Origin of the sequence: Celeribacter ethanolicus, assembly GCF_002407265.1 — a bacterium.
GTDB classification, from domain to species: domain Bacteria; phylum Pseudomonadota; class Alphaproteobacteria; order Rhodobacterales; family Rhodobacteraceae; genus Celeribacter; species Celeribacter ethanolicus.
On sequence record NZ_CP022196.1, the window covers coordinates 2,703,873 to 2,761,543 of the forward strand.

General features: G+C 60.4%; 52 protein-coding genes (2 of these 52 cut by a window edge). 25 read left to right on the top strand and 27 right to left on the bottom strand.

What is annotated here, in order from left to right:
- The 5 genes from dnaN to gyrB all read left to right on the top strand — a co-directional run.
- Positions 1-781: the 3' portion of a DNA polymerase III subunit beta gene (gene dnaN / locus CEW89_RS13325; protein ID WP_066703074.1), read on the top strand. It extends 338 nt beyond the left edge of the window; 781 of the gene's 1,119 nt are visible here — the last part of the coding sequence; its start codon lies beyond the left edge, outside the window; it ends in the stop codon at positions 779-781.
- 34 nt (positions 782-815) lie between these two features.
- A complete protein-coding gene (gene recF / locus CEW89_RS13330; protein WP_096806215.1) occupies positions 816-1,931 on the top strand; it encodes a DNA replication/repair protein RecF in 1,116 nt (371 codons plus the stop codon).
- Entirely contained in the window at positions 1,928-2,374 is a 447-nt protein-coding gene (locus tag CEW89_RS13335; protein ID WP_066703078.1) for a VOC family protein, read from the top strand. Before recF ends, CEW89_RS13335 begins: the two co-directional genes overlap by 4 nt.
- The gene (locus CEW89_RS13340) at positions 2,371-2,991 is read left to right on the top strand and encodes a LysE family translocator (protein ID WP_066703081.1); all 621 of its coding nucleotides are present in this window, start codon (positions 2,371-2,373) and stop codon (positions 2,989-2,991) included. Before CEW89_RS13335 ends, CEW89_RS13340 begins: the two co-directional genes overlap by 4 nt.
- 101 nt (positions 2,992-3,092) lie before the next feature.
- On the top strand, positions 3,093-5,528 hold the full coding sequence (gyrB, locus tag CEW89_RS13345; RefSeq protein ID WP_096806216.1) for a DNA topoisomerase (ATP-hydrolyzing) subunit B: 2,436 nt from the start codon (positions 3,093-3,095) through the stop codon (positions 5,526-5,528).
- Positions 5,529-5,564: 36 nt separating this feature from the next.
- On the opposite strand, the gene CEW89_RS13350 is transcribed toward gyrB, so the two are convergent.
- From CEW89_RS13350 to CEW89_RS13375, 6 genes are all read right to left on the bottom strand, one after another.
- On the bottom strand, positions 5,565-6,440 hold the full coding sequence (locus tag CEW89_RS13350) for a class I SAM-dependent methyltransferase (RefSeq protein WP_157779848.1): 876 nt from the start codon (positions 6,438-6,440) through the stop codon (positions 5,565-5,567).
- Positions 6,441-6,470: 30 nt separating this feature from the next.
- A complete protein-coding gene (locus CEW89_RS13355; protein ID WP_096806218.1) occupies positions 6,471-7,139 on the bottom strand; it encodes an ABC transporter ATP-binding protein in 669 nt (222 codons plus the stop codon).
- A gap of 3 nt (positions 7,140-7,142) precedes the next feature.
- A complete protein-coding gene (locus tag CEW89_RS13360; RefSeq protein ID WP_244906060.1) occupies positions 7,143-8,339 on the bottom strand; it encodes a KpsE/RkpR family capsule polysaccharide export protein in 1,197 nt (398 codons plus the stop codon).
- An 84-nt stretch (positions 8,340-8,423) separates the two neighbouring features.
- Positions 8,424-9,377, bottom strand: coding sequence for a glycosyltransferase (locus CEW89_RS13365; protein ID WP_096806219.1), 954 nt, complete (start codon positions 9,375-9,377; stop codon positions 8,424-8,426).
- A complete protein-coding gene (locus CEW89_RS13370) occupies positions 9,377-10,537 on the bottom strand; it encodes a UDP-galactopyranose/dTDP-fucopyranose mutase family protein (protein WP_096806220.1) in 1,161 nt (386 codons plus the stop codon). The genes CEW89_RS13365 and CEW89_RS13370 overlap by 1 nt, the downstream gene beginning before the upstream one ends.
- 74 nt (positions 10,538-10,611) lie before the next feature.
- Positions 10,612-11,745: a hypothetical protein gene (locus tag CEW89_RS13375; protein ID WP_096806221.1), complete on the bottom strand. Its 1,134-nt coding sequence runs from the start codon at positions 11,743-11,745 to the stop codon at positions 10,612-10,614.
- 196 nt (positions 11,746-11,941) lie between these two features.
- Here CEW89_RS13375 and CEW89_RS13380 point away from each other — a divergent pair, with 196 nt between their 5' ends.
- The 7 genes from CEW89_RS13380 (at position 11,942) to CEW89_RS13405 (ending at position 20,450) form a co-directional block, all read left to right on the top strand.
- Positions 11,942-12,727: an ABC transporter permease gene (locus CEW89_RS13380; RefSeq protein ID WP_280522619.1), complete on the top strand. Its 786-nt coding sequence runs from the start codon at positions 11,942-11,944 to the stop codon at positions 12,725-12,727.
- 50 nt (positions 12,728-12,777) lie between these two features.
- Positions 12,778-14,409 (top strand): glycosyltransferase family 2 protein, encoded by a 1,632-nt coding sequence (locus CEW89_RS13385; protein WP_198403422.1) that lies wholly within the window; start codon positions 12,778-12,780, stop codon positions 14,407-14,409.
- The gene (locus CEW89_RS20840; protein WP_157779849.1) at positions 14,406-14,981 is read left to right on the top strand and encodes a hypothetical protein; all 576 of its coding nucleotides are present in this window, start codon (positions 14,406-14,408) and stop codon (positions 14,979-14,981) included. The genes CEW89_RS13385 and CEW89_RS20840 overlap by 4 nt, the downstream gene beginning before the upstream one ends.
- Positions 14,978-15,874: a glycosyltransferase family 2 protein gene (locus CEW89_RS13390; protein WP_157779850.1), complete on the top strand. Its 897-nt coding sequence runs from the start codon at positions 14,978-14,980 to the stop codon at positions 15,872-15,874. The genes CEW89_RS20840 and CEW89_RS13390 overlap by 4 nt, the downstream gene beginning before the upstream one ends.
- A gap of 111 nt (positions 15,875-15,985) precedes the next feature.
- Entirely contained in the window at positions 15,986-18,253 is a 2,268-nt protein-coding gene (locus CEW89_RS13395; RefSeq protein WP_096806224.1) for a M10 family metallopeptidase C-terminal domain-containing protein, read from the top strand.
- 99 nt (positions 18,254-18,352) lie between these two features.
- Positions 18,353-18,790 (top strand): hypothetical protein, encoded by a 438-nt coding sequence (locus tag CEW89_RS13400; protein ID WP_096806225.1) that lies wholly within the window; start codon positions 18,353-18,355, stop codon positions 18,788-18,790.
- 34 nt (positions 18,791-18,824) lie between these two features.
- Positions 18,825-20,450 (top strand): M10 family metallopeptidase, encoded by a 1,626-nt coding sequence (locus CEW89_RS13405; RefSeq protein ID WP_096806226.1) that lies wholly within the window; start codon positions 18,825-18,827, stop codon positions 20,448-20,450.
- Positions 20,451-20,476: 26 nt separating this feature from the next.
- Here the strand turns inward: CEW89_RS13405 and CEW89_RS13410 are convergent, their stop codons facing one another.
- From CEW89_RS13410 to trhO, 7 genes are all read right to left on the bottom strand, one after another.
- Complete coding sequence (locus tag CEW89_RS13410) at positions 20,477-22,906, bottom strand: glycosyltransferase family protein (RefSeq protein ID WP_096806227.1); 2,430 nt, start codon at positions 22,904-22,906, stop codon at positions 20,477-20,479.
- Between the two features lie 24 nt (positions 22,907-22,930).
- A complete protein-coding gene (locus CEW89_RS13415) occupies positions 22,931-23,551 on the bottom strand; it encodes a class I SAM-dependent methyltransferase (RefSeq protein ID WP_081423768.1) in 621 nt (206 codons plus the stop codon).
- Complete coding sequence (locus tag CEW89_RS13420) at positions 23,548-23,784, bottom strand: hypothetical protein (protein ID WP_066703128.1); 237 nt, start codon at positions 23,782-23,784, stop codon at positions 23,548-23,550. The genes CEW89_RS13415 and CEW89_RS13420 overlap by 4 nt, the downstream gene beginning before the upstream one ends.
- Positions 23,771-25,375: a glycosyltransferase family 4 protein gene (locus CEW89_RS13425; protein WP_096806228.1), complete on the bottom strand. Its 1,605-nt coding sequence runs from the start codon at positions 25,373-25,375 to the stop codon at positions 23,771-23,773. The genes CEW89_RS13420 and CEW89_RS13425 overlap by 14 nt, the downstream gene beginning before the upstream one ends.
- Before the next feature lie 6 nt (positions 25,376-25,381).
- Complete coding sequence (wecC, locus tag CEW89_RS13430) at positions 25,382-26,677, bottom strand: UDP-N-acetyl-D-mannosamine dehydrogenase (RefSeq protein WP_198403423.1); 1,296 nt, start codon at positions 26,675-26,677, stop codon at positions 25,382-25,384.
- Positions 26,674-27,828, bottom strand: coding sequence for a non-hydrolyzing UDP-N-acetylglucosamine 2-epimerase (gene wecB, locus CEW89_RS13435; protein ID WP_066703142.1), 1,155 nt, complete (start codon positions 27,826-27,828; stop codon positions 26,674-26,676). Before wecB ends, wecC begins: the two co-directional genes overlap by 4 nt.
- 86 nt (positions 27,829-27,914) lie before the next feature.
- A complete protein-coding gene (gene trhO, locus CEW89_RS13440; protein ID WP_096807238.1) occupies positions 27,915-28,838 on the bottom strand; it encodes an oxygen-dependent tRNA uridine(34) hydroxylase TrhO in 924 nt (307 codons plus the stop codon).
- Between the two features lie 103 nt (positions 28,839-28,941).
- On the opposite strand from trhO, the gene CEW89_RS13445 reads away from it, so the two are divergent.
- The 5 genes from CEW89_RS13445 (at position 28,942) to CEW89_RS13465 (ending at position 35,413) form a co-directional block, all read left to right on the top strand.
- Positions 28,942-30,336 (top strand): trypsin-like peptidase domain-containing protein, encoded by a 1,395-nt coding sequence (locus CEW89_RS13445; RefSeq protein WP_096806229.1) that lies wholly within the window; start codon positions 28,942-28,944, stop codon positions 30,334-30,336.
- 184 nt (positions 30,337-30,520) lie between these two features.
- On the top strand, positions 30,521-31,120 hold the full coding sequence (gene pncA, locus CEW89_RS13450; RefSeq protein WP_096806230.1) for a bifunctional nicotinamidase/pyrazinamidase: 600 nt from the start codon (positions 30,521-30,523) through the stop codon (positions 31,118-31,120).
- 4 nt (positions 31,121-31,124) lie between these two features.
- Positions 31,125-32,384 carry a SulP family inorganic anion transporter gene (locus CEW89_RS13455; protein ID WP_096806231.1) on the top strand — a complete coding sequence of 420 codons (1,260 nt, stop codon included), beginning with the start codon at positions 31,125-31,127 and terminating at the stop codon, positions 32,382-32,384.
- 87 nt (positions 32,385-32,471) lie between these two features.
- Positions 32,472-33,764 (top strand): nicotinate phosphoribosyltransferase, encoded by a 1,293-nt coding sequence (gene pncB / locus CEW89_RS13460; RefSeq protein WP_096806232.1) that lies wholly within the window; start codon positions 32,472-32,474, stop codon positions 33,762-33,764.
- 188 nt (positions 33,765-33,952) lie between these two features.
- Positions 33,953-35,413, top strand: coding sequence for a hypothetical protein (locus CEW89_RS13465; RefSeq protein WP_096806233.1), 1,461 nt, complete (start codon positions 33,953-33,955; stop codon positions 35,411-35,413).
- Here CEW89_RS13465 and arfB read toward each other — a convergent pair.
- The 6 genes from arfB to CEW89_RS13495 form a co-directional block, all read right to left on the bottom strand.
- On the bottom strand, positions 35,410-35,826 hold the full coding sequence (gene arfB / locus CEW89_RS13470) for an alternative ribosome rescue aminoacyl-tRNA hydrolase ArfB (RefSeq protein ID WP_096806234.1): 417 nt from the start codon (positions 35,824-35,826) through the stop codon (positions 35,410-35,412). The genes CEW89_RS13465 and arfB overlap by 4 nt on opposite strands.
- 360 nt (positions 35,827-36,186) lie before the next feature.
- Positions 36,187-36,828: a queuosine precursor transporter gene (locus CEW89_RS13475; protein ID WP_096806235.1), complete on the bottom strand. Its 642-nt coding sequence runs from the start codon at positions 36,826-36,828 to the stop codon at positions 36,187-36,189.
- Positions 36,829-36,921: 93 nt separating this feature from the next.
- Entirely contained in the window at positions 36,922-37,803 is an 882-nt protein-coding gene (locus CEW89_RS13480; RefSeq protein WP_096806236.1) for an esterase-like activity of phytase family protein, read from the bottom strand.
- Complete coding sequence (gene mepA / locus CEW89_RS13485; protein WP_096806237.1) at positions 37,776-38,684, bottom strand: penicillin-insensitive murein endopeptidase; 909 nt, start codon at positions 38,682-38,684, stop codon at positions 37,776-37,778. Before mepA ends, CEW89_RS13480 begins: the two co-directional genes overlap by 28 nt.
- Positions 38,674-40,056, bottom strand: coding sequence for an MFS transporter (locus CEW89_RS13490; protein ID WP_066703168.1), 1,383 nt, complete (start codon positions 40,054-40,056; stop codon positions 38,674-38,676). The genes mepA and CEW89_RS13490 overlap by 11 nt, the downstream gene beginning before the upstream one ends.
- A gap of 89 nt (positions 40,057-40,145) precedes the next feature.
- On the bottom strand, positions 40,146-40,679 hold the full coding sequence (locus CEW89_RS13495; protein ID WP_096806238.1) for an acyl-CoA thioesterase: 534 nt from the start codon (positions 40,677-40,679) through the stop codon (positions 40,146-40,148).
- 155 nt (positions 40,680-40,834) lie between these two features.
- On the opposite strand from CEW89_RS13495, the gene CEW89_RS13500 reads away from it, so the two are divergent.
- A complete protein-coding gene (locus CEW89_RS13500) occupies positions 40,835-41,122 on the top strand; it encodes a YggT family protein (RefSeq protein WP_096806239.1) in 288 nt (95 codons plus the stop codon).
- Between the two features lie 73 nt (positions 41,123-41,195).
- A complete protein-coding gene (gene recQ, locus CEW89_RS13505; RefSeq protein ID WP_096806240.1) occupies positions 41,196-43,247 on the top strand; it encodes a DNA helicase RecQ in 2,052 nt (683 codons plus the stop codon).
- Between the two features lie 10 nt (positions 43,248-43,257).
- On the opposite strand, the gene CEW89_RS13510 is transcribed toward recQ, so the two are convergent.
- The 6 genes from CEW89_RS13510 to CEW89_RS13535 all read right to left on the bottom strand — a co-directional run bounded on the left by CEW89_RS13510 (position 43,258) and on the right by CEW89_RS13535 (position 51,383).
- Positions 43,258-45,420: an ATP-binding protein gene (locus CEW89_RS13510; protein WP_096806241.1), complete on the bottom strand. Its 2,163-nt coding sequence runs from the start codon at positions 45,418-45,420 to the stop codon at positions 43,258-43,260.
- Between the two features lie 168 nt (positions 45,421-45,588).
- A complete protein-coding gene (locus CEW89_RS13515; RefSeq protein ID WP_096806242.1) occupies positions 45,589-46,332 on the bottom strand; it encodes a metallophosphoesterase family protein in 744 nt (247 codons plus the stop codon).
- 60 nt (positions 46,333-46,392) lie between these two features.
- Positions 46,393-47,232 carry an S-formylglutathione hydrolase gene (fghA, locus tag CEW89_RS13520; RefSeq protein ID WP_096806243.1) on the bottom strand — a complete coding sequence of 280 codons (840 nt, stop codon included), beginning with the start codon at positions 47,230-47,232 and terminating at the stop codon, positions 46,393-46,395.
- A 12-nt stretch (positions 47,233-47,244) separates the two neighbouring features.
- Positions 47,245-48,375 carry an S-(hydroxymethyl)glutathione dehydrogenase/class III alcohol dehydrogenase gene (locus tag CEW89_RS13525; protein WP_096806244.1) on the bottom strand — a complete coding sequence of 377 codons (1,131 nt, stop codon included), beginning with the start codon at positions 48,373-48,375 and terminating at the stop codon, positions 47,245-47,247.
- A 143-nt stretch (positions 48,376-48,518) separates the two neighbouring features.
- Positions 48,519-50,111: a phosphoglycerate dehydrogenase gene (gene serA, locus CEW89_RS13530; RefSeq protein WP_066707274.1), complete on the bottom strand. Its 1,593-nt coding sequence runs from the start codon at positions 50,109-50,111 to the stop codon at positions 48,519-48,521.
- Between the two features lie 129 nt (positions 50,112-50,240).
- Complete coding sequence (locus CEW89_RS13535) at positions 50,241-51,383, bottom strand: phosphoserine transaminase (protein WP_096806245.1); 1,143 nt, start codon at positions 51,381-51,383, stop codon at positions 50,241-50,243.
- Positions 51,384-51,639: 256 nt separating this feature from the next.
- On the opposite strand from CEW89_RS13535, the gene serB reads away from it, so the two are divergent.
- From serB to rlmN, 4 genes are all read left to right on the top strand, one after another.
- The gene (gene serB, locus CEW89_RS13540; RefSeq protein ID WP_066707279.1) at positions 51,640-52,518 is read left to right on the top strand and encodes a phosphoserine phosphatase SerB; all 879 of its coding nucleotides are present in this window, start codon (positions 51,640-51,642) and stop codon (positions 52,516-52,518) included.
- Positions 52,511-53,269 carry a TSUP family transporter gene (locus CEW89_RS13545; RefSeq protein WP_096806246.1) on the top strand — a complete coding sequence of 253 codons (759 nt, stop codon included), beginning with the start codon at positions 52,511-52,513 and terminating at the stop codon, positions 53,267-53,269. Before serB ends, CEW89_RS13545 begins: the two co-directional genes overlap by 8 nt.
- 206 nt (positions 53,270-53,475) lie before the next feature.
- Positions 53,476-54,015, top strand: coding sequence for an invasion associated locus B family protein (locus tag CEW89_RS13550; protein WP_066707285.1), 540 nt, complete (start codon positions 53,476-53,478; stop codon positions 54,013-54,015).
- 113 nt (positions 54,016-54,128) lie between these two features.
- Entirely contained in the window at positions 54,129-55,313 is a 1,185-nt protein-coding gene (gene rlmN, locus CEW89_RS13555) for a dual-specificity RNA methyltransferase RlmN (RefSeq protein WP_096806247.1), read from the top strand.
- Positions 55,314-55,346: 33 nt separating this feature from the next.
- Here the strand turns inward: rlmN and CEW89_RS13560 are convergent, their stop codons facing one another.
- The gene (locus CEW89_RS13560) at positions 55,347-56,138 is read right to left on the bottom strand and encodes a substrate-binding domain-containing protein (RefSeq protein ID WP_066707290.1); all 792 of its coding nucleotides are present in this window, start codon (positions 56,136-56,138) and stop codon (positions 55,347-55,349) included.
- 127 nt (positions 56,139-56,265) lie between these two features.
- Here CEW89_RS13560 and CEW89_RS13565 point away from each other — a divergent pair, with 127 nt between their 5' ends.
- Together CEW89_RS13565 and CEW89_RS13570 are read left to right on the top strand one after the other, a co-directional pair.
- Positions 56,266-56,670: a hypothetical protein gene (locus CEW89_RS13565; RefSeq protein ID WP_198403424.1), complete on the top strand. Its 405-nt coding sequence runs from the start codon at positions 56,266-56,268 to the stop codon at positions 56,668-56,670.
- Positions 56,658-56,849, top strand: a complete 192-nt coding sequence (locus CEW89_RS13570; RefSeq protein ID WP_096806249.1) for a hypothetical protein — start codon at positions 56,658-56,660, stop codon at positions 56,847-56,849. The genes CEW89_RS13565 and CEW89_RS13570 overlap by 13 nt, the downstream gene beginning before the upstream one ends.
- Here the strand turns inward: CEW89_RS13570 and CEW89_RS13575 are convergent, their stop codons facing one another.
- Positions 56,850-57,671 carry the 3' portion of an LOG family protein gene (locus tag CEW89_RS13575; RefSeq protein WP_066707295.1) on the bottom strand. It continues 27 nt past the right edge of the window, so the window shows 822 of its 849 coding nt (coding positions 28-849); its start codon lies beyond the right edge, outside the window — the gene reads right to left on this strand; its stop codon occupies positions 56,850-56,852. It abuts the gene before it with no gap.

Here is a 57,671-nt window from a genome sequence, read left to right on the forward strand (position 1 = left end):
GAAAGAGGACTTCCCTGTGATGGCCTCCGCTGAATACGACAGCAATTTCGCCGTCCCCGCGCCGGTGCTCCGCCGTCTCTTCGACAAGTCGAAATTCGCCATTTCGACCGAGGAAACCCGCTATTACCTGAACGGTGTCTACATGCATGTCGCCGACAGCGAGAACGGCCGTGCGCTGCGCTGTGTCGCGACCGACGGTCACCGTCTCGCCCGCATCGACGCGACCCTGCCGCCCGAGGCCGCCGATATGCCCGGCGTGATCGTGCCGCGCAAAACCGTGGGTGAGCTGCGCAAGCTTCTCGACGATGACGACATGACGATCGCTGTCTCCGTGTCCGAGGCGAAAGTGCGCTTTGCGACCCCCGAGATCACCCTCACCTCGAAAGTCATCGACGGCACTTTCCCGGACTACTCCCGCGTGATCCCGGTCGGCAACACTCGCAAGCTCGAAGTGGACGCCGCCGAATTCGCCAAGGCGGTGGACCGTGTGGCCACCGTGTCTTCCGAACGCTCGCGTGCGGTGAAGCTGACGCTGGAAGACGACAAGCTGACGCTTTCCGTCAACGCGCCGGACAGCGGTGCCGCCGAGGAAGAGCTGGCGGTTGCATACAATGACGAACGTCTGGAAATCGGGTTCAACGCCAAATACCTGTTGGAGATTGCCTCGCAGGTGGATCGCGAAAACGCCGTCTTCCTGTTCAATTCCTCGGGCGATCCGACCCTGATGCGCGAAGGCAATGACACCTCCGCCGTCTACGTCGTCATGCCGATGCGCGTGTGAGTATTTTTCCAGCAAAGGAAACGAGTGAGGCGCGATGGGCGGCCTGTTCATAGAAGAGCTGAGCCTGTCGCATTTCCGCTCCCACAAGGCCGCGCGTCTCGAACTGGACGGGCGGCCTGTCGCCATTTGGGGGCCGAATGGCGCGGGCAAGACGAATATTCTCGAAGCGGTGTCTTTGTTGTCTCCGGGGCGGGGGCTGCGGCGCGCCAGTCCCGATGAGATCGCGCGCAAACCCGAAGGTTTCGGTTGGAAGATCCGTGCCGATCTGCACTCCCTGCATCAGTTTCATGAAGTCGAAACCTGGGCCGAACCGGGCAATTCGCGCAATGTGAAGATCGACGGTAAGGCGGCGGCGCAGGTGGCGCTTGGGCGGATCGCGCGGGTCGTCTGGCTCATTCCGGCGATGGACCGGCTTTGGATCGAAGGGGCCGAAGGGCGGCGGCGGTTTCTGGATCGCATGGTGATGTCCTTTGAGCCGCGTCATGCCGAGGCGGTTTTGGCCTATGAAAAGGCGATGCGGGAGCGCAACCGCCTGCTCAAGGATATGGTGCGGGATGCCCATTGGTATGGCGCGCTCGAGGCACAGATGGCCGAACATGGTGCGGCGATCATGGCGCATCGGATTGCGACGCTGACGCGATTGGCGGAGGCACAGGAGGGTGGGGAAACCGCGTTTCCCGCCGCAGAGCTAAGCCTGAAAGCCTCCGACGATATGGACTTGCCGGCGGAACAGGAGGCGCTTCTCTCGGCATTTCGAGAGGGTCGCCCGCGCGATCTGGCAGCAGGTCGCACGTTGATCGGTCCACACCGCGCCGACTTGGGGGCGATTTACACGGCCAAAGGTGTACCAGCAGATCAGTGCTCGACCGGAGAGCAAAAGGCGCTTCTGATCTCGCTCATCCTTGCAAATGGCCGCGCATTGGCGGAAGACTTCGGAGCTGCGCCGATCTTTTTGCTGGACGAGGTCGCGGCCCATCTCGATGCCTCCCGGCGCGCGGCGCTTTATGACGAGATTTGCGCCTTGGGGGCACAGGCCTTTATGACCGGGACGGGCCCCGAATTGTTCGCCGAACTCGGCACGCGCGCGATGCAGATCGAAGTGCGGGAAGACGCGGGTCTTTCCCTGATTGACGAAAGGATACCCGGATGACGCCGCAACGTGTGACGCTGATCACTCTTGGTGTGGACGATATGGCGCGCGCCCGTGCCTTTTATGCGGCTCTGGGCTGGGAGATGCATCCGCGCTCACAAGATGAGATGACCGTCTATCAGGCGAACGGGTTTGCGCTTGGCCTTTTCGGGCGGGAAGCTCTGGCCGAGGATCAGGCCCGCCCTGGTGTGCCGCTTGGCACAGGGGCGATGACACTGGCTCAGAATTTTCCGTCGGAAGCGGAGGTTGACGACGCTTTCGCGCGGGCCGAGGCGGCGGGCGCAACCGTATTGAAACGCCCTGAAAAGGTGTTCTGGGGCGGATATTCCGGCTATTATGCCGACCCTGACGGGCATGTCTGGGAACTGGCTTACAATCCCTTTTGGCCGCTTGAGGCGAACGGGAATCTGACGCTGCCTGATCCTGAGAAAGACCCCGAATGACCATCACCCCCGGCGATCTCGGGCTTTATGCCTTTGCGCTTTTGATCCTCTTCCTGACCCCCGGTCCCGTCTGGCTCGCCATGCTCGCGCGCTCGCTTTCGGGCGGGTTCCATGCCGCTTGGCCCCTCGCACTTGGCGTGGTGATTGGCGATTTCCTCTGGTCGCTTCTGGCCATTCTGGGCGTGAGTTGGATCATCTCCGAATTCGCGAGTTTTCTCATCGTCATGCGTTGGATCGCTGTGGTGATGTTCATCGGGATGGGGGCTTTGCTGATCCGCCACGCCGACAAGCAAATCGCCGCTGACAGCCGTCTGACGCGCCCCGGCATGTGGGCCGGGTTCGTTGCGGGGCTGATCTGTATCCTCGGCAACCCGAAAGCGATCCTGTTCTACATGGGCTTTCTGCCAGGGTTCTTCGATCTCTCGGTTCTGACGGTTCCCGACATCGCCGCGATCTGTACGATTTCCGCTGTGATCCCGCTGGTCGGCAACCTGATCCTCGGCGCGTCCGTCGGTGCGGTGCGCAAGATCATGACCTCGCCCAGGGCGCTCAGACGGATGAACATTTCCGCGGGTAGTCTGCTGATTTTCGTGGGCCTGATCCTGCCCTTCGTCTGATTGCGGAAACCTGCCTTTTCCCGGTCTTTTTCCGTGTCAATTGCGTGACATCCCGGGTGTGCTCGCGTATAAAATAAGCAGGAAATAACAAGGATTTTCGAATGTCCGACGACACGCAGCAGCCTTCCGAGTACGGCGCAGATTCCATCAAGGTTCTCAAAGGCTTGGAGGCCGTCCGCAAACGTCCCGGGATGTATATCGGGGACACGGACGACGGTTCCGGCCTGCATCACATGGTCTATGAGGTCGTGGACAACGGCATCGACGAGGCGCTGGCCGGTCACGCCGACTTCGTTTCGGTGAAAATCCACAAGGACAGCTCGGTTTCCGTGCGCGACAACGGCCGGGGCATTCCGACCGATCTGCACCAGGAAGAGGGCGTCTCTGCTGCCGAGGTCATCATGACCCAGCTTCATGCGGGCGGTAAATTCGACAGCAATTCCTACAAGGTCTCCGGCGGTCTTCATGGCGTGGGCGTGTCGGTTGTGAACGCGCTGTCCGAATGGCTGGAACTCAAAATCTGGCGCAAGGGCAAGGTGCATCAGGCGCGGTTTGTCAAAGGCGAAACCTCCGAGCATCTCAAGGTGATCGGCGAGGCGGGAGACGAGACCGGCACCGAGGTGCGCTTCCTCGCCTCCGCCAAAACGAACGACCCGGAAGGCACGTTTTCCAACCTCGAATACTCGTTCGAGACGTTGGAAAAGCGTCTGCGTGAGCTGGCGTTCCTGAACTCCGGGGTGCGGATCATCCTCGAAGACGAACGTCCCGCCGAGCCGCTCAGAACCGAGCTGCATTACGACGGCGGTGTGAAGGAATTCGTCAAATATCTCGACCGGCACAAGACGGCGATGATCCCGGAGCCGATCTTTGTCACCGGCGAGCGCGACGACATCGGCGTCGAGGTCGCGATGTGGTGGAACGACAGCTACCACGAAAACGTCCTGCCCTTCACCAACAACATTCCGCAGCGCGATGGCGGCACGCACCTTGCGGGCTTTCGGGGTGCGCTGACCCGGACGCTGACGAAATACGCGCAGGAAAGCGGCATCGCGAAGAAGGAAAAGATCAACTTTACCGGCGATGACGCGCGCGAAGGTCTGACCTGTGTGCTCTCCGTGAAAGTGCCTGATCCGAAATTCTCCTCGCAAACCAAGGATAAGCTTGTGTCTTCCGAGGTGCGGCCCGCGGTCGAAAACCTTGTCGGCGAAAAGCTCACCGAATGGTTCGACGAGAACCCGGCAGAGGCCAAGATGATCGTCGGCAAGATCATCGAAGCGGCGATGGCTCGCGAGGCTGCGCGCAAGGCCCGCGAGTTGACCCGCCGCAAATCGGCGCTGGATGTGAATTTCCTCTCCGGCAAGCTCAAGGATTGTTCGGAAAAAGACCCGAGCCTGACCGAAGTTTTCCTCGTCGAGGGGGATTCCGCCGGTGGCTCTGCCCAGACGGGCCGGGATCGTCGGACGCAGGCGATCCTGCCGCTCCGGGGGAAAATCCTCAACGTCGAGCGGGCGCGGTTTGATCGGATGCTGTCGTCTCAGGAGATCGGCAACCTCGTGATGGCGCTCGGCACCGGCATCGGCCGCGATGAGTTCAATCTCGACAAGCTGCGCTACCACAAGATCGTCATCATGACCGATGCCGACGTCGACGGTGCGCACATCCGGACGCTTCTGCTCACCTTCTTCTTCCGCCAGATGCCGGAACTGATCGAGGCCGGGCACCTCTTCATCGCCCAGCCGCCGCTTTACAAAGTCTCTCGTGGCAAGTCCGAAGTGTATCTGAAAGATCAGGCGGCACTTGAGGATCACCTGATCCATCAGGGCGTTGAAGGCGCGGTTCTGCGGCTCAAAAATGGCGAAGAAATTGCCGGCACCGATCTTGAGCGGGTCGTCGAAGGGGCGCGCAGCTTCAAGCGCGTGCTGGAGATTTTCCCGACGCATTATCCGCGTCACATTCTCGAACAGGCGGCGCTGGCCGGCGCGTTCGAACCGGGGCGGGTCGATGCCGATCTGGCGGGCACGGCGGAGACGGTTGCGAAACGTCTCGACATGATTGCGCTGGAATACGAGCGTGGCTGGACCGGACGTCCGACGCAGGATGTCGGCATTCGTCTCACCCGCGTGCTGCGCGGTGTCGAGGAGGTGCGCACCCTCGATGGCGCGATCCTGCGCGGTGCCGAAGCGCGCCGCATCCATCAGGAAGTCGCCGCCACCGAAGGCCATTACAAAGACCCGTCGAAACTCGTGCGCAAGGATCGCGAAACCCTGATCCACGGGCCAATCGACCTTCTGGACGCCATTCTGGAAGAGGGTGAAAAGGGACTGTCGCTGCAACGCTACAAAGGTCTCGGCGAGATGAACCCGGATCAGCTCTGGGAAACCACGCTGGACCCGGAAGCCCGCACGCTGTTGCAGGTGAAGATCGAAGACTTCCAGGAAGCCGACGACATTTTCACCAAGCTGATGGGCGATGTCGTGGAACCGCGCCGCGAGTTCATTCAGGACAACGCGCTCAATGTCGCGAACCTCGACGCGTGATGGTTTACGGGAGAGGTTCAGGCCTCTCCCGTCATTCTATTGTGCGACGAGGACGGCGGTGATGGCGTTGACGGCCAGTTCGTCGAGATCGTGGTGCACGTTCAGTTCCGGCATGGCCTTCAAAATGCCGAATCCGACCCCGGTCAGGTGCTCCCGGTAATAGGCGAGGCGGAATCCGTTCTCGGCAAAGAAGATGTCGCGATAGAGCGACAGCGGGTGGCGGTTGACCGTGTAATAGGCGTCTTCGCGCCCGGTGAATTCCGCCACGACCTCTTCGCGGAACAGGTGGTGCATGAAGGGCAGGTTGATTTCTCGCGTCAGATGAGGACCGTTCGCGGCATTGAACTGCGGGCCGAAAGTGGTGCAAAAGACACCTCCCGGCCGGAGCACCCGGGCGATTTCGGAGATTGCTTTTTCCGGTCGGGTGACGTGCTCCAACACATTGAAGCTACATGAAAAATCAAAGGTATCCTGCTCAAAGGGCATGTCTTCGACAGAGGCTTTGACCAGATCCATTCCCTGTTCTCTTGCGGGGAAATGCTGGTCGTCCAGATCAATCCCCGTATAGGCGTGAATCCCGGCCTGTCGGATCGGCCCATGGTTTTCCGCCCGGGCACACCCGACATCGAGCGCCGAGGTGAACGGAATCCCGGCATGGGCTTCGGCCAGTTTGATCGCCCGTTCCACCCGACGCTCCGAACGCTTGCGCAAGGTTTCGGCGTCGTATTTCAACCCACCGCGCGGCGGCAGGACCGCGTGGATCTGACGCAGGATGCCGATGTCACGGCCCTGCTGCAACAAGGCCACGATCTGCTCCTCTTCGGGACTGAGCGTGACCGTGTCGAGGCTACGACGCACAACGTCGGAAATATCATGAACGCGGGGGTCGAGTTTGCGGGGTTTCTCAAACACGACAGAAGCTTTCTGCAAGAATGGAAAAGGTCATTCGTCCTCCTGTGAACCAAGGATGTCGTGATGAAGCGCGATGGCGTCCTCGAGGTCTTCGAAATAATGCAGTTGCCCCTCATGAAGCACCGCGCCGGAGGTACAGAAGAGCCTGAGCTGCGGCACCGAGTGTGTGACCACGATGGCGCCCGCGTGTTTCATGCGTTCCTGAAAGTAATGTCGACTCTTCACTTTGAAACTGGCGTCGCCCACCGCCGTGACCTCATCCACCAGATAGGTGTCGAAGGGAATGCCGATGGAGATCGCAAAAGCGAGACGCGCGCGCATCCCCGAGGAATAGTGCCGCACCGCGAGGTGGAAATGCCCGCCGAGTTCCGAGAATTCCCTGGTGAAATGCAAAAGCGACTCGGTGTCGACGCCGTAGGCACGGGCCACGAATTTCGTGTTCTGCGCCCCCGTCAGATTGCGGTGAAACGATCCGGCAAAGCCCACGGGCCATGAGATGCTGCCGGTTGTCTGAATCTCGCCACTGTCCGGGCTGGTCTTGCCGCCGATCATCTTCAGCAAGGTGGATTTCCCCGCGCCGTTCCGGCCAAGAAGCCCGATCGAGGTCTTGCCCGGCAGCGTCAGGTTCACGCGATCGAGGATCACCTTTTTGCCATCGGGTGTGGCGAAGGATTTGCTGACGTCGACAAACCGGATCATGGATCAGCGCCGGTCTCTGAGCGAGTAGTAGATCAGCAGGAGGATCGTCCAGCCGAGAAAGAGAAACAGCCCGACAAGCATGAGAATCGTGCCGCGCGCCGGGTACATGGAGCGTTCCGCCAGTGTCGGCGTGATGAAGGTCGCCAGATACCGTGTCGTGCGCCGCGCCTCGCCCAGAGCGGCGTCATGAGCGCTGCGGGCCGCCGTATAGGCCATCTGGGCGAATTCATAATCGACGGAGAGTTTTTCGAATTCCGAAACCTTCGCCGCGTAATTGTCCCCGTCGGCGCTCTCTCCGGAGAACTTGTTGCGTTCCTCGGCGATCCGCTTGCGCGTCACGTCGATCCGCCTGCGGGTCTGTTCGAGGCGGGGGTCATTGGGCTGGGCGGTGATGGCCAGAAGGTCGAAATCGATCAGTGCCGTGGCAAGCTGTGACTGAAGTGTGTTCAACAGCCCCATCTGGCCTTCGATGTCCTTGGTCGGATCGACGATCTGGTTGGTGACCCGGAAATCCGTCAACTCCTGCCGGGCCTCTCGAAGCCGGGTTTCGGCGCGTTCGAGATCTTCCTCGGTGTACCGTGTCGCATCGGCACGGGCGGTGGCGGAGATGTCGTTGATGACGGCCTGACTCTCAACGAGGATGGCTTGGGCAATCTGATACGCATCCTCCGGGCGAAACGCGTTGACCCGAATGATCATCAGGCCCGAGCCACTGTCGTAGGACAGGTGCAGCATGCGTTTCCAATATTCGGTCAGATCCTCGATCGTGCCATCCGTCTGGAAGGAGAAAAACGGATCACTGTCCTTATGAATGGAAAACAATGTCCGCAGGTCGATCTTGTCGTCGATGTTCTGGACGATGTCCTGACTTTGGATGAACTCGTAGAGAATATCGCTGTCGTGCCCGCCGGAACTGCCGAGTGTGCGCGTCAGGCCGCCGAAGAAATCCGAGGCGCTGTTGTTTTCCTCGCTGCGCACGGTGAAGGCCACGGTCGAGGCATATTGGTCCTGGGCGAAGGCGAAGAGGTAGACCGCACTGATCAGGAACGGCATCAGAACGACCGAAATGAACGTATAGACAACGATCCGATGCCGCCGTTTCGGACGCGCCGGTTTCGCGTGCGGCAAAACCGGACGTTGAGGCTGGAGACGCTTTTTCCCCGACGCGGGAGGGCCGCCGGACGGTGCCGTGTCTGTCATGTTCTGACCCGTTTTCATCTCGAAAATCTTAGAGGCAAGCTGTTCAATGTCATAACCTTTTCTGGGGCGCAGGCGCGGGCCCGGTCAGGGGCCGTGCAGATCATCGCATCGTCCCCGTCGCCCCCTGAACCCGTCGCGCAGGCCGCGCCAGAGCAGGCGATAATAGGTCTTCCGCTCCGGACCGTTGCAGGCCAGCCCGCGTTTCGACCAGATCGCGACATAGTAGAGCAGGGCGAAGGGAAAGATCATCGGACCGGCGGATTGCCGTGCGATCTCCACGCCGTTGCGGCAGTGATAGTAGATCTTCCACAGCGGACGATAAACGAAGTCACCGCCGAAGGTCGCGATGTCATGAGTGAAACGGACGGCGGGCATCACAAGGATACGCCATCCGGCTTTCCGTAGTCTGAGGCTGTAGAGAACATCGTCGCCATAGATGAAAAGCCCGGCTTCGGGCGGGCCGATCTCTTCGGCGGTTTTGCGGCGCAGGAAGAAACCGACGAAGGAAGAGAAATCCGCGTCTTTCGGCGTGGCCTCCGGTGCGAGAGCGCTGTCGGCAAGGTGAAATCCCTGCCGGTTGCCGCGAAACATCGTGCGCAGGAAGGCGGAGAGTTGCCAGAACGGGTTCACCCCCTGCCGGTTCATCTCGCAAATCTCGTCGGAGACCGTCTCCACCACGGCGCCGACGGCGCCCACGCGGTCGGGAAGATCGGGGGCCAGCGCTCTGAACCGATCAATCGCCCCGGTTTGCGGCCAGGCGTCGTCGTCGAACAGGCACAGCCAGTCACAGGTGGCAAGCCCCCCTTCGGTCATCGCCTGCACGGCTTGGCTGAACCCACCGGCACCGCCGGTGTTCTCTTCGAGATGCAGACAGCTCAGCCGGGGATCGTCCAGTGCTTCGAGCCGCCGCCGCGTGTCATCTGTCGAGGCGTTGTTCACCACCACGACCCGCTCGAAAGGTTCGGCCAGAACCCGCTCGAGGCTCCGCATCAGGCTGTCGCACCGATTGTGCGTGGCGATGATTGCCGCCACCCGCATCAGATCGCCGCCGTCGTGAAGGCGGGCAGGGGAGTATCCCGTACCTGTGTCAGAAGAAACTGTTCCGCCGTGTCCATCGCCTCGCGGACGGAGACATCCATATCGAGATAGCGATAGGTCCCGAGCCGTCCGAGGAAGGTCACGCCAGAGGTCGCCTGCGCAAGATCGACATACTGGCGCAGCATGTCCTGCTCCCTGACGAGGCGGATCGGATAGAAGGGAATGTCGTCGGGCCCCGCGGCGCGCGAATACTCGCGAAACAGCACGCTGTTCTTATGCGTCTCCCACGGCGCGAAATGCTTGTGTTCGGTGATCCGGGTCCAGGGGACATCCGCGTCGCAGTAATTCATCACCGCGCAGCCCTGCACATCGCCCTCGCCATAGATCCGCTCGAAATCGAGGGTGCGATAGCCAAGCCGACCCAGACGATAATCGAAGAACCGATCAATCGGTCCGGTCCAGAAGACATGGTCCCATCTGACCGCGTCCGTTGCGCTGAACGCGGTGTTCAAAACGACCTCGATGTTCGGATGATCCAGCATGGTTTCGATCAGCGCGGTATAGCCGTCCCGCGGCATGCCCTCATACTGATGGGAGAAATACCGGCAGTTGTAATCGAACCGCAGCGGCATGCGTTTGAGGATCGAGGCCGGAAGATGGGTCGGATCGCAGCCCCATTGTTTGCGCGTGTAACCCTCGAAGAACGTACGGTAGATTTCTTCGCCCATCAGAGCGAGCGCCTGTTCTTCGAAATTCTCAGGCATTTCACAAGCATGGGTGAGCGTGTCGAGATGGGCTTTTGCCTCGGCAGGGGAGAAATTCCGTTTGAAAAGCTGGTTGATCGTGCCGAGATTGATCGGCAACGCATAGGTATGCCCGCCCGCATTGGCCACGACCGTGTGGCGATAGGTTTCGAACCGGGTGAAGCGGCTGACGAAATCCCAGACCGCGCGGTCATTGGTGTGAAAGATATGCGGCCCGTATTCATGGACCATCACGCCGGTCTGCGCATCCCGGACGGTGTGGCAATTGCCCGCCACGTGATCGCGGCTTTCGAACACCGTGACGCGATACCCGGCTTCCGCGAGGCGCCGCGCGACAGTCGCACCGGAGAATCCTGCGCCAGCGATTGCGACTCCGCTGTTCTGACCGATTTTCATCTTATGTCCTGATATCCATGAACTGGCGTTTATTTGGCCGGATCAGATATGGCAGCAGTATCGTTAAAATTTTCTTATTCTGACGACAGGTTCGGGATATTCGGGAGAAATGTGATCCCATCGAGGAATGGCGACAGGACCGTGTCTTCGCGCAGCGCGGAGCGGGACAGGAGCTGTGTTTTGAGCCGATCCCACAGCGCATGTTCCGGGATCGCACGGCAGTGCCCGAGCGCGTCAATGTCGGGAAAGAACGCCTGACGCCCTGTGAGCTCGGACAACCAGTCATGGATCGGCGCAAACACCCGCAGCATTTTGGCGCGCGCCACGGGGCCGAACATTTCGATCTCTTTCGCGGGCGGCAAGGCATCATTCAAAGCGATTTTTGAGACGATCTCGCGAAACCGGCGCGCGTCTTGGCGTGAAAGCTGAATATTCGCCCGCCTGATGAACTCGATCAGGCCCGGGTGCACGCTTGTGTTCAGCCGTCGCGAGGTTTGCCAGGGCGGCGGGGGCTTCAGACCGGCCAGCTTGAAAAAATTCTTGACGCTGCCGCCTTGCGCCAGCACCTCATCGTAGCTCTGGATTGTGAACCGTGCCTCCGGCAGGGCGGTCATCCAGGGTTCCAACATGAGCCGGTAATCGAAATGCACCCCCCTCTGGTAATGCCGCGGCACCGTGTCCGCCAGCGGTTTGAGGATGGTCCCGAACTTCAGCCGCTGACCGTACCACGAGACGAGATAATCGTCGACGCGCCGCAGCGAGGCGATCACATGAATATCGTCGATCTGTGGAAACATCCCGACCAGTTCCCGGATCAGATCGGTCCCGCGCGCACCGAAATTCGAAAACACCTCCGCCGCAAGCACCATCGTCTTGGGGCGAAACGCCTCAATCTGCGCCGTGATCGTGCGGCCGATCTCGTCTTTGCCCGGCAAGGGCAGATGAATGTCCGGGACGCCGTTCGGCGACCACATGCGAAAGGCCAGCGCATTATGGCCCTCGCGATAATTCAGCGGGATCGGCCATGTGCGGCGCTGCATCGCCCCGATCCGTCCGGAGGCAAATCCCGCCAGCATTGCAAGCCCACTGCTGTCGACCGCCGGATAGAGCACATCGTGACGCAACAGCGCACGACAGTTCCGCGCCAGAGCGGCCTGCAGAGCGGTTGAGCCGGCCTTGTGATGGCCGATGAAGAGGATCAGTTTCATCTGTAGTGTTCACCGCTCACTCGCCGTATGGTTGTTCGTACCGTGTTGGCCGCCTCATGGCAACTGGCTTGCAAGACTTGGGTTTCGCGTGATTTATTCGAAAAAGTGCCGTCCCGTGCGGTTTCATTAAGACAATTTAACAACTTTTCCGGGTATTTGGGTCGAGCAACTTGGTCGAATAAGATTGGATTTTCTGGTGGACAAAGCCGTTGAACCCCTTCGCTTTCAGGCCCTGAGGAACATTTTCGCCCTCATGATGCGCGAAATGTCCTCGACCTTCGGGCGGTCTCCGGGTGGCTATTTCTGGGCCATCGCCGAACCCGTGGGCATCATCGTGATGCTGGCCATAGGGTTCTCTCTGGTTGTGCGCGCACCTGCGCTTGGCAACAATTTCATCCTGTTCTACGCCACCGGCTATCTGCCCTATTCGCTTTTCGCGACACTGGCTCGGGTGATCATGCACGGTCTCGGCTATTCGCGCCCGCTTCTGGCCTATCCGCGCGTTTCCTGGATCGAGGCCCTGTTTGCCCGGCTGTTCCTGCACAGCCTGACCAATTTCGCGGTCTCCTTCATCGTCCTCGGTGCCATCCTGATGTTAGAGGACACGCGGATCAAGCTCGATTTCATGCCGATCCTGAACGGCTATGCCATGCTCGTTCTCACCGGCTTTGCGCTCGGTATGATGAACTGTTTTCTCATGGGGCTCTTCCCGGTCTGGGAAAACATCTGGACCATCGTGAACCGCCCGCTGTTCCTAGCCTCCGGCATTTTCTTCCTGTTCGACGATTTGCCCAAGGCGGCCCAGTCAATCCTCTGGTTCAACCCCATCCTCCATGCCATCGGAGAGGTGCGCCGCGGCTTCTACGCCACCTACGATCCGGCCTATATCAGCCCGACCTATGTCTATGGCCTCGCCCTGGCGCTTCTGGCCTTCGCGCTCTTGCTGTTGAAACGCCACTACCGGTGGATTCTCGAAGAATGACGGGACAGGGCGGATCGGTTTTCCCTCTGCGTCTGCGGGACTTCTCTCCAATGCGAGATGGCGACCACGTCGCCTTCGATCACTGGGAGGACCTGTTCAACCTGAGCCTCTGGAGCGCGGCCACACATCTGGCTAATCCCCGGCTCGTCCTGCGAGGCACCGGACGAGTGCAGCTTAAACTCTGGCGGCAGGGCGACGAGGGCGACCCATCTCCCGTTCTCGACGCAGAGCACGATTTGCCGCTCATCCTGCCCTTGCCAGAGGGAACGGAGAGCGGGATTTTCTGGCCCGAGATCACTGCGCGCGGGTCGGTGTCGCTCGACAGTGTCGGCTGGTCCGCCGATCCGCCGACCCGAGACATTCGCATCGCTCTGGTGATCACGACCTATCGGCGGGAGGCAGAGGTCCGCACCGCCGTTGCCAAACTTCTGCCGAGCTTGCAAAGAGATCTGCCGCCCGGCGCCGCTCATTTCGTGGTGGTCGACAACGGGCGCAGCCTGACGCTTCCCGCCGCCCCCGAACTCACCCGTCTGGACAACCCCAATCTCGGCGGATCTGGCGGCTTTGCTCGTGGGCTCGCCTTCGCGCAAGATGCTGGGTTTACCCACGCGCTGTTCATGGATGACGACGCCGCGACCACGCCCGAGGCGCTGATCCGCACCCATGCCTTCCTGTCCCGTGCCTGTGACGACAGGGCCGCCGTGCTCGGCGCCATGCTGACCGACACGGAGCCGCCCCGCGTGTTCGAATACGGTGCCGAGTTCGATGGTTTGTGTCGCCCCCTGTGTCACGGTCTCGATCCCACCTCGCGCACCGACGCCTTGCAAATGGAGCGCGACATCCACGCGCCCCTGCCCGAAAACCATTATGGCGGCTGGTGGTTCTTCGCCTTCCCGCTCGCCCCCCTGCGCCATTGGCCCTTCCCCTTTTTCGTGCGCGGCGACGATTCCGGGTTTTCCCTGTCCAACCCTTTCACGCTCTGGCGCATCGCCGGGGTGGCCTCTGTTCAGGAGGGGTTCGATCTCAAATCCAGCCCGCTGACCCGCTATCTCGATTTCCGCTATCACCTGATCCACGGACTGGTCTTCGACAGCCTGCGCCTGTCTCGGTTCAAAGGGCTGTCGGTCGCCCTGCGGCTGATCGTGCGCAACATTCTCACCCTGCATTACGACAGCGCCGAAGCCGAGCTTCTCGCCTGGGCGGAGGTGCTCTCCGGTCCCGAGACCTTTGCAACCGATCCGACCGCGCAAAAGGGCCGGGCGGCTGTCGCGGAACTCCTCTCCACCGAGCGCTGGTCCCCGACCCCGATGCAACCGGTGAGCACCCTCTCGCTGTCCGATCCGCATTGGCGGCGCAAATGGATCAAACTGACCCTGAACGGCCATCTCGTACCGTTCTGGGCGACATGGATGCCAGACCGGGTCATCGACCGCAGCACCCGAGGCGATATGCGGAGCTATTTCTTTGCCCGTCAGGTCGTCGTCCAAGATGAGACGCGCGGCACAGCGATGGTGCTCCGCCACGACAAGCGCCGGGCCTTTCGGATCGGCCGTCGCGCGGCGGCTCTGTCGCTGCGCTGGCTCCTGAGCCATTCGAAACTCCGCAAATCCTTCAAAACCGGCTATGACGAGATGACCACGCGTGCCTTTTGGGACGCGCAATTCATCCGGGAGGATTTGTGAGACGGGTTCGAACAGCACTGCGAGAGCGTCTGATCCGCCTCTGCGCGACACGGCGGGGCGTGTCTCTGTCGTCTTGTCTGGTGCTGGACCTCCTACCGCTCCGCAATGCCCATGGTCCTGTGACCTCCCGTCCGATGGCCGACGGGATGCAGTTCCACATCGACCCAAAAGGGCAAGTCGAGGGCGAATGGTTCAGCGAAGCCGGGCAGCGGTTTCATTTCACGGCGCGGGTGATCGCCCCGGTCGATTGGGTCGCGCTCCATATCGGCCTGCCACGTTTCGAGAAGATGTCGGAACTGTCGCACCTCGCCGTGATCCTGCGCGCGGCCAGTGCGGTGTCGCTGCGCCTCGAACTGGCGATCCGCAGCTACACCGCAGAGGGCTTTCAGGACAGTTTCCTGTTCCCGGAGCTTCACCTCACCCCCGGCGGTGTAGACCATTGCGCCACGCTCGCGCTGGCTCAGGCTCCGGATTTTCCGAGACAGGCCGATCAACGCGAGCTTGTGATCTTCTGCCCGACCGAAGGGGAGATGGAGATCGCGTTCGACACGCTGAAGGTTCTAAGCCTGTGAGACTCGATCTGGCTCTGGTGATCCCGGTCCATGACGACCTTCCGGGGCTCACGCGCCTCGTCGGCGAGGCGCGGCAAAACGGGTTGTTTCGCCAGATCATCGTCGTCGATGACGCCTCCCCCCTGCCGGTGCCTGCGATGGAGGGGGTCACGCTTTGCCGCCTGCCCGACAATCGCGGTGCCGGGGCGGCGCGCAACGCCGGGCTGGATCTGGTGGATTGCACCCATGTGCTGTTCTTAGATGCCGACGACACGCTCCTGCCGGAGCTTTCCCGCCTCACAGAACACCTCGCCGAAACCCCGAATTTCGACCTGTGCCAGTTCAAATACGCCCAGAGCAGCGAGCTGCGCCACGGCCATTGGGGGCAGCCGGATTATGACGAGGCCGTCTGGGCCGAAGCGGGGCTAAGCCTTGCACGTCACAAGGTCCTGTCGCCCGCCCAGCGTCACTTGATCGCGCAAACCGCCAATTACCCGTGGAACAAGATTTGCCGGACGGAGTTTCTGCGCGCGGAAGGCATCCGCTTCATGGAGATCCCGTTGCACAACGATCTCGCCTTTCATTGGCGCGTGTTGAGCCGGGCGAAGACCGTGATCGCCAGCGACCGGATTTGCACCTATCACCGTGTCCACACGGGCCGTGCGCATCTGACCAATCGTCGCGGACACGAGCGGCTCTGCGTGTTCGACGCGCTCGACACGGTGCGCCGCGAGCTTGCCCCGCTTGACCCGGACTGGCACGCGGCTTTCGCGGCTTTCGCCTCCGGTCTCGTCACCTGGGCGCGTCAGGGTCTCGACGAGGCCTCTCTCGATCAGTTCGACAGGCTCTCAGATCAGTTCTTTGAAAACATGAAAGAAACAGGGTTTCCCCCGGCCAGATCCGATAAATTTTGAAGCGATTTTCGGCCAAATTGAAAACAGGGGCCGCAAAAACGCCGCTTTCGCGTAAATGAAAAGCAACCTCGTTTCGGGACACTTATACCCGGGTATAAGGGGGTGTGAACCGTGGTCTCGATCCAACACATATCGACAGAGCACGTCGCGTATGAAGAGTATTTCTCGCATACATCCGACATCGAGGTCGTGACGGTCGATGGCCGGATATTCGTTCTGACGGTCGGGCAATATGACGGCGGCGCATCGGCTTGGGAGCTTCAATCCGGGTCCCTCGTCAAGGTCGACGCCCTGACGCTCTCAACCGGGGTGACGGCCGGGGCCGAGGGCGATCTGACCGCGCTCAACACCGCTGCGCAGGATTACATCCTCACCGGAGGCGGCGTCTCCGGGGCCTTTCGTCTGATCACCGCGAATGGAACGGACATTTTCGGTAGCTCCACTTCACTCGGGACGGTTACGGCCTTTTCCAGCGATCTCTATGGCACCAGCACGATCCAGCTCGACACGGGCAAGATCCTCGTTCTGGGTGCCATCGCAGGCGAGGCGCAGATCGGCGTGCTCCAGATCGATACGGTGCAAAAGACCATTTCCGCAGCTGGAACCGTGTCTTACGGTAGCAATGTGGACAACGATGCCATCGGCGCCTCTCTCGTGACCGAGATCGACGGCCACAGCTATTTCGTCGCCGCAACCCAAAGCAGCAACACGCTTCAGGTCTGGGAAATCGACACGGCGACCGGAACCCTTACCGCCCGTGCCTCCATGGATGCCGATCAGCTGTTCTGGGGCACGACCCCAAGCTCCATGGCTGCCGTCGAGATCGGTGGGGTGAAATACCTCGTCGTCGGCGCTTATGATTCCTCCTCGATCCATGTCGTTCAGATGGCGGCAGACGGAACCCTGACCATGGTCGATCAGGTGATTTCCGATAGTGTGTCCCATGTCGGCAATGTCACCGCCGTGGCGACGATCGCCTATGAGGGCGACACCTATCTCGCGGTTGGCGGCAATCAGGGCGGCGTCGCGCTCTATCTCATGTTGCCCGATGGCACCCTGACCTGCGTGTCGCATATCTACGACAGCGCGGCGATGTCCCTTCAGAATATCTCCGATATCGCGCTCTATGCGGGTGCCGACGGCATCGACATCTTTGTCAGTTCCGCAAGCGAATACGGTCTGACCCATCTTTATGTCGATATGTCCGCAGAAAACGGCCTCATCGCCGGAACGGATGCGGCGGAGACCCTCATCGGCACAAGTCTGAACGACGTCATCTTCGATGGCACTGGCAGCGATGTGCTCCAGGGCGGTTCAGGTGCCGATCTCTTCGTCCTCGCCGCAGATGGCGAAACGGACGTCATCCGCGATTTCCGCCTCGGCATCGACCGGATCGACCTGTCGCATTGGGAAGGGCTCAACAGTCTCGATCAGCTTAGCTTCGTGACCATCCCCTCGGGCATCCGCATTCACTATGGCGATGAGGAACTGATCCTCTATTCGCATGACGGATACGATCTCTATGCTTCCGATTTCTCCTATGAAGATCTTTTCACCCTTGATCGCGTGGCTCTCGAAGGCGGAGAGAATCAGGCGGCGTTTCAGCTTTACGGAACGGTGGGAAACGACACGATCTTCGGCACGGAATTTGTGAACATCATCTTTTCCGACAGCGGCGACGACCAGATCTTCGGGTACGGCGGCAATGATCAGATTTATGCGGGCAGTGGCGATGATTTCATCGACGCCGGTGACGGCGACGATGTGATCTATGGAGAAGACGGTGCGGATACGATCTACGGCGGTCTTGATCAGGACACGATCTATGGCGGTGGCGGCAACGATATTCTCGACGGCGGTCGGGAGCGCGACATCATCTACGGCGGCGAAGGGGACGATGTGATCTACGGGTTCACCTCGCACGACCGGCTGTACGGCGAGGATGGCAACGACAAGCTCTACGGCTCGAACGGGCTCGATTACATGAAAGGCGGCGCGGGCAACGACTATCTGGCCGGGGCGCGCGATGCGGACTCGCTCTTTGGCGGCGACGGCAACGACCAGTTGCGGGGCGGTTCCGGTGAGGACAAGCTGCGTGGCGAGGGAGGAAACGATCTTCTCTACGGTCAGGATGATCGGGACACGTTCATTTTCTCGGACGATTTCGGCCGCGACACGATCTACGATTTCGAGGTCACTCTGGTCGAGATCATCGACCTGAGCGATGTGTCGGAGATCACCTCCTGGGAGGATCTCGTGGCGAACCATCTGACGGAAACGGCGGGCGGTTCGGCGCAGATTTATCTGGATGAGAACAACATCATCACCATTTCCGGTGTCGGGATGGGGGAGCTGACCTCGGACATGTTCGTATTCTGAGATGGGGTGTGACCGGTTTGCGCCTGAGCGACAGAGAAATGATTTCAACGCAACCGGTCTCGTTTGGAGGGATCGGGAGAGCGGTGATAGGAATGAGGAATGAAAACAGTGGGTGAGCAAATGAACCACCTGATACGCCGCATGGCAAAACGTGGTTTGCCTGCCGTGTTGTGGGCTGTCGGGGCGGGGGGGCTTCTAATAACCGGAGGAGTGAGTTTGACGATGGCTGATGAGATGGCGCAAGCCGGGGACATCCTGTGTCGCTCAGACCTGCCCCCATCCTATTGCGAAACGGCGACAGAGGCTTGGGCGAAAGCCGTCGCAGGGGTCGAGGCTGCGCCGCAGATGGAATTGACGATCACGGAGGCCCCGTTGGGCTTCTCGATCTCCGCCCGCCTGCACCGGGATGGTCAGCCCCTCGCACTCCGGGACAGTGCATTCAGTGTCGTGGACCGTGCACCACAAGGCGATGATGCCGCCACCCGCAAGTTTTTCGTGAATCTTTTCAAAGAAATGCTTTCAGAAACAAATTTTTAGGCCTTGAGGCGCAGATAAAGAGGAGAGTTAAGACATGTGTGAAATTTGTGCCCAGTTCCGACCGACCGACGACTCCTGTGTCTACGAGGAGGCTGCGGCCCTGACCTCGACCGGCACGACATCTGCCGCTCTTGTCAACGGCACCCTGTCGGAGCTTGCCGATTATCTCACCACGGGTTTCTGGAATGACTACGGCTTGAACACACGGTTCTTTGACACATCGTCGTCGAATGTGATCACGGTCAATATCAGCGATCTCAACGCCACCGAGCAAAAGCTTGCGCTGAGCGCGCTCGAGGCGTGGGAAATGGTCGCCGATGTCACTTTCGTCGTCACCACCTCCTCCAGCGCGGACATCACGTTTTACAACGACGACGGTGGCAATTCCACGGTGCTTTCGGCCTATTCGACCTCTGCCGTATCCGGGACGACGATCCAGTATTCCGATGTCGTGATCACCAGCGGCTGGGTGAACTCCTACATGGGGGATGAAATCGGCACCTACGGTTACCAGACCTATATCCACGAGATCGGACATGCGCTCGGCCTGGGGCACCAGTCCTTGTACAACGGCAGTGCAGATTACCCGACCGATGCGGATTTTCTCAACGATAGCTGGCAATTGTCGGTGATGTCCTATTTCTCGCAATCCGACAACACGAGTGTGAACGCGAGCTATGCCTATCTCGTCTCGACGATGATGGCGGATATTCTGGCCATTCAGGACCTCTACGGGCCCGCTGGTGAAGGGAGCGCAACCTGGGGCGACACGATCTGGGGGCTGAATTCGAACCTCGGCAATTATCTCGACGGGGTGTTCACCGATCTCTCGAACGGGACCACGACGACCTACTCCGGCGATCCGATTGCCTTGACGATCTTCGATGCCGAGGGCGAAGACACGATCGACCTCAGCTTCTCGACGACCAATGATCGTGTCGATCTGAACGACGAAAGTTTTTCGGATGTGCTGGGTCTGGTCGGCAATCTCGGGATCGCCTCCGGGACCATCATCGAGAATTACATCTCGGGCGCAGGCAATGACCACATCACCGGCAATGAGGCCGACAACAAGATCTACGGTGGCCTTGGTGAGGACACGATCTTCGGAGGCGCAGGCAACGACCTGCTCGACGGAGGGCGGGAACGTGACATCATCTACGGTGGCGATGGCGACGACGAAATCTACGGGTTCACCTCGCACGACCGGCTGTACGGCGAGGATGGCAACGACAAGCTCTACGGCTCGAACGGGCTCGATTACATGAAAGGCGGCGCGGGCAACGACTATCTGGCTGGGGGCCGCGACGCGGATTCGCTCTTTGGCGGCGATGGCAACGATCAGCTCCGCGGCGGCTCCGGTGACGACAGGTTGCGTGGCGAAGCGGGCAGCGACATGCTCTACGGTCAGGACGGCAAGGATACCTTTATCTTTTCTGACAATTTCGGGCGCGACGCGATCTATGATTTCGACATCGCGGAGGGGGAGATCATCGACCTGAGCGATGTGTCGGAGATCACGTCCTGGGAGGATCTCGTGGCGAACCATCTGACGGAAACGACGGGCGGTTCGGCGCAGATTTATCTGGACGAGAACAACATCATCACCATTTCCGGCGTCGGGACGGAGCAGCTTACCTCGGACATGTTCGTGTTCTGAGACGGGGGCTTTGCCCGCATTCCCGTTCAGACATAGGCCCGCGCGCCGGGGAGCCCGTCACAGATGAGGTTCGTCTTGCCGTTCAGGTAATCCTCATCGCGGATTTTCCATGTGTGCTGCGCAATATCCGCGTAGCGCATATGGACGAAATTGAAGATGTTGGTCGACAGGATGGGGAGATCGCGCTCCTGCAGCATTTGCAGAAAAGCCGTGTCCGTGCCCTGCCTTTGCGCGGCAAAGCTCAGCCCCTCCGTCTTCTTTCGATCCCAGATCAGGGTGCCGCCATGCACCAGATTGGTCATCTGGTTGTCCCGCCCCGGGAAACGCAGATAGGTTTTGTCGCGCTGTTCCAGATAGGTGAAATAACTGTTTTTGCCGATCAGCGCCGTGCGCGGGGCGTAGTCGAACCCGAGGACCGAGTCGAATATGTAATTCGGCCCATAGAGATCGTCGTCATCCCATTTCGCGAATGTGTCCCCCTCAGCGATCTGCATTGCATCGTTCAGCGCATGTGCCAGGAATTTCTCCTCGGAGGTGCGGAGGATCTTCAGGTTGCGTACCCCGTGCAGGGCGCGGGCGGCCTGCTCTTCGCTCATGTCGTCTCGGTGCATGACGAAAATCGTTTCGGTGTCGGTATAGGTCTGCGCCCGGATCTGCCGCCCGACGGCTTCGAGAAACTGTGGCCGTTTCGAACTGCACAGGATCGAGACTTTGCGCGCGGGTTGGGCGACGAAGGGCTTGCCGATCTTTTCCGACATCTCCTGAAGCCGGTGCCGATAGGTGTGTTTGCTGTGAATCAGTCGCACCCCTTTCGTGGCCAGAGTCGCACGGTAGAGAGCGTCGCCCAGAAGCCGGTCGGTCATCTCACCCGCCTCCTGCTCCGTCGAGGGCATGAGCACCAGATCGCCGAACACCTTTTCCATCGCCGGAGAATAGGAGGACATCACCGGCGCGCCGCAGCCCATGATCTCGAACACCCGCCTTGCCAGCATGGTGTCCGAGCCTTCCACGGAATTCACGTTCACGAAAGCGTCGTAGGTCTTGTAGACGCGCTCGACCAGCTTCGGATAAGGCAACCCGCCCCGCAGTGCAGGCTGGAATTTCGCGGGAAAAATCAGGTCGGGGTTCTCCTTTTCGTCACTGAACCGGTCGTAAATATCCAGAACCCCGCGTTCCTGCGCCGGGCTCAGCAACAGGTTGAGCCACTCCGCCCGCTTCGGATATTTGATCCCTCGCCAACTCCCGGTGAAGGCCACGCGGTTCTGCCGGTCTTTCCTGCGGATCGGATTGTGCAACGAGGATTGCGCTGCGAACATCATCACATGGGCGTGCCCCCGCCCGACATGCGCCTCATAGGCCGGAACGCAGCCGACGTCGGTCGTGAACACATGATCGAACTGACGCGCCGTGTCGATGAACGTCTCGAAATTGACCGGGTCTTCCTTGTTCCAGAACAGCGTGGGAATGCCGTCGCCCTTGCAGGCCTCGATCAGTTCGGACAGCTCCTTGCCCCATTTCTCCGGCTTGGTCATGGCATAATTCCACGCGCCGTCATTGCCGCGCCAGGCGGACTCGGCAAAAAAGGCGAAAGCGTCGCGGTTGTCCCGGAAGTCCTCCTGCCAACTCTTCTTGCCGATCCGCACGCTTCGGGTGTCGGGGGCAAGGCATTCGGCGGTGAATTCATCCGTCACCGTGATCAGTTTCGGCAGGCGCTCCCGCTCTTCCGGGCTGAGATGCGCATGTGGCAGGAAGGGCGCGGCATTGCCGAGCGCCAGCAGCCCGCGCGAGGCGGGAACGCAGGCGGCATCGCGCAGCACCTTGAGCCGGGCAAAGCCATTCTTCGCCTCCCAGCCGACAAGCCCGATGCGCATCCGCACGGCACGCTGCGGCGCGATCAGATCCTGCGCAAAGCACACCGGCTGCTCTTGCTGTAACACATAGCCCTGTGCCAGTTGCTGTTTCGCAAGCCAAGCCAGATTGTTGGAGGGATCGAATTTCAGCGCATGCCCCGACTCCGTCACGAATTGCACGGTGAAAAGCGCAACTTTTTGTGTGGCCGAATTGGGGGTCTTGAGCCAGAGACGGCCCTCGATGCAGACGCGCTCTCCGGGTTTGACAGGCAGCTCGATCCAATCCGTCTCTCCGCCGAGGTTCACATAGCTGACCGGCGCAGATGCATAGCGCGGGCGTGGCGTTTTGACCGCGTTGCCCGCCGCCCTGCGCGCAAGACTGGTGCGCAGTTCGCGGGCCAGCCGTAACGGAAGCGCCAGGGCGCCACGAAAACTGCGTAGCGAGAGGGCCAGCGTATGACCGATGCGAAAGGAACTGGACTGTGCGATCTCATGATATGCCTGCTCCCATTCCATGCGCTGCCGTTGCTCTTTCGCAAGCTGCTTGACGAGTTCTTTCAGATCAGCGCCCTTCGCGGCGGTGTCTTTCGGCGTCTTGGCCATCATGGACTTTCCCGTGACTGAAGGGGCTCAAAAGGTTTCGATCGCGATCGCCCAAGGCCAGCCCTTGCGATGCGGGCGTTGCAACAAACGGATATCGGCTTTCGGGAACACCTCCGCGATGCGCGCGGCATCGAAATATTGATGGTGATAGGACGGCAGAGGACGGGGCTCGTCGAAGGGAACAGAGACGATCAACTGTTTCCTGGCGACCCGGCGCAACTCCTCCAGCGCCGTGGACATGGCGTCGCCGGGGATATGTTCGAGCACTTCCATGCAAACGACCGTGTCATAACTGTCATCTTCGAACGCCAGGGCGGTCGCGTCCATCACGCGGAAATCCGTCCGCTCGTCGACCAGAATCTGCTTGGAGTAGCGCCTGAGATCAATGCCTGTGACCTGATCGTAACGCTTGCTGAGTTGAAGGTAATTCAACAGGGCCGAGGGCCCGACACCGACATCGAGGATGGAGCGGCTGTCCGGATCGAGCAGTTCGATGCCGTATTGAATCCGTCGCCAGTCATGCTGTGTGTAAAATCCTTTGCCGGATTTCTTGCCGTGCAATTCGACATATTTGTAGCCGTAATACTCCCGCAACAATTTCAGAAGCGGGTCGCTCACCGGCGGCAGGGGGATGTCTGTCATCGTCATGTGTCTGGTCGTGCCCTCAAGAGTTTTCTACCCAGTTTCGAAAGACGGCGCAGCGGTGCGGTCACGCGCCAGGACAGGCTGTTCCGCATCTCGCGCAACTCCGCCCGAAGTCTTCGCAGCTCCTGCTCTCCCTGAGACGCGGTCTCGATGCGAAAGCAGAGTTCTTTCTCCAACGCATCGAGGCGTTCGCTCAGAAGCGTCATTTCCTCCACGCTGGGATCACGCGGCTTCATGCGCGTTCCTCCCCGCATCCTGCCCTGTCGTGATTTGGTCCGCCATGATATGTCGAAGCGTGATGGCGTATTCCGCACAGATGGCCGGCCAAAGATACTCTTCCCGCGCTTTGGCTCGGGCCCGCGTGCCAAGATCCTGTCGCAGATTCCTGTCCTGCAGAAGCCTGAGGAGCGCGTTTTGCAACCCGTCGACCGAGCCTGCGGGAAACCGCAAGGCGGTCTCGCCCGCGCTCAGCATCCCGTCGAATCCCCCGACATCGGAGGCGACGATTGCCTTGCCGGCCATCATCGCCTCGATCGGTTTGAGCGGCGTGACAAGCTCGGTCACACGGCTGCGCAGCCGGGGAAACACGGCGATGTCGAGCGCTTCGACATAGGTGCGGGCCTTTTCCGGGGCCACCCGTCCCGGCGCTTCGGTCCGATCCGACAGGCCGTGCTCCGTCAGCAGATCCAGCATAGCGCGATGCGCCCTCCGACCGGCATGGCCGCTGCCCTTGCCATCTCCGACCAGCAACAGGCGAAACGCGAGCCCGCCCCGTTTCAACGCGCCACAGGCCTCCACCAGAAGTGCCAGACCTTCATAGGCGGCAAAGCTGCCGACATAGCCGATCACGGGCACGCTGTTTCGTGACTTCGAGCCACAGGGCATGGCTTCCGTCGCGCCGTTGGGCACGATGGAAATCCGCTCCGCTGGCACGCTCCGTGTCACCAGTTCACGTTTCATCGCCGTTCCGAGCGTGATCACCCGGTCCGCCCGGCGCGCCACTTCGCCGTCCCAATGGCGCTCGAGAAAATATTGTCGCGAGCCCATGAAACCCGGCTCGCGCGCCGCCCGGCTGTCCTCCCAGAACCCGCGCACCTCATGGACAAAGGGCACCCCGATCCGGCGGGCGGCAAGGCAGGCGGGTATGGCGCAGGCATGGTTGCTGGCCGCGATGACTAGCGCGGGTTTGAGATCGCGAAAACAGGCCTCCAGCGCCGCCGTGGAGTGCCGGACATAGGCCGCGTGATTGTCCCAGGAAAAATACCCCGGCGTCTTCAGCCGATGATAGGGCACGCCGTCCCGTATCTCGCCGCAACCTCCCTCCGGCGCGGGCGTTTCGAGTGCGCTGGCCGGTTCGTCCCAGGGATAGCCGGGCCGCGAGATTACCTGAAGATCGAGCCCCTGTGCGCGCAATCCTTGCGCAAGGAAATGGGTCCGGTTCGCGTATCCGGTCGAGTGATAGGGCAGGCTGCTGTAACTCACATAAGCGACGCGATTTTCGACGGGGGCGATGGGGGTGCCGGGCAATCCGGCGATGTTGTCCATCAGGAACAATCCCTCTGTCGTCTGGCTGTCCAGCATCTCCAGCACACCTGCCGCAACTCCCATCGCCACAAGGCGATTGTGGGCCGCCTGGACCACATCCGGCAGGCTCAGCTCGATCGCCTGTGCAGAGATCAGCAGGACGTCTTCCGCATCGGGGGCGCTTTCGAGCAGGTCCATGAGCAGAGGGGCGACATCGAAACCGGGCTGCTGCACCCGCATGTGACGGGCAGCCGAGAGCGTGCCGCGCAAAAGCCGTTCCTGTTCGAATGCCTGTCCCATCATGCGATGTCACGCCGCGCGGCGGGCTTGGCGCCAGACGCTGCGGGTTTGGCGCCACATGCCGCGGGTGTCGATCACAGGTTTGCCGAGCGGCACGGCAAGATTTTTGAACGGGCGGTGGTCGACCAGAAGCAAGACGATATCCGCCGCCTCGATCGCTGCCTCTGCCGTCATCATCTCGGCTTTGTCGGCAAGCGCGGGGGGCAGGGCGTGAATGTTAGGTTCGCTGACAAGCACCTCGAAGGTGCCGCTGCCACTCAGCTCTCGCACGATATCGAGCGCCGGGCTTTCGCGCAGATCGTCAATGTCGGGTTTGAACGCAAGCCCGAGACAGGCGACGCGCGGCTTGCGACCGATCAGCCCAAGCGCCTCGCCGGCCTCGCGCACCTGATCGAGCACCCAAAGCGGCTTGCTGTCATTGACCTCGCGCGCGGTGCGGATCAGCCGGGCGGTCTTGGGCGCGGAGGAAACGATGAACCACGGGTCGACCGCGATGCAATGCCCGCCGACGCCTGGGCCGGGTTGCAGGATGTTCACCCGCGGATGGCGATTGGCCAGTTCGATCAGCTCCCAGACATCGACACCGACTTCGTCGCAAATCAGCGAAAGCTCATTGGCAAAGGCGATATTCGTGTCCCGATAGCTGTTTTCGGCCAGCTTGGCGAATTCCGCCGTACGCGCATTGGTCGGGATACAACAGCCCTTGACGAAAATCCGGTAAAGCTCCGTCGCACGCCGGGCGCAGCGCGGGGTCATGCCGCCGATGATGCGGTCGTTCTCGAACAGTTCGCGCATCACATGACCGGGCAGCACCCGTTCGGGACAATGCGCGACCATGACATCTGCAGCTTCTCCCGCCTGTTGCGGGAAACTCAGGTCGGGACGTTCCTCGGCCAGCCAGGCTGCCATCTGATCCGTCGCCCCGATCGGCGAGGTGGATTCGAGCACCACGAGATTGCCCCTCGCCAGATGCGGCGCAATGGATTTCGCCGCCGCGCGGATATAGTTGAGATCGGCGGCGTGGCTCTCTTCGACAAAAGGCGTGGGGACCGCGATGACAAAGGCATCGGCGGGGCAGGGCGTCACCGAGGCGGTCAGATAGCCCCGCGTTACGGTGTCGCGCACGATCATGTCGAGATCGGGTTCGACGATGTGAATCCCGCCCGCATTGATCGTTTCGACCACGCGGGGGCTGACGTCGACCCCATGCACCTGCACTTTCGAGGAGGCGAAAACCGCCGCCGTCGGCAGGCCGATATATCCAAGCCCGATGATGTTTATTTTCGAAAATCCGTACTTTTTCACTGGAAACACCTCTCTCTTGTCGTGGCCCAACTCTGGATCGCAGTGACGATCCGGTGCGAGGCCTTGCCATCGCCATAGGGGTTATGAGCGAGGCTCATCTCCGCATAAGCGGCCGTGTCGTCGAGAAGACGCGCGACCTCGCTCACGATCTTGTCCCTGTCCGTCCCGACCAGCTTGACCGTTCCGGCATCCACCGCTTCGGGCCTTTCCGTCGTGTCACGCATGACGAGGACGGGTTTGCCGAGAGAGGGCGCTTCTTCCTGAATGCCGCCGCTGTCCGTGAGGATGATGTCCGCACGGCTCATCAGGAAAATGAAAGGATAGTAATCAAGGGGGTCGATCAGCGTGATGTTCTCTCTGCCGCCGAGCAACCGTTCCACAGGTTCTCTTACATTAGGGTTAAGATGGACCGGATAAATGATCTGGACATCCGGCCGTTTTGCCAGTTCGGCAAGCGCATTGCAGATCCGTTCCATGCCGCTGCCGAAACTCTCGCGCCGGTGTCCGGTGACAAGAATCACCCGTTTGCCGGGCTGAATTCCGGTTCTTTCAATCAGCGCCTGTTGTGCCGAACTGTCCTGTTCGAGCCGCGCGACCACGCTCATCAGCGCGTCGATCACCGTGTTTCCGGTGACATGCACCGATGCTGGATCGACATTCTCGGCCAGCAGGTTGGCGCGGGATTTTTCCGTCGGTGCAAAATGCAACGCGCTGATCGTGCCGGTGAGCTTGCGGTTCACCTCTTCGGGCCAGGGCGAATAGATGTTGCCGGTGCGCAGACCGGCTTCGACATGGCCCACCGGGATCTGATTGTAATAGGCGGCCATCGCGGTCATGGCCGTGGTCGCAGTATCGCCATGCACCAGAACGAGATCGGGTCTGGCCTGATCCAGAACCTGTTTCAGCTCTTTGAGGAGCATGGCGGACAGATCGTGCAACCCCTGTCCCGTGCGCATGAGATCGAGATCGTATTCCGGCCGGATTTTGAACAGGCCCAGAACCTGGTCGAGCATTTCCCGATGCTGCGCCGTGACGCAAATCTCGGAGGTGATGCCTTGTGCGGCCCCCAGAGCGCCGACCACAGGGGCCATCTTGATGGCCTCGGGGCGGGTCCCGAAAACGGACAATACCTTGATGGGGTGAACTGTCATTGTAATCCCTACGACGAAACGGGTGGGTTGTTTCTCCGTAGGGTTGTGGCCGGATAGTAGTTAATATCGCGTTAAGTGCGTTAACTTCATTTCGCCGAGGGCACGCCGGTTCCGAAATGCCGCTCGCCGCGGGCCTTTGCCAGGGCGATCTGTTTCTGACGCTCGCGGAACCGCTCCTTGCGCGCCTCGTCATACTCGTCGATGCACTGATGACAGGACACGCCTTCCTCATATTCCGGGCGCCGCTTGTCCTCGGGCCGAATCGGACGCCGACAGGCATGGCACAGCTCATGCGGCCCCTCGGTCAGCCCATGGCCGATGGACACCCGCCCGTCGAACACGAAACATTCGCCTTCCCAGAGGCTCTCCTCCTGCGGCATCTCCTCAAGGTACTTCAGGACCCCGCCCTTGAGGTGATAGACCTCCTCGATCCCCTGACCCAAAAGGAAATTCGTCGATTTCTCACAGCGGATGCCGCCCGTGCAGAACATCGCGATCCGCTTGTTGTGGAACCGCTCCTTGTTCTCCTCCCACCATTGCGGGAACTCGCGGAAGGTCTTGGTCTGCGGGTCGATCGCGTCCTTGAACGTACCGATCTGAACCTCGTAATCGTTGCGCGTGTCGATCACCGCCACATCTGGCGCTGAGATCAGTTCGTTCCATTCCTCGGGGGTGCAATAGTGTCCAACCCTTGCTTTCGGGTCGACATCGGGCTGCCCCATGGTGACGATCTCTTTCTTGAGCCGCACTTTCATCCGGTTGAACGGCTGCTCCTCCGCCGTCGACAGCTTGTATTCGAAATCGGTGCATCCCGGCAGGCTGCGGATATGCGCAACCAGCCGTTCGATGGACGCCGGTGTCGGCCCGGCCACCGTGCCATTGATCCCCTCCCTGGCCAGCAAAAGCGTGCCTGTGATGCCCTCGGCATGGCACAACTCCATAAGCGGCCCCCGCAAGGCGGCAGGGTCGGGGAAGCGGGTGAAGTGATAGAGTGCGCAGACGGTAAACATGATGTGTTCGATACGCCGCAAGCCGTGATCAGGCAAGAGCTTGCAAAGCACGGCCCGCCCGCGTCATCTAATCGCATCCGAGGAACTGTCACGAGGCCCCGCAATGACACGCAGCGCAATCCTTGCCGTTTTTCTGGCTTTCACCGTCACTAATCCGGCCCAAATGGCCTTTGCCGAGACGCCCCAAGTCCCCGAAAGCCGCGCGGAAATTCAGCTTTCCTTCTCCCCCATCGTCAAGGAAACTTCGCCCTCTGTGGTCAATATCTATGCCTCCCGTGTGGTGGAGGAGCGTCTGTCCCCCTTCGCGGACGATCCGTTCTTCTCGCAATTCTTCCGCTCTGGTCCGGCGCGTCAGCGTGTGCAACGCTCGCTTGGTTCCGGGGTGATTGTCTCGGGTGACGGGCTTGTCGTGTCGAATTATCACGTCGTGGGCGAGGCCTCCGACATCCGCGTCGTCCTCTCCGACAAGCGCGAATACAAGGGCGAGGTGATCCTCGCCGACAAGGACGCCGACGTCGCCGTGCTTCGCCTCGATGGCGCCTCCGACCTGCCCGCCCTGCCTCTGGCCGACAGCGATGCGCTTGAGGTCGGCGATCTGGTGCTGGCCATCGGCAACCCGTTTGGTGTCGGCCAGACTGTGTCCTCCGGCATCGTCTCGGGTCTTGCCCGCTCCGGCTCGGCGATCCCCGGCGGCGCGGGTTCCTATATCCAGACCGACGCGGCCATCAATCCGGGCAATTCCGGCGGCGCTTTGGTCGATATGTCGGGCCGTCTCGTCGGCATCAACACCTCGATCCTGTCGCGCTCCGGTGGATCCAACGGCATCGGATTTGCCATCCCGGCCAATCTCGTGCGCGAATTCACTCGTCAGGCCGAGGCGGGCCAGACCCGTTTCATTCACCCCTGGTCCGGCGTTTCGACTCAGTCCGTGGACGACGCGGTCGCCGAGGCCCTTGGGCTCGACCGCCCCGAAGGCGTCGTGCTCTCCGAGTTGCACCCGCAATCCTCCTTCGCAACGCTCGGGTTGACGGCGGGAGATGTGCTCCTCTCCCTCGACGACCAACCGATCCTCTCTCCCTCCGATCTCGAATACCGGTTGTCGATCCTGCCGGTCGGAGCTTCGGTCAAACTCTCCGCGCTGCGTGCCGGAGAGCCGGTTGAGCTGGATTTGTCTCTGATTGCAGCGCCAGGGTCGGAGAGCATCGACAGGGTCGAGATCACCTCTTCCGGTCCACTGGGCGGTCTGGTCGTGGCCGATCTGACGCCTGCGCTGATTGACGAATACGGCCTTGCGCTGATGTCCGAGGGAGTCGTTCTTTTGGACGCCCAAGGCCCCTCCGCCCGTCTCGGTCTCCGGCCCGGAGACCGGATTGTCGAGGTCAATGGCACGGAAATCCGGACAACCAAAGACTTGCAAAGCGTCGCACGGCAAAAGATCGGCATGTGGCTGATCACCTTTGAGCGGGGCGGGAGGCTGTTGCGGATGCGGGTAAAATAGAGCCAAATCCAGCCAAAACAGACCACAGGGTGATTTTCACCCTCGTCTTGTGCCTGGATGACTCTTAGCCACATGACCCTGAACGCGCCGAAAGAGGGGGCGAAGGGCGGACGCGACGCCAACCAGGCCCGCTCTTGCCCGATGGCTCATGGAGCGCTACCACTTGGCGCGAAGGAGACCTCCCATGCGCGCACCCAATGAAGCCCTGATCGTCATCGACATTCAAAACGATTTCTGCCCGGGCGGCGCGCTCGCCGTCGCTGGCGGCGACGAAATCGTGCCGGGGGTCAACGCGCTCATGGCCGAATTTCCCGCCGTGATCCTGACGCAGGACTGGCATCCCGGGGGGCACAGTTCCTTTGCAAGCACTTACAATGCCGCGCCCTATTCCACCATGGAAATGCCCTATGGCACGCAGGTGCTCTGGCCGGATCATTGCATTCAAGGGACCGACGGGGCAGCCTTCCACAAGGATCTCGTGACCACCGGCGATCTGATCATCCGCAAGGGGTTCAATCCCGCGATCGACAGCTATTCCGCGTTTTTCGAGAATGATCACAAAACGCCCACCGGTCTCGAAGGCTATCTGCGCACGCGTGGCATCGACACGCTGACTCTGGTCGGGTTGGCCACCGATTTCTGTGTGAATTTCTCCGCCGTCGACGCTGCCAAACTCGGATTTACCGTCACGGTGCGCACCGATTTGTGTCGTGCCATCGACATGAATGGCTCTCTTGCGGCGGCAATCGACGGCATGAAGGCCGCCGGGGTGGAGGTCCTGTAGGGCCATGACACCGAAGCTTTTCACCACGCTGAAAACCTACACCCGGGCCGAGTTCGGCTCTGATGTCTTCGCCGGGATCACTGTGGCGCTGGTCGCCCTGCCGCTGTCCATCGCCATCGCCATCGCCTCGGGCGCCGCCCCTGCCGCGGGCTTTGTCACCGCCATCGTCGCGGGCTTCCTGATCTCCGCGCTGGGCGGCAGCCGGGTCCAGATCGGCGGCCCCACCGGTGCCTTCATCGTCGTCGTCGCCGGGGTGATTACCACACATGGCTATTCCGGCCTCGTTGCCGCGACCTTCCTCGCGGGCATCGTTCTGATCATTGCCGGGCTGTTCCGGGCGGGCCAACTGGTGCGCCATGTCCCCGAGGCGGTGATCAACGGTTTCACCATCGGCATCGGTGTGATCATCGGCACGAGCCAGCTCCCCGATTTCTTCGGGCTTGCCGGACCGTTTCCCGCCGATTTCCTCGAAAAAATCCCGGCCCTGATCAAGGCCGCTCCGGCGTTGAACCCCTCAGCCCTCGGCATCGGGCTTGCGACGATGGTGCTCATCATGTTGCTGCGTCGTGCCTTTCCGCGCTTGCCGGGGCTCATCGTTGCCGTCGCCCTGACCTCCGCCGCCGTGGCGCTGTTCGATCTGCCGGTCGAGACCATTCGTTCCCGGTTCGGCGAGTTGCCGCAAAGCCTGCCCGCGCCGCATCTGCCGGATCTGAACCTTGCGACCCTGCGTGAACTGTTGCCCTCCGCCCTGATCATCGCCTTCCTCGCCGGGGTCGAATCCCTGCTCTCGGCCATGGTCGCCGACCGGATGATCGGCGGCAAACACCGCTCCAACGCCGAGCTGATGGCGCAGGGCTGGGCCAATATCGGCTCCTCACTCTTCGGAGGCCTGCCCGCCACCGGTGCCATCGCCCGCACCGCCACCAACGTGCGCGCGGGCGGCAAGACCCCGGTCGCGGGCATCGTCCACGCGCTGGTGCTCCTTGCGATCATGATGCTGGCCGCGCCTTTGGCCGGTTATCTCGCGCTTCCGGCGCTCTCCGGTCTTCTGCTTCTGACTGCCTGGAACATGTCCGAACCGCATCGCTGGGGTGCTTACCTGCGCGGGCGGCGTTCCGATGTCGCGCTTCTGCTCATCACCCTCGTGCTGACCGTGCTCACCGATCTCACCGTCGCCATCGGCACCGGCATCGCGCTCGGCCTTGCCCTGCGCCTGTCGCGGCGGGGCGTCGAGGACCCGGATTGGACGCCGCGGGACAAATGAGCCAAACGTGAGCGTTAACATCAACCTTGCCAAACCCTTGCCCGCCCTGCTTTAACAGGGCGGTTACAGGAAGAGGGGCCTTTTCACATGGTCGACATCGCCACCCGTGTCTACAATCACAAATGGAAGATCGACCCGATCGTCCGCTCCCTGATTGACACGGATTTCTACAAGCTCCTGATGTGCCAGTCGGTGTTCCGCAACAAACCGGACACCACCGTCACCTTCTCCCTGATCAACCGTTCCAAGGACATCCGCCTCGCCGAGATGATCGACGAGGGCGAGCTGCGCGAACAACTCGACCACGTCCGTTCCCTGTCGCTCAAACGCGGCGAGAGCACCTGGATGCGCGGCAACACCTTCTACGGCAAACGCCAGATGTTCCGCTCCGATTTCATGGAGTGGTTCGAGAACCTGCGCTTGCCCGCCTATCAGCTCGAAAAGCATGACGGCCAATACGAATTGACCTTCGAAGGCTCCTGGCCCGAGGTCATGCTCTGGGAAATCCCCGCGCTGTCGATCCTCATGGAACTCCGTTCCCGCGCCGTCCTCGGCCCGATGAAGAAATTCGAGCTTCAGGTGCTCTACGCCCGCGCCATGACCAAGCTTTGGGAAAAGGTCAAACGCCTGCAACCGCTCGACGGCCTCAAGATCGCCGATTTCGGCACCCGCCGCCGTCATTCCTACCTCTGGCAGGACTGGTGCGTGCAGGCCATGGTCGAGGGCTTGGGCGACAAGTTCACCGGCACCTCGAATTGCCACATCGCGATGATGCGCGATCTCGAAGCCGTCGGCACCAACGCCCACGAACTGCCCATGGTCTATTCGGCGCTGGCCCGTGACGACAAGGCTCTGGCCGAAGCCCCCTATGACGTGCTGCGCGACTGGCAGGACGAGCACGAAGGCAACCTGCGCATCATCCTGCCCGACACTTACGGCACCAAAGGTTTCCTCGACCGCGCCCCCGACTGGCTCGCGGGCTGGACCGGCATCCGCATCGACTCTGGCGATCCGGCGTCCGGCGCGGAACAGGCCATCGCGTGGTGGAAATCCCGCGGCGAAGACCCGACCAGAAAACTCGTCATCTTCTCCGACGGTCTGGACACCGACAAGATCATCGAACTGCACCAACAGTTCAGCGGCCGGGTCAAGACCTCCTTCGGCTGGGGCACTCTCTTGACCAACGATTTCCGAGGCCTGACCCCCGACGACGCGCTCGCACCGTTCTCACTGGTGTGCAAGGCGGTGTCGGCGAATGGCAAGCCGACGGTGAAACTGTCCGATAACCCGAACAAGGCGATGGGCCCGGCGGACGAGGTCGCGCGGTATAAACGGGTGTTTGGGGTGGGGGCGCAGGAGGCGATGGAGGTTGTGGTTTGAGACGACGGCCTGCTTTTTATCTGAGGCTGTTGTAGTGTAGCAGTCGGCAAAGTCGTCGCTACGTTGAATGCCGCGAACTGCCATTTGAGCAAGATAGAGATAATTTTCTAGAATCAATTAGCATATGCAGCTCAACCATAAGCTGTTATGCTTTAATATAACGATTTAATTTAGGGATAGAGGTGTTCATGTACCCGTTTGCCACAGAATTTTTCGTAAAAGATTTTTCTCGCGCGGAATTTGTAGGACTCGTTGTCGGTTGGTTAAAAGGGACTTCGTATTCTAAACTTTTTGAAGGTCCTGTGCAGCACGAATTGGAAAAAGAAAATGCATATCTTAAGGCGAAAAACGGTGAAGAACTTAGGTTGATTGAGTTGCCGGGAGGCGATGGACCTGAAGCACTGGGCTTCAGATATGACAACCCTGATGCGGATGGAAGAATATGGCGGACAGAGCTTGTCATAAGTAAATCGGAAGGATTAGGGGGTGACAGCATTTTGCGCACAAGAACGCAATGCATAGCGGCCCATCTCGACGCTCCACTCGAAAGGCCTAAAAAGCCGTTCATTATCAAATCGATCATTCAAGAGAAGAAGGCTACAGATGATGGATATTTTGATATTATTGATGAGCCGCATTTCTTAGAAGAAACTGATTACTACCTTGATATCGCTTTGGAGGTTTTGAATGGGGCTGCTAGCCTCAATCTTCCGATCATATACATTTCTTTTACATCAGACCGTGATAAGGCCCTTTCCTTTCAACAAATTAAAAAATTGGCATTTGATTTGGGGGGCATTGCACATGTGTTGGTTGAGCCTAGCAAGAGTTTTAGCAATTCGTTACGCGAGCGAGCTAATGGAACAAACGTATATGGAGGCACTGTTGCTGTGTATTCTCCGAATACGAGCTTTCGGCGAAAGTTCTATATTGGTGGTGCAATCAGAGATAGATTCGAGCTATTTTCATGGATTGCAGAGTACGTAATTTCAATTCGCTCAAGATCCCCAGCAAAGGGTTGGGATTGGACAGAATTGCAGGAACAAGCACTACGTCACCAGATTAAGCGTGATAAAGCTCGCCTTAGCGTGCAAGAAAACGAGGCGCTACATCATCAAGAAGTTAAGAACTTAAAAGAAAGAATTTCTGAACTTGAATTTGAACGAGCTGTTACTCAAGAAGCTTTAAAAGCACCTCGGAATTCCGAAGTCTCTCTAAGTTCGATTGCTGGACAGTTGCCTGAGCAGATTGTTGAAATCTATGATGGTGAGCTTATTGATCGTATTCGATATTTTATTGAAATATCTCTAAATTTTTCAGATACATACGGCTTGGATGAACGATCCAAAAAAGTTGGAGAAAAGTTGATCGATCAAGTTGAGCCCTCAGCTGCACTGGGTCAACTTAAGCGTGCTCTAGAAAAAGCTACAAAAGATCCGAAAAAGTTTTCAAAAGAAATGGGGTCGGTTCTGGAAGAAATTGGATTTATAAAGAAATCGGATAACAAGCATATTAGGTTTGAACCAAAACCAGAGCTTGTCGGCCTCGATAGCATTACTTTGATGAAGACACCAAGCGACTATAACGGACTGAAGAACCAAAAATCACAAATAGAAAACAACCTCGGTATAGCAAGAATGAAAAGCTAACCCACCTTCCCGCGCAACTTCTTAACCTCCCCCCGTTCCTTCTTCGCCTTGATCCGCCGCTCGACCGACCCCTTCGTCGGCTTCGTCTTCACCCGTCGTTTCGGCACCACCAAAGCCTTGCGCACCAGTTCCGCCAGACGCTCCCGCGCGATCTCGCGGTTTCGCGCCTGCGACCGGGTCTCTTCGACCTGAATGACAATCGCCCCGTCCTTGGTCCAGCGCCGCCCCGCCAGTCGTCGCAGCCGGGTCTTCACCGGCGCAGGAAGGTTTGGAGACCGCTCCGCCTCGAACCGCAATTCGACCGCCGTAGACACCTTGTTGACGTTCTGCCCGCCGGGACCGGAGGAGCGGACGAATTGCTCGGTGATTTCCCAATCGGCGATCTCGATCTGGTCGGTGACGGTGAGGGGCATGGCGATGATCCGGGACGTGCTGGGGCAGATCAGGGGAATACCTGACGAAAAAAGATGACATACGGAAGTCCGACGCAAAGCCGACGTATATCCGACAGGGCCGAAAAGGGCAAAACCGGAGGCGAAAGGGCAGACACGGAAAAGGGCTGCCAGATAGAGCAGCCCTCCGAGATCTCAGGAGATGGGCCAGTTAGGAAGACCCAATCAGGGGTGTTTCACACTAGATTTTTCCTCTAGGTGGCGGCCCCCCCGACTGTCTTGACCTCGCTCTCCAACATCACTCTAGACACTGGACCACCTCCTTTCGATGAATTGCCGATAAGATGATGGTGGCACAGATTTGGTATATAGCAAGTTAATTTATACCATACGTGCGGTAAGACGCCCAACAATGAGGCGAAAAGGCACGAGAGCGATCAAAGCGAGGGCAAGTTTGACACACCAATCGGCCACCGCGAGCGAAATCCAGAGCGGCACGGGCGTGCCGACCAGAAGGAACGGCACAGAGTCCCAGGCCCAGGACACTTCCATATCGGCGGCCTCGCCAAAGATGTGGATGTTCTGCGAAAACGCGATGCCAAAGAAGATCGCAGTGTCGAGCGCGGACCCGATGATCGAGGAGGCAAACGGCGCTTTCCACCAAGACCCCTGCCGCAGCCGGTCGAACACGAACACATCCGTGAGCTGGGCGACGAGAAAGGCAATGGCGGACCCCACGGCGACACGCAGCGCCACGGCCTGATAGGTATAGCCATCGCCTTGCAGCGTGATCTGCGTGCCGATGAGGCTACAGACGATCCCGGTGACGAACCCCACAAGGATGACCTTGCGCGCGGAGGCGACGCCATAGACACGGTTCATCACGTCGGTGACGAGAAAGGCGAAGGGATAGGTGAAGGCCCCCCATGTCAGAAGCCCATCCGCGATGAGGAACTGCACGAGGATATTAGAGGCCACGACAATGGCGGCCATGGCGAGAACGCCAGGAAGGATACGATTCATGATGTGACCCGTTTTTTATCGAAGGTGACGGCAACTCGGCCCCATTTTGGGGCGGTGCGGGGGTCTAACCCCGGCCCGGAAACAAATCAAGTGTTATTCCGCGACCCGGTAATCGACGAATTCCGTGCGTTGAAAGAACTTGAAATTATCGTCGGAGACCATGGTCACCCGTACATCCTCGGGCGTGCCCCAGACGGCGATGCCTTCGAGATTGTCATGGGTACCGGTCAGGGTGCGCAGCAAAACCTGTTCATTCTCCGGCCCATCCGGGCCAAGATCGAACCGCCGTACCCGAGTGGCAAAACCCAGTCCGGTGAACCAGCGTTCCAAAAGATAAAGCCGCCCGTCCGGCCCGATATCGAGCCCCACCGGCAGGAAATCCGTGGTGCCGTCGCGCGGGACCGACCAGGGCTGATCCCATCCCGAACCGGGCCGATAGCGGTAGAGCGGAAAAGGCCGGGTCATCTCGCCGGAGCGCTCGGGAAGCGTATAGAGCGTTCCGTCGCGAGCCACGGCCAGCCCTTCGAGCGACGAGTTCGTCTGCATGCCTTTGAAATCCGGGTGACGGGGCAGATCGGTCAGCCATCCGGTTTCCGGATCCATCTGTGCCACCCGGTGATGGCCTTCGAACGACAGAAACACCTTGCCCGTATCCGAAACCGCAATCCCTTCGCTGTCGTCATCGTAGCGCGGCAGAGGTTTGCCTTCCGAGGTCAAAAATCCTTGCGCGGTGCGGACATAAACGCCTTTGACGACGCCTTTTTCATCGCGTTTCAGATCGCCGTGAAACAGCATTGCCCGGTCCGACAGGGCCCAGAACGACAGCCCGTCCCCGGACAGATCGAGGCCGGACAGACCACCGACACGCGCGTCCGCGGCGGTCCATGTATAAGACCCGAGATATTTCAGCTCAGCCGCCTGCGAAAGATGGGGCAGAGCACTCGCGATCAGCGCGAGGACAAGACGGCGGAACATTGTGCGGGCAGCGTTGCGAGTGTGATCGGAGGTTTCGGTTTCGCGGGCTTGGCATTGGGATCGGGCGGCGGCGGGTTGAGGATGTTGTTCACCCATTCCTGCGCATCGTCACACCCGTCACCTGGCGGAGGGGCTGCCTGATCCACGCAGTATTTATCGCCCTTGGGACAGTTCAGCCGCACATGGAAATGATAGTGGTGTCCCCACCACGGACGAATTTTCCGAAGCCAGCTTTTGTCGCCTTTTTCGTCCTTGCACATCTGCACTTTCGCGCCGGGGAAGACGAAAATCCGCGACACGCGCGGGTCGGAGGCGGCGGCCTTGAGAATCTCGTGATGCGCCCGTGTCCAGCTCGCATTGGTATAGGCACCGGAGGCGCGCTGCATCGAGATCGACGACAGGCTTTCGCGTTCGGCGCGCGTCAGATCGAGCCGTGTCGCCGGCAACATCCAGATATCGGCATCGAGCCCGATCTGGTGGCTCGCATGGCCCGACGACATCGGCCCGCCGCGCGGCTGGCTCATGTCACCGATATAGATGCCGTTCCAGCCGGGCTGTGCGGCGGCTTTGCGCGACAGGTCTTCAAGAAAATCGACGAGAACCGGCTGACCCCAGTTGCGATTGCGCGACAGGCGCATGGCCTGCCATGTCGGTCCGGTTTCAGGAAGCTGCGACGCCCCGGCCAGACAGCCCTGCGAATAGCTGCCGAAGGATTCGGGCACGTGTTGCGAGGGCAGGGCGATGGGGCCGAACAGGTCCTTGGCCGGACGGTGATCCGACGAGGAGACCGAGACTTTCGGCGTCGGCACGCTGTCCTTTTCACCGCCCACACAGGCAGCCAAAGTCGCAACCAGAGCCAGGCTCAACCATTTACGCATCATCAGGGACCTTTGTACCTTCCGGATGCACCCAAGCTAACAGCACCAGCCCCAGAATGAAAAGGGCGATGAGCGGAGTGATGCCGAGGCGTTGAGAATTCGTGACATCCGACACCACGGCGATCAGTGCCGGTGCGAGGAAGGTGGTTGCCTTCCCCGAAAGTGCGAAGAGGCCGAAAGCCTCGGTCATGCGCTCCGGGTCGGCCTGTCGTACCATCATCGTGCGGGACGCCGACTGGATGACGCCAGCCACGGCGCCAAGCACCGCGCCGCAGATGTAGAACGCCACATCCGGCAGTTTACTCCCCGCTTCGACCGGCATGAACAGCACACTTTCACGGGTGATGGTCAGGATCACGAGACAGACGCTCACCAGCACGGCGATGGAAAAGAGGATCACCGGTTTCGGTCCGACCCTCTGGTCTGCAATGCCGCCGAAATAGGTAAAGATCGCCCCGGTGAACGCGGCCAGAATGCCGAAGACGCCGATCTGCACGACGCTCCATTCCAGCGCGCCAAGCGCATAAATGCCGCCGAAGGTGAACACCCCGTTCAGCGCATCGCGATAGAACATCGAAGCGCCGAGAAAGGCGAAAAGCGAACGCCGCTTCGGCAGGCTGCGCAGGGTTTTCATCAACTCCTCGATGCTGCGACCGATCGCCCCCGGTTGTGAAGGCACCGTACTTTTCGGCTCCCGCACCCAGAGAAAGAACGGCACCATCGAGATCACGAACCACAGCGCCACGAAAGGTCCGACAAACCGCGTGCCTTCGCGCGTCGCGGGATCGAGGCCGAACAGGGGTGCCGTGCCCAACAGTGTGACGCCCGCGGCATTCTCCGCAAAGAGCAGGAGCATGATCACAAGCGCGACGATCCCGCCGACATAGCCCCAGGCCCAGCCATTGCCGGAGATCTTGCCAATCTCCTCTCGGCTGCCCAGAGCGGGCAGAAGCGCATTGGTGAAAATCGTGGTGAATTCGACCCCGATCAGGCCCAAAGCGAAGAAAATCAGCACCAGAACGGTGGGGAAATCCTCCGGTGAGGCGATCCAGAGCCCCGCCGATCCGATCACGTAAAGCGCGGAAAACAGCCAGATCCAGGGCATCCGCCGTTTGCTCTCATCGGCGATGGCGCCCAAAACCGGCGCGGACAGGGCAATCATCAGCCCCGCAGCGGTCAGCCCGTAGCCCCAGATCGACTGCGCCTCCGCCTTGGCATGCGCGGCATCCATGCCGCCCGCCGTCAGATGGGCGATCACCTGTTCGGCAAAATAAGGCCCGAAAATGAAGGTGAGGATCAGAGTGTGAAAGGGCTGCGTCGCCCAGTCGTACATCATCCAGCCCCAGATGCGCTTGCGATGGCTCGGTTCCGCCATGTGCCTGTCCCTCTCGCCTCAGTTGCGGCGATAGAACAGGCAAAGTGCTGCGCACGCAACGCTTAAAGCGTCACGCCTTTAAGATGCGTTTATCGTGTGGGCGGCCAGGGCCGTGTGTCATCCGCCGCAATCCAGTTTTTCACCCAGTCCGGAAGCTCCGGACTTTCGACCCCCGGTTCCAGCCGTTCCAAAATCTCTCTGGGCGGCACCATCCGGCGGTTTTTGAGCACCGCGCCACGGATCAGGACGTGATTGCAGCATTCGCCTTTCCGGTCCCACATCGACTGTTCGATATAGAGGAACTTGTCGTCGAACCCGATCGGTGTCGTCACCATGTCGACGGTCTGGAACGTCGTCACCCGGCGGCGATAGCGCACGGAGGCCCCCGCGACCGCCATACCGAACCCACCCTCTTTCGCGGCCTTCGCCGTGCCGTTGCGGATCGACATCGGCACTCGGCCAAGGTCAAAGATTGTTAAGGTTCTGCCGTTATTCAGTTCCAGCCACAGATCAATGTCCCAGGGCATGCAGATATGCCGGGAGCGATGTGGCTCGAAGAGGCCGAGTTTGGGCGCGTTTTTATATTTCCACGCCTGATAGAACATGCGGACGAAAGGATACATGCGCGCCACTTTCTTGCTGCGGGCGCAAAGGTCAAGTCGGACGTTGCGGCACAGGTTACGACACAGGGCGGCGACGGGCGCTCTTGTGCGACCGGGACAGAGACCTTAGGTGAGAAAGCGAGCAAACAATCCAAGCAATTTGGGAACCTGAACATATGCTGTCTTTGATGCAAATCCTGCTGATGATCCTCGGCATCGTGAAATTCGTCATGATCGTTCAGATCATCATGAGCTGGCTGATCAATTTTCAGGTGCTCAACGTGCGCCAACCCTTGGTCTATCAGATCTGGGAAGGCCTCTCCCGCCTTCTCGAGCCGGTCTATCGCCCAATCCGCAAAATCCTGCCGCCGGTGAGCGGTTTGGACCTCGCGCCTCTGGTGGCCTTCATCGCGATCTATGCGATCGAGCGGATCATCTACAACAACGCTGGCATGTTCTACTAAGACGTCCCGGAAAGCCCCTTGAGCCTCGCGCCCCCGCGTGCGATTCTGTCGCCAATCATAAAGAGCAGGCGACATGGACACGGCACAGGGGCGTTTACAGGGGCTTTTATCCTCCGTTTTCGGATTTGACGATTTCCGCCCCGGTCAGGCGGAGATCGTGGAGGCCGTGGTCGCCGGGCGTGATGTCTTGGCCATCATGCCCACAGGCGGCGGCAAATCGCTTTGTTTCCAACTCCCCGCTCTGGTGCGCGACGGTCTGACCGTTGTCATCTCGCCGCTGATCGCCCTCATGCGCGATCAGGTGCAGGGGCTTCAGGCCGCCGGTGTCGCCGCCGGTGCGCTGACCTCCGGCAATACCGAAGAGGAAAACGACGCGGTCTTCAATGCGCTCTCCCAAGGTGAGCTGAAACTCCTCTACATGGCGCCCGAACGCTTGGCCTCCGGTGGCACATTGCCGATGCTGCGCCGCGCGAATGTGTCGCTGATTGCGGTGGATGAGGCCCACTGCGTCTCGCAATGGGGTCATGATTTCCGCCCCGATTATCTCCGCATCGGCGATCTCAAACGCGCGCTGGGCGTGCCGCTCGCGGCCTTCACGGCCACCGCCGACGAGGAAACTCAGGCGGAGATCGTCACCCGCCTGTTCGATGGCAGCCAACCCGAAAGTTTCCTGCGGGGTTTCGACCGTCCGAACATCCATCTTGCCTTTGCCGTCAAAGACAGCCCCCGTCGCCAGATCCTCGATTTCGCCTCTGCTCGCAAAGGCCAGTCCGGCATCGTCTATTGCGGCACGCGGGCCAAGACCGAAAGCCTTGCCAAGGCGCTCTCTGACGCCGGGCACCTGGCCCTCGCCTATCACGGCGGGATGGAGCCAGATCGTCGGCGCGAGGTCGAACGCCGCTTTCAACAGGAAGACGAGCTGATCGTCGTCGCCACCATCGCTTTCGGCATGGGGATCGACAAACCGGACATCCGCTGGGTGGCCCATGCCGATCTGCCGAAATCCGTCGAGGGCTATTATCAGGAAATCGGTCGTGCCGGTCGCGACGGCGCGCCCGCCGAAACGCTCACGCTCTTCGGCCCCGACGACATCCGCTTTCGCCGCACCCAGATCGACGAAAGTCTCGCGCCGCCCGAGCGCCGTGCCGCCGATCATGCCCGTCTCAACGCGTTGTTGGGGTTGGCGGAGGCGCAGGTTTGCCGCCGTCAGACGCTTCTGAAATTCTTCGGCGAAGAGGCCGCGCCCTGTGGCAATTGCGATCTCTGCGACAGCCCGCCGGAGATTTTCGATGGCACCACGGCGGTGCGCAAAGCGCTTTCTGCCGTTCTGCGCTGCGATCAGGGCTTTGGCGCAGGGCATCTCATTGACGTTCTGACCGGCAACCTGACCGACAAGGTGCGGCAGTGGAACCACGACCAGCTTTCGGTGTTCGGCATTGGCAAGGAGTATGACAAGCGCCAGTGGAACGCGATTTTCCGGCAGATGATGGGCGCTGACCTTCTGCGCCCCGACCCGGAACGCCATGGTGCGCTCTATATGACTGAACCGGCGATGCCGATCCTCAAGGGCGACGCGACCATCACGCTGCGCAAGGACACGCTTGCCAAGGCGCGCAAAGGCCCGGTCGCCAAGGCCTTGGTCTCCGAAGAAGACGCGCCGCTTCTCTCCGCGCTCAAGGCGAAACGCCGCGCGCTGGCCGAAGAGGCCCGCGTGCCCGCCTATGTGGTCTTTGCCGACCGGACCCTGATCGAGATGGCGGAAAAACGTCCGCAGACGCTCGACGAGATGGGACGGATCGGCGGGGTCGGGGCGAAAAAACTCGAACGCTATGGCGATCTGTTTCTGTCCGTCATTCTCGGCGCGCCGGTGCCGGAGATGCATCCCGCCCGGCGCAAGCTGGCAAGCTCGGGCGGCGGCGATCTCTTCGACCGGTTGCAGGTGATCCATCACGATCTGGTGCGGGGCGATTGCGGCACGCTGAAACCGATGAGTCTCACCGCTGCGCAAATCACCAGGATCGTGAAAATGCGACCCGGTGACATGGCGAGTTTCGCCCGGATCGTCGGCGACAAATCCGCCGAGCGCTTTGGCCCTGCGATGATCGAGGCGATTCAGGCCGCCTGACGGGCCGGGTTCACTTCCCGGCCATGACCTCCGCCGGTTCTTCCGGCAGGATCGGGCGATACCCTTCCGGCAGTTCCTGAAGGATGCGGTCGATGATCGCCGCCTTGCGCAGCGGTTTCGTCATGTAATGATCGAGCCCGGCAGCAAGAATGTCCTGCTCGTCCCCGGCCATGGCATGCGCGGTCAGCGCGACGATCGGGATATGCGTGCCGGTGTCGAGTTCCAGCGTGCGGATCTGCCGAGTGGCCTCCTTGCCGTCGACCTCGGGCATGGAAATGTCCATGAACACGAGATCGGGCTGGAACCCCTGATAGAGTTCCACCGCCTCGCGCCCGTTCCCGGCAAAGCGCAGCTCGATGTCCAGCGCCTTGAGCATCTTGCCGAACACAAGCTGGTTGGTCTTGTTGTCCTCCGCCGCCAAGACCCGCATCCGCCGCCCCGGCTCAGGGCTGATCATCGGCTCCACAGGCACGAGATCGGCCAGCGCCCGCCAGAGATCGGCCCGCAGCAGTGGTTTCTGAAGTGTCTTGGCGTCTTCGATGTCAAAGCTTCCGGCCGAGATCGGCCCGGAGGTCATCAAAAGCACCGGCGCGGTCACGCCACGCAGGCGCAGGTCCCGGATCAGCCCGGCGGCATCCATGCCCGGAAGTTTGTTGTCGATCAGATAGACATGCGCGTCGAGCGGCGCGGCCAGAAGCGCTTCGGCGCTGTCGAAGGGCGTGACCTCAAATCCGAGCGCGGTCAGTTGCTTTTCGAGAATGAGCGAATTGGCGTTGATGTGATCCAAAAGGGCGGCGCGGTGCATCCAGGAGGGCAGGGCGAGCGCCTTGTTTTCCTCGACCACATCCATGGTGATGTGGAAGCCGAAACAGGAGCCGATGCCCTCTTCGCTGTCGACCCAGATTTCGCCGCCCATGAGTTGCACGAGCTGTCGCGTGATCGCGAGCCCAAGCCCCGTACCCTCGAATTTGCGATTGCGTGCATCCTCGACCTGATTGAACTCGCCGAAGATGTGCTCGATCATATCGGGTGCGATGCCGATGCCGCTGTCCTCGACCGAAACGTGCACGCGCTGGCGCATGCCGCTTTCCTCCGGAAGACCGACGACGCGGACGATCACATGCCCCTTGTGGGTGAATTTCACCGCATTGCCGATCAGATTGGTCAGAACCTGCCGCATCCGTCCCGGATCTCCGATGAAATTCGTCGGCATGAACATGTCGTAGTCAATGATCAACTCGACGCCTTTCTGGGTCGCCGACGGTTGCAAAAGCACCATCACGTCCTGGATGCAGCGTTCGAGATCAAACGCTTCCGGGTGCAGGGAGAGTTTCGAGGCCTCGATCTTGGAGTAATCCAGCACATCGTTGATCAGGCTCAAAAGGGCTTCGCCCGAGGATTTGATCGTATCGACATAGAGGATCTGCTCCTCTGTCAGATCGGTTTCCGACAAGAGATCTGCCATGCCCACCATGCCGTTCATCGGCGTGCGAATTTCGTGGCTCATATTGGCAAGGAAGGCGGATTTGGCCCGGTTGGCGGATTCCGCCTTGCTCCGCGCCCGTTTCAACCGTTCCTCGTAGCGGATCGTCGAGGTGATGTTCAGCCCAAGCGACACCATGTCCCCGTCGGAGGAGCGTCGGTCCACCAGCTTCACGAACTGGTTGTTCCAGAGCCGCACGGTTTGCGGTTCCCGCACCGGTGCCCGCCAGCGCGCCACAGCCTGATCAATATACGCTTCCCGCGTCAGATCGCCGATGTCGATCACCCCCTCCTCGACCGCGAGGCGCACAATTTCCGGATAGGTGATGCCGGGTTTGACGTCCTCCAGCCCGTCGAAAATTTGCAGATAGGCCGGGTTGGCGGCGATCATGATCTCGGAAGGATCGAACACGGCAAATCCGTCCTGAATCGTCTCGATCGAATCCCAAAGCCGCCTCTCTGCGATATGCACGGCGACATTCGCCTTTTCCAAATCCTCGCGGGTGCGCAGGTTCTCGTCGCGAAGCACCTCCGTCTCTTCGCGTTTGACGATGATCTCATCGGAGAGGTACCGGGCGTGTTGCGACAGCTTGCGATTGGCTTCGAACAGCTCCGCCTGTTTCAATTCCAGCAGACGTTCCGCAGCCAAGCGCGCGCGACGTTCCTGAGACAGCGTTTCCGACAGCGACATGGGGACCTCTTCATACCCTCACCGAACCTTCTGGTTCAAACTTTCGACCAGAATGGTCCGAACAGGGTGAAAAGAGTCTTAACCGGATCGCGAAAATTGACGGAAAATTCGGCAGGTTTGCCGTGGCGTCCCCCATTCCAATGCCGAAGTGGTGCCGTGGTGCAGATCTCAGGCCGGTTCGGCGTGGAAAAGCGGGGCGCGCCCGGTTTCGGTCACCACCTCTTCGACACCGTTCTCGATCACCATCGCGGTCATCGGACGTCCGTAGCCCGCGCCGCTGTCGATGTCGATGCGGTGGCCGAAATGGGTCGGCATATCGAGGGCCGTGTGCCCATGCACCACCGTGTAGGGCAGGAAGCCGTGGTAATCGAGCCAGCCTTCGCGGATCCAGATCAGATCGTCTTCGGTCTGATGCTCGACAGGAACACGGGGACGGATGCCGGCGTGGGCGAACAGGTAATTGCCCCAGGCATAGGTCAGAGGCGCCTTCTCGATGAACTCGAGATGCGCTTCGGGCACGGCCTTGGCGGCGCGCATATGGGCGAGTTCGAATTCGCCGTCCACCGCCTCGACCCCGTAGGAGGCCAGCGTGTCGGGACCGCCCAGAGCCGGGTGGAGCCAGCTTTTGCCGGATTTGATATGATCGTCATGGGCGATGCCGTGGCGCACGAACCGGGTGAACATCCGGTCGTGATTGCCACGAATGGTGCGCCAGGGCTTGCCCGCCGCGATCCCGTCCATCAGGTATTGAATGACGCCCGCGCTGTCCGGCCCGCGATCCACATAGTCGCCAAGATGGATGACACGCGCGTCGGTATCGCCCACCCGCGCCTTGTCCGCCTCGATCCGCGCATGCGCGGCTTTGAGCATGTCGAGTTGACCGTGAATGTCGCCGATGGCGTAAATGCGCAAGGGAGCCTCCCTAAGTATGTCGCGCGTCGGATGAGCGGCTCTGATCCGACGCGCCACGTGTCAGGACTTCATGCGGATCGCATGCCACTCCAGATGGTCGCGCATGAAGGTGGAGATGAAGTAATAGCTATGGTCATAGCCCTCTTGCATGCGGAGTGTTAGGGGCTGTCCGGTCTTTTCACAAATCTGTGTCAAAAGCTCCGGCTTGAGCTGACCTTCGAGAAAATTGTCCGCCGTCCCTTGATCCACAAGGATCTCCGGTACGCGCGCCCCGTCCTCGATCAAAGCACAGGCGTCGTACTCCCGCCACGTCGCCTTGTCCGCGCCGATATAGCCGGTCAGCGCCTTTTCGCCCCAAGGGCAATTCAGCGGGCTGACGATGGGTGCAAAGGCTGACACGGATTTGTAGGCCGACGGATTGCGCAATGCGATGGTCAGCGCGCCATGTCCGCCCATGGAATGCCCCATGATGCCGACGCGGGTCATATCGGCGGGAAATTCCGCGCCGATGAGGGCGGGCAGTTCCGTTTCGATATACTCCCGCATCCGGTAGGTCTTCGCAAACGGCTTTTCGGTGGCGTTAACATAGAACCCCGCGCCCAGACCGAAATCATAGGCGCCATCCGCGTCGTCCGGCACGCCTTCGCCACGGGGCGAGGTGTCCGGGGCAACGAAGATCAGGCCAAGCTCCGCACATGCCGCGCGGAACTCGCCTTTTTCCGTGACATTGGCCTGTGTGCAGGTCAGCCCCGAGAGGTAGAAAACGACGGGGAGTTTTTCACCGTCCTCATGATCGGGCACGAAGACGGAAAATTCCATCTCGGTACCTGTGGCCGTCGAGCTGTGGGTGTAAACGCCTTGCGTGCCATCGTGGCTGCGATTGCTGGATTTGAGTTCCATCGGTGTTTCCTTTTAAAACTCGACGACAGCGCGGATCGACTTGCCCTCATGCATCAGATCGAAGCCGTGGTTGATCTCTTCAAGCTTCAGCTTGTGCGTGATCATCGGGTCGATCTCGATCTTGCCGTCCATGTACCAGTCGACGAATTTCGGCACATCGGTGCGGCCTTTCGCGCCGCCGAACGCCGTGCCTTTCCAGACGCGGCCCGTGACCAACTGGAACGGACGCGTGGAAATCTCCGCCCCGGACGGCGCCACGCCGATCACCACGGACACGCCCCAGCCCCGGTGCGAACATTCCAGCGCGTCGCGCATCACCTTGACGTTGCCGGTCGCATCGAAGGAATAGTCCACGCCGCCGATCTGATCCGCGCCACGTTTGGTCAGGTTGACGATTTCCTCGACCACGGTGCCTTCGATTTTCGTCGGGTTGATGAAATGGGTCAGGCCGAATTTGCGGGCCATCCCCTCTTTGTCATCGTTCAGGTCGACACCGATGATCATATCGGCCCCGGCCATGCGCAGGCCCTGAATGACGTTGAGACCGATGCCGCCCAGACCGAACACAGCGGCGGTCGCGCCGATCTCGACGCCCGCGGTGTTGATCACCGCACCGATGCCGGTGGTCACGCCGCAGCCGATGTAGCAGATCTTGTCGAAGGGCGCGTCGTCACGCACTTTGGCCAATGCAATCTCCGGCATGACGGTGTGGTTCGCGAAGGTCGAGCAGCCCATGTAGTGGTAGATCGGCGTGCCATCGAGCATGGAAAACCGCGTGGTGCCATCGGGCATCAGGCCCTGGCCCTGGGTGTTGCGGATCGCGGTGCAGAGGTTGGTCTTGCCGGAGAGGCAGGACGGGCATTCGCGGCACTCGGGCGTGTAAAGCGGAATGACGTGATCGCCCGGTTTCAGCGTGGTAACGCCTTCGCCAACCTCCAGCACGACGCCCGCGCCCTCGTGGCCGAGGATGCAGGGGAAGATGCCCTCCGGATCGGCGCCCGACCGGGTGAACTCGTCGGTGTGACACAGACCCGTGGCCTTGATCTCGATCAGAACCTCGCCCTTCTTCGGGCCTTCGAGGTTCACTTCCATTATCTCGAGCGGTTTCCCGGCCTCAAGCGCAACCGCGGCTTTCGTTCTCATAAACGCGTCCTCTTTCTCCGGCAGTGCCCCTGCCTGCAACTTCCAGAACGGCGCATCTGCGCCGGATTCGCCCTTAGAAATACGAAGGGCCGCTGGTTTGTCCAGCGGCCCGGTCCGATTATTTGCAAAGACCGCCTGTGCGGTCAGGCTTTGAAGTGCAGCGGGATCACCCGTTGGAACAGCCCGGAGTCTTTCAGCGCCTTGACCGTTTCCGGTTTGATCGGCGTGTCGAGGAAGGTCATGGCGATCGCATCGCCACCCGCCTTGGCACGGCCCAGCGTGAAGTTCGCGATGTTTTCCTCGTGCTGTGCCAGAAGGGTCCCGAGTTTCCCGATGATGCCCGGCACGTCCTTGTTGGTGGTGTAGAGCATGTGCTCGCCCACCTCGGAGTCGATGGTGATGCCTTTGATCTGGATGAAGCGCGGCTTGCCGTCCGAGAACACCGTGCCCGCGATGGTGCGGTATTTCTCGACGGTCTGGATGTCGAGCTTGATGTAGCCTTCGAAGGCGCCGGAGGCATCCTGAGTGGTTTTCGAAATCTGAATGCCACGCTCTTTCGCGATCAGCGGCGCGGAGACCATGTTCACGTCCGGGTTCACCGCCTGCATGATGCCTGCGATCACGGCGGCTTCGAGCGCTTTGAGGTTCATCTCGGAGGCGACGCCATCATAGGTGATGTTGATCGTCTCGATGGCTTCCTCGGTGACCTGACCGATGAACGTGCCGAGGCTTTCGGCCAGTTTCACCCAGGGACCCATGACCTTGGCTTCTTCGGCGGTCATCGACGGCATGTTCAGCGCGTTTTCGACGGCGCCGTCCATCAGGTAGTTGGACATCTGTTCGGCCACCTGAAGCGCCACGTTTTCCTGCGCTTCCGTGGTGGAGGCGCCGAGGTGCGGGGTGCAGACCACGTTCGGAAGACCGAAGAGCGGGTTGTCGGTCGCAGGCTCTTCGGAGAACACGTCGAAGGCGGCGCCAGCGACATGACCGGATTTGATCAGCTCGGCGAGGGCAACCTCATCCACAAGACCGCCGCGGGCACAGTTGATGATGCGCACGCCTTTCTTGGTTTTCTCGAGATTCTCTTTCGAGAGGATGTTGCGGGTGCTGTCGGTCAGCGGCACGTGCAGCGTGATGAAATCGGCGCGTTTCAGCAGCTCGTCGAGCTCGACCTTCTCGACACCCATTTCGGCGGCGCGCTCTTCGGAGAGGAACGGATCGTAAGCGACCACTTTCATCTTCAGGCCGAGCGCACGGTTGCAGACGATGCCCCCGATGTTGCCGGCGCCGATGACACCCAGCGTCTTGGCGGTCAGCTCGACACCCATGAATTTGGATTTCTCCCATTTTCCGGCCTGCGTGGAGGCGTCGGCAGCGGGGATCTGGCGGGCGACCGCGAACATCAACGCGATGGCGTGCTCGGCCGTGGTGATCATGTTGCCGAACGGCGTGTTCATCACGATCACACCTTTTTTCGACGCGGCTTCCTTGTCGACGTTGTCGGTGCCGATGCCTGCGCGGCCAACCACTTTGAGGTTGGTGGCATGCTCAAGCAGCGACGGGGTGACTTTGGTCGCGGAGCGGATCGCGAGACCGTCGTATTTGCCGATCACTTCGGCAAGCTTGTCTTTGTCTTTGCCAAGATCGGGCAGGAAATCGACGTCGATGCCGCGGTCACGGAAAATCTGGACGGCGGTTTCCGACAGCTTGTCGGAGACGAGAACTTTGGGGGCCATGTCGGGCACTCCTCGGGAATATGTTGGGATTGGGAGCCGGGCGGTGTCGCCCGGCGCTTTGGTCCTGAATGGGGTCCGACAAAAGTCCGACAAAAGTCCGACGCTTTGCCGACCCTCAAAAATCAGCGATTATTGCTCGGCAATGCACTCTTCAAAGGCCCATTTGAGCCAGAGCGTCAGGGCCTCAATATCGGAGGACTCGACCGTGGCGCCACACCACACGCGCAGACCGGCAGGGGCGTCACGATAGGCTCCCACGTCGTAAGCGGCGTTATACTCTTCGAGTTTCTTTGCCACGGCCTTCGCGAACACGGCACCGTCCTTGATGCGGTCATCGGTGAACTTCAGACACACAGAGGTGTTCGAACGGGTCGCGTCATCCTCGGCGAGGTTGGCGATCCAGTCGTGACGGTCGCAGAAGTCCCAGAGCACTTTCGCGTTGGTGGTGGAGCGTTCGATCAGCTTCGGCAGACCACCGATCTTTTGCGCCCACTCCAGCGCCACGAGGTAATCCTCGACCGCCAGCATGGAGGGCGTGTTGATCGTTTCGCCGACGAAGATGCCCTCGATCAGCTTGCCGCCTTTGGTCATGCGGAAAATCTTCGGCATCGGCCATGCGGGGGTGTAGCTTTCGAGACGCTCAACAGCGCGCGGGCTGAGGATCAACATCCCGTGCGCCGCTTCGCCGCCCATCACCTTCTGCCACGAGAAGGTGGTGACATCGAGCTTGTCCCAGGGCAGGTCCATCGCGAAGGCCGCGGAGGTCGCGTCACAGATGGTCAGACCTTCGCGGTCCGCGGGGATTTTGTCGCCATTCGGGACGCGCACACCGGAGGTGGTGCCGTTCCAGGTGAACACGACGTCGGTGTTGAAATCGACATCGGCGAAATCGACGATTTGACCGTAGTCGGCAGTTTTCACTTCGGCGTCGATCTTGAGCTGTTTCACAACATCGGTGACCCAGCCGGAGCCGAAGGATTCCCAAGCCAGCATGGTGGCTTTGCGGGCACCCAGCAGCGACCAGAGCGCCATTTCGACGGCGCCGGTGTCGGAGGCGGGCACGATCCCGATCTTGTAATCTGCGGGAACGCCCAGAATTTCGCGGGTCGTCTCGATGGCGGCTTTCAGCTTGTCCTTGCCAACCTTGGCGCGGTGCGAACGGCCCAGAGGCGCGTCAGCCAGCATTTCGACGGAGAAATTGGGGATTTTGGCGCAGGGGCCAGAGGAGAAACGCGGGTTTGCAGGACGCGTTTGCGGGTGCTTGGTAGCCATATATGCTATCCTTCCAGATAAATGCCTCTCGTTGGGGAGAGGTGTCCCGTGGGTCGAATTAGAGGCTTTCCCGGGGCACAGCAATATGAATTCGTAAAAATCTGTCGCATTTTTATCCGGTATCCGTCGCAAATGCGCTGGATCGTTTCCGATTGGAAACTTCACCGCGCTTGGCGGAAAACCCTCGAAGCCCGATCTCATAATGCTGGCAACGCCGCATGTCATTGCGTAGACAGGCGACAAACGGAGGCCACGCATGTTCACCTGTATTCTGCTCACAAATCCTGCCGCACCGGCGCTCAATCTGACCACTGCCGATGCGTTGCGCTCGGCCTGGGGCGGGGGCGATCTCAAATGGCTCGCACTGGGAGAGGCGACCGAGTTCACCGTCGAGACCGTACCATCGAATCAATGGGATGTCTGGGAAGGGTTGCAAACGCAGGGCATCGACCTGATCGTCGTGCCGACCGAAGGCCGCCGCAAGAAAATGCTCCTGGCGGATATGGATTCGACCATGATCCAACAGGAATGTATCGACGAGCTGGCCGATGTCGCGGGCGTTGGCGATCGGGTCAAGGAGATCACTGCCAAGGCAATGAACGGTGAGCTGGATTTCGAAGGCGCGCTGACCGAACGGGTCGGGCTTTTGAAAGGCCTGCCGCAAAGCGTCATTCAGAAGGTCATCGACGAGCGCATCACCTTCATGCCCGGCGGCAAGGCTTTGCTCGCGACGATGAAACGGGACGGGGCCTATTGCGCGCTGGTGTCGGGGGGCTTCACCGCCTTCACCGGTTATGTGGCTGACACGCTCGGATTCGATGAGAACCGTGCCAACACGCTCCTGATCGAGAATGGCGAACTGGTCGGCAAGCCCGGCCTGCCGATTCTCGGCCGTGCGGCCAAGGTTCAGGCGCTCGAAGACATTTCCGAGCGTCTCGGCATCCCGCATTCCGATGTGATCGCGGTGGGCGACGGGGCAAACGATCTCGGCATGCTGAAACTGGCGGGCGCTGGCGTGGCGCTTCATGCGAAGCCTTCTGTGGCGGCAGAATGCGAGATTCGCATCAATCATGGCGACCTTTCCGCACTCCTCTACGTGCAGGGCTACGCCAAATCCGAGTTCGCGGGTGTTTGAGGTCTCTCTCGACCTTCTGCTGTTTCTCATTGCCGCGGCCTTTGCGGCTGGGTTCGTCGACAGTATTGCGGGGGGTGGTGGGCTGATCACCGTGCCGGTCCTGATGCTTGCGGGCATTCCGCCGGTGCAGGCGCTGGCGACCAACAAGGTGCAGGGCCTCTTTGGCGCTGGTATGGCTGCGATCAACTACGCCCGCGCGGGGCACGTCGACCTGCGCAAACAGATCGGCCCGGCGTTTTTGTCCTTCATGGGCGCCGTTTTCGGCGCGCTTCTGGCAAGCTCGCTGCCCACCGACGTGATCCGCGTCGGCCTGCCGGTGCTGCTGATTGCGATCGCGCTGTTCTTCGCCTTCAAACCCGGCCTCAACGACATGGACCGGACCCAGCGTATCACACCGGTGCTGTTTGCCACCACGTTCGTGCCGTTCATCGGCTTCTATGACGGGCTTTTGGGGCCGGGCGCTGGCGCGTTTTTCATGCTGGGCTTCGTCAGTCTTGCGGGGTACGGCATCCTCAAAGCGACCGCACATACGAAGCTTCTGAATTTTGCCTCGAATGTCGGCGGCCTCGTGGGGTTTGTGATGGTGGCGAAGCCATTGTGGATGCTCGGCCTCGCCATGGGCGCGGCGCAGATCGCAGGCGCTTATGTGGGCTCGACGCTCGCCACGAAAGTCGGGGCGAAGCTGATCAAGCCGGTGCTGGTGATCGCTTCCACGGCACTGGCGCTCAAGCTGATTTCCGAGTGGTTTTGAGTATTTGAGCCATCGGAAAGCCGATGTAACCGCAGGGCTTTCACGTTTCAGCGAATTTCTGCCAAGGGCCTTTCCCAAATCGGCGGATTTACGTTACTGTGCCCCGAAGATGATGGAAATGGCCTGACCCCGGCGAAAAACCGCAGCTATAGACAGCGGAGGACGAGGTCAAAACTGGCCGGTGAATGAGAGGCAGCGAGAGATCAATGAATTTTTTCGTGAGACAGACCCTGTTTGCGACCGCGCTGGTCGGAATGGCCGCGCCCGTGGTCGCGCAGCAGAGTACCAATCAGGTGGGATCGAACACCGATTGGTACGTCTATGAGGAAAGCAACCCGACCAAGACCTGTTGGGCTGTGTCGATTCCGAAAGAGACCCTGAACACCGACAGTGCCGGGCGCCCGAAATCGGTGACGCGTTCCGACATTCTTTTGTTCGTGACCTATGCGCCGGGCAACGGGGTCAACGGTCAGGTGTCTTTCCTTGGCGGCTATCCGTTCGAGCCCGGCTCCGAAGTGACGCTCGACATCGGTGGCACAGGTTTCGCGCTGTTCACCAATTCCGATGACGAGACCGCCTGGGCGGTGACGCCCGAGGATGACGCGAAAATCATCGCGGCGATGAAGCGTGGGGCGACGGCGACGTTGACCGGGCATTCCTCTCGCGGGACGGTGACCAAGGACACGTTCTCGCTTTTGGGCTTCACGGCGTCTGTCGAAGAAGCGGCGAAACGCTGCGGCAAGTAAGTCTGAACATGCGATGCGATCAAGGCCCTGCAAGCGCGGGGCCTTTTCATATGGCGTTTCGACGGGAAATCCTGTAGAAGCGCCGCTTGATCACCGACTTGAAGAGACCCGCCATGGACCCCAGCGCACCGATCACGCAGGATGTAATGACCTTTCCGCGCAAGGAAATGCCGTCTGACAAGATCAACCTTGTCGGACTGACCCGCGATGCGCTGCGTCAGACCCTGATCGACAACGGGACGCCTGAGAAACAGGCCAAGATGCGCGCGGGCCAGATCTGGCAATGGATCTACCAATGGGGTGTGCGCGATTTCGCCGAGATGACCAACCTCGCCAAGGATTACCGCGCCATGTTGGCCGAGAAATTCGAAGTGCGTGTGCCGGAGGTTGTTTCCAAACAGGTCTCCGAGGATGGAACGCGCAAATATCTCGTGCGCATCGACGGTGGGCATGAGGTTGAGGTGGTGTATATCCCCGAAGAGGGCCGCGGCACGCTTTGCGTCTCGTCGCAGGTGGGCTGCACGCTGACCTGTTCCTTCTGTCACACCGGGACGCAGAAACTTGTACGCAACCTGACGGCGGGCGAGATTGTCGGTCAGGTGATGATGGCGCGTGACGATCTGAACGAATGGCCCGAGCGCGGCGCGCCCAAAGATGAGACCCGGCTGTTGTCCAATATCGTGCTGATGGGGATGGGCGAGCCTCTCTACAATTTCGAGAACGTGCGCGACGCGATGAAGATCGTGATGGATGCCGAAGGGATTCAGCTCGGCCGTCGGCGCATCACGCTCTCGACCTCTGGCGTCGTGCCGGAAATTCACCGCACCGCGCAGGAAATCGGCTGTCTTCTGGCCGTGTCCTTCCACGCGACGACCGATGAGACCCGCGATGTCCTGGTGCCGATCAACAAGAAGTGGAACATCGAGAAACTGCTCGAAGCGCTGCGCGAATACCCGAAGGCGACGAATTCCGAGCGCATCACCTTTGAATATGTGATGCTCAAGGATGTAAACGACACGGATGAGGATGCGCATCGTCTGGTGAAACTTCTGGACGGCATTCCGGCCAAAGTGAACCTCATTCCCTTCAACGAATGGCCCGGTGCGCCCTATCAACGCTCGTCGAACAACCGCATTCGCGCCTTTGCGACGATCCTGATGCAGGCGGGTTATGCCTCGCCGATCCGCACGCCACGGGGCGAGGACATCATGGCCGCCTGCGGGCAGCTCAAATCCGCCACCGAGCGCGCACGCAAATCGCGTAAGGAAATCCTGAAAGAAGCCGGTCAGGCGATCTGATGAAAAGGGCCGGCGCTGAACCGGCCCTTTCCTTTAGCGCTGCCAGCCTTCGGTCGCCATCAGCGCCTGCGCCTCGTCAGTGACGAGAAACGCCAGAAATTCCGCCGCTTGCGGGTCCGCCATCGGTGACAGCGCGACGTTCACGTCGCGCCAGACGGTGCGCTCCGGGCTCAGGTCGATCTGATCCAACTCGTCATGGGTTGCGGGCCAGTTCGGCCAGGTGATCCAGGCATCGGCATCTTCGGAGATGAACGCCCGAAAACTCGCGCCCGAGCCTTTGGCATAGCTCACGATATTCTTGCGAAAGGCGGTGACGTCTTCAAGCTTGCCCAGACGCCCGGCGACGTCTTCCCAGGTACCGGTACCGGAGGTGTTATAGACGCCTGCGCCTTCGGTTACGACGATCTTCATCCCCGGCGCAAGCAGGTCGTCAAACCCGGTGATGCCCTTCGGATTGCCGTGTTTCACTGCGATCACTGTCGGGCGAATATAGATCGGTTCGACCTGATCCGACGCGAACGTCTTGTAGGTCTCCAGAAAGGCGGTCATCGACTGTTCGGACGTGCCCCAGAGAATATCGGCATCGGCCTGCGCCATGGGCGACCATTTGCTTTCCGGCCCGGCGATGATCTCGATTTTCTGACCGGTCTTCTCCATCCAGACATCCGCGACCTTCTGGAACGCCGTGTGCGGCCCGCCCGCACCGTAGAGTTTCACCACGCCGTCCTGCGGCGAATGGGGGATCGCGGGGTCGTAAAGCGTCGTGACCTGGGCAAACGCGGGGGCTGCGGTGAACAGGGCGAGGGTGAGAAGGGGCATACGCATGAGGTCTCCAATATGCTGCATCGCGCGAGGGTGCGCAGAAGAGATACAGACGGGAGGAGCGCATTATTCCCGGGGGTATGTCACAGGCACGTCATCGTGGTGTGAACTTGGTAACGCCGTTTTAACCATGCCCGGGGCACAGTCCGGCATGGACCGGAGACAGATCAGATTCGACAACTGCCCCGACGTGGCCACGCGCCCGCTCGAAGGGGCGTTCGGCTACAAGGGGCCGCGCAAGCCGCATGCCCTGACGGCCTATCTGGCCCATGATTTCGCCAATGCGACGGCTTGGGACGATCTGCAAGCGGTGCTTAGGGCGAAAGGCTATGAGCTCGCCGCGCGTGGCGGTGGGCTGATCCTCCAGACCACGGAGGGCGAGCGGCTTTGCACGGTTGTCGAGATCGGCCAGCCTTCTTCCCGCCTCATAAAACGCTTCGGCGTGCCCTTTCCCGGTCATGCTTGCCCGCGTGCACCCGCTACCAGAGACAACGGATTCTGCCCCTCTGACAGGAAACCCCCATGGAAAAACTGACGCTGCTTCTGCCCGAAAGCACGGTGCGAATGCTTCACCTCCTCGCCCGCGAAACCGGCCTGCCGATCGGCACAATGGTGCAGGAGATGGCGCTTGACCGTTACATGCACCGGCTGATGGAAGCCTCCAACCCGGTGCTGGTGGATCTAGCCAGAACCGTGCTGCAACAGAAGCTCTGATTACCGCCCTTCGAGACTCTGACGCGGCCCTGCGCTGGGCCAGTCGTCAATCGCCTTGACCGCCTCCTCTGCGGTCTCGACGAATTTGAACAGCTCAAGATCCTTGTGCGCGATGGTTCCCGCGTCGGCCAGCGCCTCCCAGTTGATGATCTTTTCCCAGAACGCCTTGCCGAACAACAGGAACGGCACCCGGTTCATCCGCCCGGTCTGAATAAGCGTCAGGCTTTCGAACATCTCGTCCAGCGTGCCGAACCCGCCCGGAAAGACCACGATGGCCTTGGCGCGCATCAGGAAATGCATCTTGCGAATGGCGAAATAGTGGAAGTTGAAACACAGTTCCGGCGTGACATATTCGTTCGGTGCCTGTTCGTGTGGCAGCACGATGTTGAGGCCGATCGACAGCCCGCCCGCGTCCTGCGCGCCGCGATTGCCTGCCTCCATGACCCCGGGCCCACCGCCGGTGACGATGACGTTTTCCCTGTGGCCATTGTTGCGCGCGGTCATGATCCGGGCGAACTCCCGTGCCTCGTCGTAATATTTCGACAGTTCCGCCAGCGTCTCCGTCTTGGCTGTATGTTTCTTGTCCGGCGAGGGGATGCGCGCGCCGCCGAACATCACGATGGTGCTCTCGACGCCGAATTCCTGCATCATCAGATCGGGTTTCAGAAGTTCGAGCTGTAAGCGCACCGGGCGCAGATCGTCGCGCAGCATGAAGTCGACATCGGTGAAGGCCAGCGGGTAGGAGGGGGAGCGCGTCTGCGGCGTGTCCGGAATATGGCGGGCGGTTTCCTGATCCACCCGGCTGTCACGAAGCGGGTGGCG

What these genes read in the sequence shown, in the direction of transcription:
- CEW89_RS13360 (WP_244906060.1), bottom strand. Translation starts at nt 8,339, where the DNA reads ATGACAGACACGGCACCGTCCGGCGGCCCTCCCGCGTCGGGGAAAAAG.
- CEW89_RS13445 (WP_096806229.1), top strand. Translation starts at nt 28,942, where the DNA reads ATGACACGCAGCGCAATCCTTGCCGTTTTTCTGGCTTTCACCGTCACT.
- CEW89_RS13560 (WP_066707290.1), bottom strand. Translation starts at nt 56,138, where the DNA reads ATGCGTATGCCCCTTCTCACCCTCGCCCTGTTCACCGCAGCCCCCGCG.
- CEW89_RS13535 (WP_096806245.1), bottom strand. Translation starts at nt 51,383, where the DNA reads ATGGCTACCAAGCACCCGCAAACGCGTCCTGCAAACCCGCGTTTCTCC.
- CEW89_RS13525 (WP_096806244.1), bottom strand. Translation starts at nt 48,375, where the DNA reads ATGAGAACGAAAGCCGCGGTTGCGCTTGAGGCCGGGAAACCGCTCGAG.
- serB (WP_066707279.1), top strand. Translation starts at nt 51,640, where the DNA reads ATGTTCACCTGTATTCTGCTCACAAATCCTGCCGCACCGGCGCTCAAT.
- CEW89_RS13475 (WP_096806235.1), bottom strand. Translation starts at nt 36,828, where the DNA reads ATGAATCGTATCCTTCCTGGCGTTCTCGCCATGGCCGCCATTGTCGTG.
- CEW89_RS13410 (WP_096806227.1), bottom strand. Translation starts at nt 22,906, where the DNA reads ATGATGGCCAAGACGCCGAAAGACACCGCCGCGAAGGGCGCTGATCTG.
- mepA (WP_096806237.1), bottom strand. Translation starts at nt 38,684, where the DNA reads ATGATGCGTAAATGGTTGAGCCTGGCTCTGGTTGCGACTTTGGCTGCC.
- fghA (WP_096806243.1), bottom strand. Translation starts at nt 47,232, where the DNA reads ATGGAACTCAAATCCAGCAATCGCAGCCACGATGGCACGCAAGGCGTT.
- CEW89_RS13550 (WP_066707285.1), top strand. Translation starts at nt 53,476, where the DNA reads ATGAATTTTTTCGTGAGACAGACCCTGTTTGCGACCGCGCTGGTCGGA.
- CEW89_RS13565 (WP_198403424.1), top strand. Translation starts at nt 56,266, where the DNA reads ATGCCCGGGGCACAGTCCGGCATGGACCGGAGACAGATCAGATTCGAC.
- CEW89_RS13490 (WP_066703168.1), bottom strand. Translation starts at nt 40,056, where the DNA reads ATGGCGGAACCGAGCCATCGCAAGCGCATCTGGGGCTGGATGATGTAC.
- recQ (WP_096806240.1), top strand. Translation starts at nt 41,196, where the DNA reads ATGGACACGGCACAGGGGCGTTTACAGGGGCTTTTATCCTCCGTTTTC.
- CEW89_RS13415 (WP_081423768.1), bottom strand. Translation starts at nt 23,551, where the DNA reads ATGACGATGACAGACATCCCCCTGCCGCCGGTGAGCGACCCGCTTCTG.
- pncB (WP_096806232.1), top strand. Translation starts at nt 32,472, where the DNA reads ATGGTCGACATCGCCACCCGTGTCTACAATCACAAATGGAAGATCGAC.
- CEW89_RS13570 (WP_096806249.1), top strand. Translation starts at nt 56,658, where the DNA reads ATGGAAAAACTGACGCTGCTTCTGCCCGAAAGCACGGTGCGAATGCTT.
- trhO (WP_096807238.1), bottom strand. Translation starts at nt 28,838, where the DNA reads ATGTTTACCGTCTGCGCACTCTATCACTTCACCCGCTTCCCCGACCCT.
- CEW89_RS13495 (WP_096806238.1), bottom strand. Translation starts at nt 40,679, where the DNA reads ATGTATCCTTTCGTCCGCATGTTCTATCAGGCGTGGAAATATAAAAAC.
- recF (WP_096806215.1), top strand. Translation starts at nt 816, where the DNA reads ATGGGCGGCCTGTTCATAGAAGAGCTGAGCCTGTCGCATTTCCGCTCC.
- CEW89_RS13405 (WP_096806226.1), top strand. Translation starts at nt 18,825, where the DNA reads ATGTGTGAAATTTGTGCCCAGTTCCGACCGACCGACGACTCCTGTGTC.
- gyrB (WP_096806216.1), top strand. Translation starts at nt 3,093, where the DNA reads ATGTCCGACGACACGCAGCAGCCTTCCGAGTACGGCGCAGATTCCATC.
- CEW89_RS13465 (WP_096806233.1), top strand. Translation starts at nt 33,953, where the DNA reads ATGTACCCGTTTGCCACAGAATTTTTCGTAAAAGATTTTTCTCGCGCG.
- CEW89_RS13365 (WP_096806219.1), bottom strand. Translation starts at nt 9,377, where the DNA reads ATGCGGGTGGCGGCAATCATCGCCACGCACAATCGGTGCGACAGCCTG.
- pncA (WP_096806230.1), top strand. Translation starts at nt 30,521, where the DNA reads ATGCGCGCACCCAATGAAGCCCTGATCGTCATCGACATTCAAAACGAT.
- CEW89_RS13400 (WP_096806225.1), top strand. Translation starts at nt 18,353, where the DNA reads ATGAAAACAGTGGGTGAGCAAATGAACCACCTGATACGCCGCATGGCA.
- CEW89_RS13335 (WP_066703078.1), top strand. Translation starts at nt 1,928, where the DNA reads ATGACGCCGCAACGTGTGACGCTGATCACTCTTGGTGTGGACGATATG.
- CEW89_RS13455 (WP_096806231.1), top strand. Translation starts at nt 31,125, where the DNA reads ATGACACCGAAGCTTTTCACCACGCTGAAAACCTACACCCGGGCCGAG.
- CEW89_RS13425 (WP_096806228.1), bottom strand. Translation starts at nt 25,375, where the DNA reads ATGATGGGACAGGCATTCGAACAGGAACGGCTTTTGCGCGGCACGCTC.
- serA (WP_066707274.1), bottom strand. Translation starts at nt 50,111, where the DNA reads ATGGCCCCCAAAGTTCTCGTCTCCGACAAGCTGTCGGAAACCGCCGTC.
- CEW89_RS13420 (WP_066703128.1), bottom strand. Translation starts at nt 23,784, where the DNA reads ATGAAGCCGCGTGATCCCAGCGTGGAGGAAATGACGCTTCTGAGCGAA.
- wecB (WP_066703142.1), bottom strand. Translation starts at nt 27,828, where the DNA reads ATGACAGTTCACCCCATCAAGGTATTGTCCGTTTTCGGGACCCGCCCC.
- CEW89_RS13355 (WP_096806218.1), bottom strand. Translation starts at nt 7,139, where the DNA reads ATGATCCGGTTTGTCGACGTCAGCAAATCCTTCGCCACACCCGATGGC.
- CEW89_RS13510 (WP_096806241.1), bottom strand. Translation starts at nt 45,420, where the DNA reads ATGTCGCTGTCGGAAACGCTGTCTCAGGAACGTCGCGCGCGCTTGGCT.
- rlmN (WP_096806247.1), top strand. Translation starts at nt 54,129, where the DNA reads ATGGACCCCAGCGCACCGATCACGCAGGATGTAATGACCTTTCCGCGC.
- CEW89_RS13480 (WP_096806236.1), bottom strand. Translation starts at nt 37,803, where the DNA reads ATGTTCCGCCGTCTTGTCCTCGCGCTGATCGCGAGTGCTCTGCCCCAT.
- CEW89_RS13500 (WP_096806239.1), top strand. Translation starts at nt 40,835, where the DNA reads ATGCTGTCTTTGATGCAAATCCTGCTGATGATCCTCGGCATCGTGAAA.
- CEW89_RS13370 (WP_096806220.1), bottom strand. Translation starts at nt 10,537, where the DNA reads ATGAAAATCGGTCAGAACAGCGGAGTCGCAATCGCTGGCGCAGGATTC.
- CEW89_RS13375 (WP_096806221.1), bottom strand. Translation starts at nt 11,745, where the DNA reads ATGAAACTGATCCTCTTCATCGGCCATCACAAGGCCGGCTCAACCGCT.
- CEW89_RS13385 (WP_198403422.1), top strand. Translation starts at nt 12,778, where the DNA reads ATGCGAGATGGCGACCACGTCGCCTTCGATCACTGGGAGGACCTGTTC.
- arfB (WP_096806234.1), bottom strand. Translation starts at nt 35,826, where the DNA reads ATGCCCCTCACCGTCACCGACCAGATCGAGATCGCCGATTGGGAAATC.
- CEW89_RS13340 (WP_066703081.1), top strand. Translation starts at nt 2,371, where the DNA reads ATGACCATCACCCCCGGCGATCTCGGGCTTTATGCCTTTGCGCTTTTG.